53 protein-coding genes and 2 tRNA genes (2 of these 55 only partly in view) are annotated in these 56,245 nt (G+C 72.5%); 15 read left to right on the plus strand and 40 right to left on the minus strand.

What is annotated here, in order from left to right; all coding sequences use genetic code 11:
* On the plus strand, window positions 1-973 hold the 3' portion of the coding sequence (locus IEY98_RS01255; protein ID WP_189208427.1) for a cystathionine gamma-synthase. 182 nt of this gene lie to the left of the window's left edge; the window shows 973 of its 1,155 coding nt (coding positions 183-1,155); the start codon falls outside the window, past its left edge; its stop codon occupies window positions 971-973.
* Between the two features lie 54 nt (window positions 974-1,027).
* On the opposite strand, the gene IEY98_RS01260 is transcribed toward IEY98_RS01255, so the two are convergent.
* Window positions 1,028-2,158, minus strand: a complete 1,131-nt coding sequence (locus IEY98_RS01260) for a hypothetical protein (RefSeq protein ID WP_189208428.1) — start codon at window positions 2,156-2,158, stop codon at window positions 1,028-1,030.
* An 87-nt stretch (window positions 2,159-2,245) separates the two neighbouring features.
* Entirely contained in the window at window positions 2,246-3,622 is a 1,377-nt protein-coding gene (locus IEY98_RS01265; RefSeq protein WP_189208429.1) for a cystathionine beta-synthase, read from the minus strand.
* A 131-nt stretch (window positions 3,623-3,753) separates the two neighbouring features.
* On the opposite strand from IEY98_RS01265, the gene IEY98_RS01270 reads away from it, so the two are divergent.
* From IEY98_RS01270 to IEY98_RS01285, 4 genes are all read left to right on the plus strand, one after another.
* On the plus strand, window positions 3,754-4,575 hold the full coding sequence (locus IEY98_RS01270) for an SGNH/GDSL hydrolase family protein (protein ID WP_229786438.1): 822 nt from the start codon (window positions 3,754-3,756) through the stop codon (window positions 4,573-4,575).
* Between the two features lie 77 nt (window positions 4,576-4,652).
* Window positions 4,653-5,873 (plus strand): acetyl-CoA C-acetyltransferase, encoded by a 1,221-nt coding sequence (locus IEY98_RS01275; protein WP_189208430.1) that lies wholly within the window; start codon window positions 4,653-4,655, stop codon window positions 5,871-5,873.
* Between the two features lie 26 nt (window positions 5,874-5,899).
* Complete coding sequence (locus IEY98_RS01280) at window positions 5,900-6,874, plus strand: glycosyltransferase (protein ID WP_189208431.1); 975 nt, start codon at window positions 5,900-5,902, stop codon at window positions 6,872-6,874.
* 38 nt (window positions 6,875-6,912) lie between these two features.
* Window positions 6,913-7,281, plus strand: a complete 369-nt coding sequence (locus IEY98_RS01285) for a hypothetical protein (RefSeq protein ID WP_189208432.1) — start codon at window positions 6,913-6,915, stop codon at window positions 7,279-7,281.
* On the opposite strand, the gene IEY98_RS01290 is transcribed toward IEY98_RS01285, so the two are convergent.
* The 13 genes from IEY98_RS01290 to IEY98_RS01350 form a co-directional block, all read right to left on the minus strand.
* Complete coding sequence (locus IEY98_RS01290; RefSeq protein WP_189208433.1) at window positions 7,271-8,077, minus strand: alpha/beta fold hydrolase; 807 nt, start codon at window positions 8,075-8,077, stop codon at window positions 7,271-7,273. The genes IEY98_RS01285 and IEY98_RS01290 overlap by 11 nt on opposite strands.
* 9 nt (window positions 8,078-8,086) lie before the next feature.
* Window positions 8,087-9,082 carry a PDR/VanB family oxidoreductase gene (locus IEY98_RS01295; protein WP_229786439.1) on the minus strand — a complete coding sequence of 332 codons (996 nt, stop codon included), beginning with the start codon at window positions 9,080-9,082 and terminating at the stop codon, window positions 8,087-8,089.
* Window positions 9,079-9,924: a metal-dependent hydrolase gene (locus IEY98_RS01300; RefSeq protein WP_189208434.1), complete on the minus strand. Its 846-nt coding sequence runs from the start codon at window positions 9,922-9,924 to the stop codon at window positions 9,079-9,081. The genes IEY98_RS01295 and IEY98_RS01300 overlap by 4 nt, the downstream gene beginning before the upstream one ends.
* Window positions 9,921-11,693 carry an SDR family oxidoreductase gene (locus IEY98_RS01305; RefSeq protein ID WP_189208435.1) on the minus strand — a complete coding sequence of 591 codons (1,773 nt, stop codon included), beginning with the start codon at window positions 11,691-11,693 and terminating at the stop codon, window positions 9,921-9,923. Before IEY98_RS01305 ends, IEY98_RS01300 begins: the two co-directional genes overlap by 4 nt.
* 87 nt (window positions 11,694-11,780) lie before the next feature.
* Entirely contained in the window at window positions 11,781-12,545 is a 765-nt protein-coding gene (locus IEY98_RS01310; protein WP_189208436.1) for a MerR family transcriptional regulator, read from the minus strand.
* Between the two features lie 338 nt (window positions 12,546-12,883).
* A tRNA-Leu gene (locus IEY98_RS01315) sits at window positions 12,884-12,960 on the minus strand.
* A gap of 88 nt (window positions 12,961-13,048) precedes the next feature.
* Window positions 13,049-14,374: an NAD(P)/FAD-dependent oxidoreductase gene (locus tag IEY98_RS01320; RefSeq protein ID WP_189208437.1), complete on the minus strand. Its 1,326-nt coding sequence runs from the start codon at window positions 14,372-14,374 to the stop codon at window positions 13,049-13,051.
* Between the two features lie 102 nt (window positions 14,375-14,476).
* Window positions 14,477-14,989: a hypothetical protein gene (locus tag IEY98_RS01325; protein ID WP_189208438.1), complete on the minus strand. Its 513-nt coding sequence runs from the start codon at window positions 14,987-14,989 to the stop codon at window positions 14,477-14,479.
* On the minus strand, window positions 14,986-16,119 hold the full coding sequence (locus IEY98_RS01330) for a DUF58 domain-containing protein (protein WP_229786441.1): 1,134 nt from the start codon (window positions 16,117-16,119) through the stop codon (window positions 14,986-14,988). Before IEY98_RS01330 ends, IEY98_RS01325 begins: the two co-directional genes overlap by 4 nt.
* Window positions 16,120-16,902: 783 nt before the next feature.
* Complete coding sequence (locus tag IEY98_RS01335) at window positions 16,903-17,862, minus strand: AAA family ATPase (protein ID WP_189208440.1); 960 nt, start codon at window positions 17,860-17,862, stop codon at window positions 16,903-16,905.
* Window positions 17,859-18,317, minus strand: a complete 459-nt coding sequence (locus IEY98_RS01340) for a hypothetical protein (RefSeq protein WP_189208441.1) — start codon at window positions 18,315-18,317, stop codon at window positions 17,859-17,861. Before IEY98_RS01340 ends, IEY98_RS01335 begins: the two co-directional genes overlap by 4 nt.
* Window positions 18,314-19,012: a DUF4129 domain-containing protein gene (locus IEY98_RS01345; protein WP_189208442.1), complete on the minus strand. Its 699-nt coding sequence runs from the start codon at window positions 19,010-19,012 to the stop codon at window positions 18,314-18,316. The genes IEY98_RS01340 and IEY98_RS01345 overlap by 4 nt, the downstream gene beginning before the upstream one ends.
* A 42-nt stretch (window positions 19,013-19,054) precedes the next feature.
* Window positions 19,055-19,240, minus strand: a complete 186-nt coding sequence (locus tag IEY98_RS01350) for a DUF397 domain-containing protein (RefSeq protein WP_258905877.1) — start codon at window positions 19,238-19,240, stop codon at window positions 19,055-19,057.
* 322 nt (window positions 19,241-19,562) lie between these two features.
* Here IEY98_RS01350 and IEY98_RS01355 point away from each other — a divergent pair, with 322 nt between their 5' ends.
* Entirely contained in the window at window positions 19,563-20,450 is an 888-nt protein-coding gene (locus IEY98_RS01355; RefSeq protein ID WP_189208444.1) for a helix-turn-helix domain-containing protein, read from the plus strand.
* Here IEY98_RS01355 and IEY98_RS01360 read toward each other — a convergent pair whose 3' ends face one another.
* Window positions 20,451-20,612: a hypothetical protein gene (locus tag IEY98_RS01360; protein WP_189208445.1), complete on the minus strand. Its 162-nt coding sequence runs from the start codon at window positions 20,610-20,612 to the stop codon at window positions 20,451-20,453.
* A 215-nt stretch (window positions 20,613-20,827) separates the two neighbouring features.
* The gene (locus IEY98_RS01365; RefSeq protein ID WP_189208446.1) at window positions 20,828-21,523 is read right to left on the minus strand and encodes a uracil-DNA glycosylase; all 696 of its coding nucleotides are present in this window, start codon (window positions 21,521-21,523) and stop codon (window positions 20,828-20,830) included.
* Window positions 21,524-21,565: 42 nt separating this feature from the next.
* Here IEY98_RS01365 and IEY98_RS01370 point away from each other — a divergent pair, with 42 nt between their 5' ends.
* Window positions 21,566-23,050: a S10 family peptidase gene (locus IEY98_RS01370; RefSeq protein WP_189208447.1), complete on the plus strand. Its 1,485-nt coding sequence runs from the start codon at window positions 21,566-21,568 to the stop codon at window positions 23,048-23,050.
* Here IEY98_RS01370 and IEY98_RS01375 read toward each other — a convergent pair.
* The 5 genes from IEY98_RS01375 to eno all read right to left on the minus strand — a co-directional run bounded on the left by IEY98_RS01375 (window position 23,047) and on the right by eno (window position 27,753).
* On the minus strand, window positions 23,047-24,000 hold the full coding sequence (locus IEY98_RS01375; RefSeq protein ID WP_189208448.1) for a Ppx/GppA phosphatase family protein: 954 nt from the start codon (window positions 23,998-24,000) through the stop codon (window positions 23,047-23,049). The genes IEY98_RS01370 and IEY98_RS01375 overlap by 4 nt on opposite strands.
* A 62-nt stretch (window positions 24,001-24,062) precedes the next feature.
* Window positions 24,063-25,328, minus strand: coding sequence for a lytic transglycosylase domain-containing protein (locus tag IEY98_RS01380; RefSeq protein ID WP_229786444.1), 1,266 nt, complete (start codon window positions 25,326-25,328; stop codon window positions 24,063-24,065).
* 183 nt (window positions 25,329-25,511) lie between these two features.
* Window positions 25,512-26,024 carry a DUF501 domain-containing protein gene (locus IEY98_RS01385; RefSeq protein WP_189208449.1) on the minus strand — a complete coding sequence of 171 codons (513 nt, stop codon included), beginning with the start codon at window positions 26,022-26,024 and terminating at the stop codon, window positions 25,512-25,514.
* Complete coding sequence (locus IEY98_RS01390) at window positions 26,021-26,467, minus strand: FtsB family cell division protein (protein WP_189208450.1); 447 nt, start codon at window positions 26,465-26,467, stop codon at window positions 26,021-26,023. Before IEY98_RS01390 ends, IEY98_RS01385 begins: the two co-directional genes overlap by 4 nt.
* Window positions 26,467-27,753, minus strand: a complete 1,287-nt coding sequence (gene eno, locus IEY98_RS01395) for a phosphopyruvate hydratase (protein ID WP_189208451.1) — start codon at window positions 27,751-27,753, stop codon at window positions 26,467-26,469. Before eno ends, IEY98_RS01390 begins: the two co-directional genes overlap by 1 nt.
* Before the next feature lie 127 nt (window positions 27,754-27,880).
* On the opposite strand from eno, the gene IEY98_RS01400 reads away from it, so the two are divergent.
* A complete protein-coding gene (locus IEY98_RS01400; protein WP_189208452.1) occupies window positions 27,881-28,267 on the plus strand; it encodes a tetratricopeptide repeat protein in 387 nt (128 codons plus the stop codon).
* 18 nt (window positions 28,268-28,285) lie between these two features.
* Here IEY98_RS01400 and IEY98_RS01405 read toward each other — a convergent pair whose 3' ends face one another.
* The 6 genes from IEY98_RS01405 to IEY98_RS01430 form a co-directional block, all read right to left on the minus strand.
* Window positions 28,286-29,077: a lytic transglycosylase domain-containing protein gene (locus IEY98_RS01405; RefSeq protein WP_229786727.1), complete on the minus strand. Its 792-nt coding sequence runs from the start codon at window positions 29,075-29,077 to the stop codon at window positions 28,286-28,288.
* 59 nt (window positions 29,078-29,136) lie between these two features.
* Window positions 29,137-29,967: a class I SAM-dependent methyltransferase gene (locus tag IEY98_RS01410; protein ID WP_229786445.1), complete on the minus strand. Its 831-nt coding sequence runs from the start codon at window positions 29,965-29,967 to the stop codon at window positions 29,137-29,139.
* Between the two features lie 18 nt (window positions 29,968-29,985).
* Window positions 29,986-33,192 (minus strand): S41 family peptidase, encoded by a 3,207-nt coding sequence (locus IEY98_RS01415; RefSeq protein WP_189208454.1) that lies wholly within the window; start codon window positions 33,190-33,192, stop codon window positions 29,986-29,988.
* 56 nt (window positions 33,193-33,248) lie between these two features.
* On the minus strand, window positions 33,249-33,407 hold the full coding sequence (locus IEY98_RS01420) for a hypothetical protein (RefSeq protein ID WP_189208455.1): 159 nt from the start codon (window positions 33,405-33,407) through the stop codon (window positions 33,249-33,251).
* Window positions 33,408-33,576: 169 nt separating this feature from the next.
* The gene (locus tag IEY98_RS01425) at window positions 33,577-34,482 is read right to left on the minus strand and encodes a nucleoside triphosphate pyrophosphohydrolase (protein ID WP_189208456.1); all 906 of its coding nucleotides are present in this window, start codon (window positions 34,480-34,482) and stop codon (window positions 33,577-33,579) included.
* On the minus strand, window positions 34,479-35,471 hold the full coding sequence (locus tag IEY98_RS01430; protein WP_189208457.1) for a SurA N-terminal domain-containing protein: 993 nt from the start codon (window positions 35,469-35,471) through the stop codon (window positions 34,479-34,481). The genes IEY98_RS01425 and IEY98_RS01430 overlap by 4 nt, the downstream gene beginning before the upstream one ends.
* Before the next feature lie 136 nt (window positions 35,472-35,607).
* Here IEY98_RS01430 and IEY98_RS01435 point away from each other — a divergent pair, with 136 nt between their 5' ends.
* A complete protein-coding gene (locus IEY98_RS01435; RefSeq protein WP_189208458.1) occupies window positions 35,608-37,029 on the plus strand; it encodes a DUF2079 domain-containing protein in 1,422 nt (473 codons plus the stop codon).
* A 1-nt stretch (window position 37,030) separates the two neighbouring features.
* Here IEY98_RS01435 and mfd read toward each other — a convergent pair whose 3' ends face one another.
* Window positions 37,031-40,612, minus strand: a complete 3,582-nt coding sequence (gene mfd / locus IEY98_RS01440; protein ID WP_189208459.1) for a transcription-repair coupling factor — start codon at window positions 40,610-40,612, stop codon at window positions 37,031-37,033.
* A 282-nt stretch (window positions 40,613-40,894) separates the two neighbouring features.
* Between mfd and IEY98_RS01445 the strand changes: the two genes are divergently transcribed.
* Window positions 40,895-41,878: a helix-turn-helix domain-containing protein gene (locus IEY98_RS01445; RefSeq protein WP_229786447.1), complete on the plus strand. Its 984-nt coding sequence runs from the start codon at window positions 40,895-40,897 to the stop codon at window positions 41,876-41,878.
* Window positions 41,879-41,965: 87 nt separating this feature from the next.
* Window positions 41,966-42,706 carry a hypothetical protein gene (locus IEY98_RS01450; RefSeq protein ID WP_229786449.1) on the plus strand — a complete coding sequence of 247 codons (741 nt, stop codon included), beginning with the start codon at window positions 41,966-41,968 and terminating at the stop codon, window positions 42,704-42,706.
* Here the strand turns inward: IEY98_RS01450 and IEY98_RS01455 are convergent.
* Together IEY98_RS01455 and IEY98_RS01460 are read right to left on the minus strand one after the other, a co-directional pair.
* Complete coding sequence (locus IEY98_RS01455) at window positions 42,696-43,883, minus strand: McrC family protein (protein ID WP_189208462.1); 1,188 nt, start codon at window positions 43,881-43,883, stop codon at window positions 42,696-42,698. The two genes, IEY98_RS01450 and IEY98_RS01455, sit on opposite strands and share 11 nt — an antisense overlap.
* Entirely contained in the window at window positions 43,861-46,296 is a 2,436-nt protein-coding gene (locus IEY98_RS01460) for an AAA family ATPase (RefSeq protein ID WP_189208463.1), read from the minus strand. Before IEY98_RS01460 ends, IEY98_RS01455 begins: the two co-directional genes overlap by 23 nt.
* A 46-nt stretch (window positions 46,297-46,342) precedes the next feature.
* Between IEY98_RS01460 and IEY98_RS01465 the strand changes: the two genes are divergently transcribed.
* Window positions 46,343-47,215, plus strand: coding sequence for a class I SAM-dependent methyltransferase (locus IEY98_RS01465; protein ID WP_189208464.1), 873 nt, complete (start codon window positions 46,343-46,345; stop codon window positions 47,213-47,215).
* On the opposite strand, the gene IEY98_RS01470 is transcribed toward IEY98_RS01465, so the two are convergent.
* On the minus strand, window positions 47,193-48,374 hold the full coding sequence (locus IEY98_RS01470; protein WP_189208465.1) for a PQQ-dependent sugar dehydrogenase: 1,182 nt from the start codon (window positions 48,372-48,374) through the stop codon (window positions 47,193-47,195). The genes IEY98_RS01465 and IEY98_RS01470 overlap by 23 nt on opposite strands.
* Window positions 48,375-48,450: 76 nt before the next feature.
* On the opposite strand from IEY98_RS01470, the gene IEY98_RS01475 reads away from it, so the two are divergent.
* Window positions 48,451-49,212, plus strand: a complete 762-nt coding sequence (locus IEY98_RS01475) for an enoyl-CoA hydratase/isomerase family protein (RefSeq protein WP_229786450.1) — start codon at window positions 48,451-48,453, stop codon at window positions 49,210-49,212.
* Here IEY98_RS01475 and IEY98_RS01480 read toward each other — a convergent pair.
* From IEY98_RS01480 to IEY98_RS01495, 4 genes are all read right to left on the minus strand, one after another.
* Window positions 49,209-49,508: a hypothetical protein gene (locus IEY98_RS01480; RefSeq protein ID WP_189208466.1), complete on the minus strand. Its 300-nt coding sequence runs from the start codon at window positions 49,506-49,508 to the stop codon at window positions 49,209-49,211. The two genes, IEY98_RS01475 and IEY98_RS01480, sit on opposite strands and share 4 nt — an antisense overlap.
* A gap of 2 nt (window positions 49,509-49,510) precedes the next feature.
* Window positions 49,511-50,077 carry a DUF6232 family protein gene (locus tag IEY98_RS01485; protein ID WP_189208467.1) on the minus strand — a complete coding sequence of 189 codons (567 nt, stop codon included), beginning with the start codon at window positions 50,075-50,077 and terminating at the stop codon, window positions 49,511-49,513.
* Between the two features lie 73 nt (window positions 50,078-50,150).
* Window positions 50,151-50,309: a DUF397 domain-containing protein gene (locus IEY98_RS01490; protein WP_189208468.1), complete on the minus strand. Its 159-nt coding sequence runs from the start codon at window positions 50,307-50,309 to the stop codon at window positions 50,151-50,153.
* Window positions 50,302-51,147 carry a helix-turn-helix domain-containing protein gene (locus tag IEY98_RS01495; RefSeq protein ID WP_189208469.1) on the minus strand — a complete coding sequence of 282 codons (846 nt, stop codon included), beginning with the start codon at window positions 51,145-51,147 and terminating at the stop codon, window positions 50,302-50,304. The genes IEY98_RS01490 and IEY98_RS01495 overlap by 8 nt, the downstream gene beginning before the upstream one ends.
* 88 nt (window positions 51,148-51,235) lie before the next feature.
* Here IEY98_RS01495 and IEY98_RS01500 point away from each other — a divergent pair, with 88 nt between their 5' ends.
* Window positions 51,236-51,457 carry a hypothetical protein gene (locus tag IEY98_RS01500; RefSeq protein ID WP_189208470.1) on the plus strand — a complete coding sequence of 74 codons (222 nt, stop codon included), beginning with the start codon at window positions 51,236-51,238 and terminating at the stop codon, window positions 51,455-51,457.
* Here IEY98_RS01500 and IEY98_RS01505 read toward each other — a convergent pair.
* The 4 genes from IEY98_RS01505 to IEY98_RS01520 all read right to left on the minus strand — a co-directional run bounded on the left by IEY98_RS01505 (window position 51,434) and on the right by IEY98_RS01520 (window position 55,809).
* Window positions 51,434-52,414: a ribose-phosphate diphosphokinase gene (locus tag IEY98_RS01505; RefSeq protein WP_189208471.1), complete on the minus strand. Its 981-nt coding sequence runs from the start codon at window positions 52,412-52,414 to the stop codon at window positions 51,434-51,436. The two genes, IEY98_RS01500 and IEY98_RS01505, sit on opposite strands and share 24 nt — an antisense overlap.
* The gene (glmU, locus tag IEY98_RS01510) at window positions 52,411-53,865 is read right to left on the minus strand and encodes a bifunctional UDP-N-acetylglucosamine diphosphorylase/glucosamine-1-phosphate N-acetyltransferase GlmU (RefSeq protein ID WP_189208472.1); all 1,455 of its coding nucleotides are present in this window, start codon (window positions 53,863-53,865) and stop codon (window positions 52,411-52,413) included. Before glmU ends, IEY98_RS01505 begins: the two co-directional genes overlap by 4 nt.
* 78 nt (window positions 53,866-53,943) lie before the next feature.
* On the minus strand, window positions 53,944-55,695 hold the full coding sequence (locus IEY98_RS01515) for a GGDEF domain-containing protein (protein ID WP_189208473.1): 1,752 nt from the start codon (window positions 55,693-55,695) through the stop codon (window positions 53,944-53,946).
* 43 nt (window positions 55,696-55,738) lie between these two features.
* Window positions 55,739-55,809 (minus strand) — tRNA-Gln (locus IEY98_RS01520).
* A gap of 315 nt (window positions 55,810-56,124) precedes the next feature.
* Here IEY98_RS01520 and IEY98_RS01525 point away from each other — a divergent pair.
* Window positions 56,125-56,245, plus strand: partial view of an acyl-CoA desaturase gene (locus IEY98_RS01525; protein ID WP_189208474.1) — the 5' end (the start) only. Its footprint extends 806 nt past the window's final position; 121 of the gene's 927 nt are visible here — the first part of the coding sequence; it begins with the start codon at window positions 56,125-56,127; its stop codon lies off the right edge, out of view.

Genomic DNA, 56,245 nt, shown 5'->3' on the forward strand with positions numbered 1-56,245 from the left:
GGTCATGGAGGAGGCGCTGGCGGCGCTGGAGGGCGGGCGGCACTGCCTGGCCTTCGCCAGCGGCATGGCGGCCACCGACGTGGCGCTGCGGACGCTGTGCCGTCCCGGCGACCACGTCATCCTCGGCAACGACGCCTACGGCGGCACCTTTCGGCTGCTCGACAAGGTCCTCGCGCACTGGGGCGTGGAGCACACCGCCGTCGACCTGAGCGACCCGGTCGCCACCCGCGCCGCCGTGCGGCCGACCACCAAGGTGATCTGGTCGGAGACGCCGTCCAACCCGCTGCTCGGGATTGTCGACATCACCGCGCTCGCCGCGGTGGCCGCCGAGGCCGGGGCGCGGCTGGTCATCGACAACACCTTCGCCACGCCGTACCTGCAGACCCCGCTGGCGCTGGGCGCCGACGTCGTCCTGCACTCGACCACCAAGTACCTGGGCGGGCACTCCGACGTGGTCGGCGGCGCGCTGATCACCGACGACACCGAGCTGAACGAGGGGTTCGCGTTCCTGCGCAACTCCGCGGGCGCGGTGCCCGGCCCGTTCGACTCGTGGCTGGTGCTGCGCGGGGCGAAGACCCTGGCGGTGCGGATGGAGCGGCACTGCGACAACGCCGAGCGGATCGTGGCGGCGCTGGCGGGCCACCCGAAGGTGACCAAGGTGTACTACCCGGGCCTGGAGACGCACCCCGGCCACGACATCGCGGCCAAGCAGATGCGGCGGCCCGGCGGCATGGTGTCGTTCCAGGTGGCGGGCGGCGAGCAGGCAGCGCTGGACGTCGCGGCGCGGACCAGGCTGTTCACCCTCGGGGAGTCCCTGGGCGGCATCGAGTCGCTGATCGAGCACCCCGGGCGGATGACGCACGCCAGCACGGCGGGCTCGCTGCTGGAGGTGCCGTCCGACCTGCTCCGGCTGTCGGTGGGCATCGAGTCAGCGGCCGACCTGGTCGCCGACCTGCTGGCCGCGCTGGGCTGAGCCGGAAACGCGAAGCGGGCCCCGGATCGCTCCGGGGCCCGCTTCCGTGTCAGGTCACCACTGCTGCGGCGGCTGCTGCTGGCCGTACGGGTTCTGCTGGCCCGGGTAGCCGCCGGGCTGCGGCTGCTGGCCGTAGCCGGGCTGCTGCTGGGGCTGGCCGTAGGGCTGCTGCGGCTGGCCGTACTGCGGCTGCTGGCCGGGGAACCCGCCGGGCTGCTGGCCGTAGGGCTGCTGCTGCGGCGGCTGGTGGCCGTAGGGGTTCTGCTGCTGCGGCTGACCCGGGTAGCCCGCGGGCTGCCCGAAGTGGTTCGGGCCGCCGTAGCCCGCCGGGCCGCCCGCCGCGGCGCCGGAGACCAGGAACTGCTTCGCGCCGGGGATGAACGCCAGCGCGCCCGCCGCGGTGATCAGGATGCCGAAGATCAGCAGGAAGACCACGCGGGACGAGGCGCCCATGCCCTCAGTCATCATCAGGATCGCGCCGAGCAGGAGCACGCCGCCGCCTGCGACCACCAGCGACGCCAGGCCGTTCTTCTTCATGAACAGCAGCGCGGCGCCCGCGATCGCCAGGGCCGAGCCCAGCACGGCGAGGATCAGGTACGCCCAGATCTGCCCCGGCAGGAACTCGGCGAAGTCCATGGCCTCGAAGATCAGCGTGAGCGTCAGGATCAGCCCGATGAGGCCGAGCAGGGCGACGACGCCCTGCACGATCATCGGCACCATCGCGGTCCCGCCCTGGCCCCCGGCCGCCGGGCCGTAGGCGTGCTGCTGCGGGTAGCCGGGCGGCGGGCCGTAGCCCGGCTGCGGCGGCTGGCCGGGGAACCCGCCCGGCTGGCCGTACGGGCCGGGGGGCTGCTGGCCGTGCTGGCCGGGGTACTGGCCGTGGTCGCCGGGCTGGGCGTACGGCGGGGTCTGCGGGACCGAGCCGGGCGGCACCATCTGGGTGTGGTCGCCGCCGGGCGCCGGGGTCGCGCCCGCGCCCCGCACCACCTGGGTGCGGTCGGCGTTGTCGTCGTCGGCGCCGGAGGCGCCGGGCAGCGGCTGGCCAGGCTGGATCGCCTGGGTGCGCTCGACGCCGTCGGCGCCGGTGTCGGTGGACGGTGCAGGCGTCGAACCCGCGTCCGGCCCCGGGCCGCCTGGTTGACTGCCGGGCTGCCACGGCTGGTTCGGCGGCTGGGGAGCACTCATCGGGTTTCCCACCCCTTATTGACCTGGTTTGTTGCCTAACGACGGCAACGCTATCGGATCGGGTTTATCCGCGCCGGGATTGGGCGATCATTTCCCGGCGAGGAATCCCAGCAGGTCCTGCCTGGTGACCACGCCAGCGGGCTTGCCGTCGAGCAGCACGAGCGCGGCGTCGGCCGAGGCGAGCGCGGCCATCGCGGCGGTGACCTGCTCGCCCGCGCCGATCGTCGGCAGCGCCGGGGACATGTGCAGGTCGAGCCGGTCGGCCAGGGCTGCCTTGCCCGCGAACAGGGCGTCGAGCAGGTCGCGCTCGTTGACCGCGCCCACGACCTCGGCGGCCATCACCGGCGGCTCGGCGCTGACGACCGGCATCTGGCTGACGCCGAACTCGCGCAGGATGGCCACCGCGTCGGCGACGGTCTCGGTCGGGTGGGCGTGGATGAACTCCGGCAGCGCCCCGCCGGTGGTCTTGCGGCGCAGCACGTCGCCCACGGTCGCGCCGGAGTGGTCGGCGGGAAGGAAGCCGTACTGGGACATCCAGGAGTCGTTGAAGACCTTGGACAGGTAGCCGCGGCCGCCGTCGGGCAGCAGCACGACCACCACGTCGTCGGGGCCGAGGCGCTTGGCCAGGCGCAGCGCGGCCGCGGCCGCCATGCCGCACGACCCGCCGACCAGCAGGCCCTCCTCGCGGGCGAGCCTGCGGGTGATCTCGAAGGACTCCGCGTCGGAGACGGCGATGATCTCGTCGGCGACGCCGCGGTCGTAGGTGTCCGGCCAGAAGTCCTCGCCGACGCCCTCGACCAGGTACGGCCTGCCGGTGCCGCCGGAGTACACCGAGCCCTCCGGGTCGGCGCCGATGATCTTGACCCGGCCGTCGGAGACCTCCTTGAGGTAGCGGCCGGTGCCGGAGATGGTGCCGCCGGTGCCCACGCCCGCGACGAAGTGCGTGATCCGCCCCTCGGTCTGCCGCCACAGCTCGGGGCCGGTCGAGTGGTAGTGGCTGGCCGGGTTCTCCGGGTTGGCGTACTGGTTGGGCTTCCAGGCGCCCTCGATCTCGCGCACCAGCCGGTCGGAGACGTTGTAGTAGGAGTCCGGGTGCTCGGGGGCCACGGCCGTGGGGCAGACGACGACCTCGGCGCCGTACGCGCGCAGCACGTTGCGCTTGTCCTCGCTGACCTTGTCGGGGCAGACGAAGACGCACTTGTAGCCCTTGCGCTGGGCGACCATGGCCAGGCCGACACCGGTGTTGCCCGAGGTCGGCTCGACGATGGTGCCGCCGGGGCGCAGCTCGCCGGAGCGCTCGGCGGCCTCGACCATCCGGACCGCGATCCGGTCCTTCACGCTGCCGCCCGGGTTCAGGTACTCGACCTTCGCCAGGACCAGCGGCTCCAGGCCCTCGGCGAGCGCGTTCAGCTTGACCAGCGGGGTGTCGCCGACGAGGTCGATGACGTGCTCGACGTAGTCCACCGGGGTCCTCCATCTCACTTCCTGGAACTGGCCCTCACCCTATCCGCTGACCGTCTCCAAGGCTGCTGTCAGCGCCTTTGGGTACAACGGATGGTGGGGGGAGAGCGATATCCCTGGTGAGGAAAGGGGGTATGGCGATGGTGGAGAGGGTGCTGCCGGGGCTGCGGATGCTGGCGGTGGCGGTGGGGTCGCTGGGCGGGCTGTCCGCGGGCGCGTACGGCCTGTTGAACACGCAGTCGAAGCGGGCGCGGACGGTGATTGGGGTCCCCAAGGACCGGCCGTTCCTCGCCGACGGGGTGTACCTGCCGGACGGGACCGGGCCGGTGGCGCGCGGGGCGGCGCTGTCGTTCGCGGTGTTCGGCGACTCCAGCGCGGCGGGCCTCGGCGCGGAGAGCGCGGACCGGCTGCCCGGGGTGCGGCTGGCCCGCGGCCTGGCCGAGGAGCTGGGCGAGCCGGTGCGGCTGGTCACCCACGCCGTCGTCGGATCGCGCACGACGCATCTGGCCGCGCAGGTGGACGCCGCGCTGACCGACCCGCCCGCGGTGGCGCTGGTGCTCGTCGGCGGCAATGACGTGACCGCGCGGCTGGGGATCGCCGAGTCGGCCGCGCTGCTGGCCCGGCAGGTGGACCGGCTGCTGGCCGCTGGCGTGGCCGTGGTCGTGGGGACCTGCCCCGACCTGGGCGCCATCCGGCCGATCCCGCAGCCGCTGCGCGAGGTGGCCCGCCGCTACAGCCTGGCGCTGGCCAGGGCGCAGGCCCGCGCGCTGGCCGGGTCCGGCGCCGTCGTCGTGCCGATGGCGGCCTTGCTGACCAGGCATTTCGTGGACCGGCACGCGGAGTTGTTCAGCCCCGACCGGTTCCACCCGAACGGGGCGGGCTACGGCCTGGCGGCGGACATGCTGCTGGCTCCGCTGTGCGCCGCGGCCGGGCTGTGGGAGGGTCGGCGCAGCTGAGCGCGGCGCACCTTGTCGCGCCTGGCCGACCGACCTAAGCTACCGCTTAGTAATCGCCGCGCTTGAGGAGTAACGCCATGCCAGAGGCCGTGATCGTCTCCGCAGTCCGCTCCCCCATCGGCCGCGCGGGCAAGGGCTCGCTCGTGGACATGCGCCCCGACGACCTGACCGCCCAGATGGTCAGGGCCGCACTGGACAAGGTCCCCGCGCTGGACCCCAGGGACATCGACGACCTGATCCTGGGCTGCGGCATGCCCGGCGGCGAGGCGGGCTTCAACATGGGCCGCATCGTGGCCGTGCTGCTCGGCTACGACCACCTGCCCGGCTGCACCATCACCCGCTACTGCGCCTCCTCCCTGCAGACGACCCGGATGGCGATGCACGCCATCAAGGCCGGTGAGGGCGACGTGTTCATCTCCGCGGGCGTGGAGACGGTGTCGCGCGCGGCGAAGGGCAGCTCCGACACCTGGCCGGACACCCGCAACCCGCTGTTCGCCGACGCCATGGCCCGCACGGCCGCCGTCGCGGAGAAGGGCGCGGGCTCCTGGCAGGACCCGCGCGAGAGCGGCGTCGTCCCCGACGCCTACATCGCCATGGGCCAGACCGCGGAGAACCTCGCCCTGCTCAAGGGCGTGACCCGCGAGGACATGGACCACTTCGGCGTGCGCTCGCAGAACCTGGCCGAGGCCGCGATCAAGGCGGGCTTCTGGGCCCGCGAGATCACCCCGGTCACCCGCCCGGACGGCTCGGTCGTGGACACCGACGACGGCCCCCGGCCCGGCGTGACGTACGAGAAGACCGCGACCCTGCAGCCGGTGTTCCGCCCCGACGGCCGCGTCACCGCGGGCAACTGCTGCCCGCTCAACGACGGCGCGGCCGCCCTGGTGATCATGTCCGACACCAAGGCGCGCGAGCTGGGCCTGACGCCGCTGGCGCGGATCGTGTCCACCGGCGTGTCCGGCCTGTCGCCGGAGATCATGGGCCTCGGCCCGGTCGAGGCGTCCCGGCGGGCGCTGGCCAGGGCGGGGCTGACCATCGACGACATCGACCTCGTGGAGATCAACGAGGCGTTCGCCGCGCAGGTCATCCCGTCCGCGCGCGACCTGGGCGTCCCCGAGGACAAGCTGAACGTCAACGGCGGCGCCATCGCCGTCGGCCACCCGTTCGGCATGACCGGCGCGCGGATCACCGCCACGCTCATCAACTCGCTGCAGTGGCACGACAAGCAGTTCGGCCTCGAGACGATGTGCGTCGGCGGCGGCCAGGGCATGGCGATGGTGCTCGAGCGGCTGAGCTGACGCGGTCGGCGGGTAGGTTGCCCGGTATGCGCGTGCTGTTCGCCAGCCTTGCGTCCGTCGGGCACACCTACCCGCTGATCCCGCTCGCCGTCGCGGCGCGGGCCGCGGGGCACGAGGTGCGGTTCGCCGCGGGCGAGAACGTCCATGAACCGCTGGCGGCCAACGGGTTGCTGCCGTTCCGCCCTGCCGATGCGTTCTACGAGATCTACGCCGAGGACCTGGCCCCCGAGCTGGCCCGGTGGCGGCCCGACCTGGTCGTCCACGGCTGGGGCGTGCCGGGGGCCGCGACCGCCGCCGCGGGCGCCGGGATCGCGGGGGCGTGGCACGGGTTCGGCCGGATGTTCCCGGCGGGGATCGGCCTCGAGCTGCCCGATGACGTCGTGCCCGGGCTGCCGCACCTGGACATCTGCCCGCCGTCCCTGCAGGACCGGGCGTTCCTGGCGGCGACCGACCGGATCGAGCTGCGGCCGGTCCCCTACGCCGAGCCGGGCCCGCGGTCCTGGGCCGGGCCGCTGGTCTACCTGACGCTCGGCACCGCGTTCGGCACTCCCGAACTCCTGCGCACGGCCATCACCGCGCTCGCGGGCCTGGGCGTGCCCGTCGTGGTCGCCACCGGCCGGGTGTCCCCGAGCGACCTCGGTCCCCTGCCGGACACCGTGAGCGCGTACCCGTGGGTCGCGCAGGCGGACCTGCTGCCGCACGCCACCCTGGCCGTCCACCACGGCGGCAGCGGCACCATGATGAGCGCGCTCGCCGCGGGCGTCCCGCAGCTGCTCCTGCCCCAGGGCGCCGACCAGTTCGCCAACGCCGAGGCCCTGCACACCGCCGGTGTCGGGGCGCGTCTGCTCCCCCAGGACGCGAGCGCGGACGCGATCGCCGACCACGCGGCGAAGCTGCTGTCCGATCCCGCGTACCGCGACTCCGCACGGGGTGTCGCCGAGGAGATCGCCCGCATGCCGTCCCCGGACGAGGTCGCCCGCCGCCTGCCGGAGCTGTTCTGACGGTCCGCCGCCACCCCCGGCGATTACACTCCGGTGGCGTGCGGACACTGCTGGCCTGGCTGCTGGGACTCGCGGGCGTGGTCGCCGTCGGCTACGGCGCGTTCACTCCGTGGCACGACGGGATCGCCGGGACGTCCGTGCCGATCGCCGACCTGTTCACCGGCGTCCACGACGAGCGGGCCGGGCTGGTCACCTCCATCGCCGTGCTCACCCTGCTGGGCGCCGCGATCGTCGCCGCCGGATTGCTGTTGTCCGGCATCGTGTTGCGGGCGGGTGCGGCGCTCCTGCTGCTGACCGTTCTGGTGTGGACAGTGCAGTACGGCGGCGTCGATGGCCTGCAGGTCGGTTACTGGAACAGCGTGTTCGGCACGCTGCTCGTCATGGTGGCCGCGACCATCAAGGGGTGAGCGCCGCCTCCCGGCAGGTGGCCATGATGAGGTCGGCGACGCGGTCCGGGTCGTCGCCCATGGGAACGTGGCCGCAGCCGGGCAGGGACACGTGGCGGGCGTCGGGGAGGATCTCGGCGCACCGGCGGGCCTGGCGCGGCCAGAGGATGCGGTCGCGGGTGCCCCACGCGACCGTCACCGGGACCTCGGGGGCCGGGCTCAGGTAGAAGTAGTCCCGCCCGCCCGCGGCGATCACCGCGTCGAAGCCGGGCGCTGCGGCCATCGCGGCCATGTCGGCCAGCATGACCTCGGCGGTCAGCCAGGACGGCCTGCCGAACAGCAGGCTGCCGCCCGCGAACCGGGCGAGCTTGCTGGCGAACAGGATCCGCTGCAGCGACGGCTTGAGCCGCGCCGTGAGCCGGATGCCGCTGAGCACGCGGATCGCCCACGCGCGGTCGCGCGCGGTCCAGAAACCGGCCGGGGACAGCACGGTCGCCGAGCGGACCAGGTCGCGCGCTGCCAGTTCCAGCGCGAGCATGCCGCCCAGGGAGTTGCCCGCGATGTGCGGGCGGGTGACGCCGAGGTCGTCGAACACCTCGGCCAGCGCGGCGACCGCGCCGGGAACGGTGTACGCGCGGCCCTCGGGCAGCATCGGCGACGCGCCGAAGCCGAACAGGTCCAGGGCGATGACGTCGTGCCGCTCGGCGAGGCGGTCCATGACCGGCTCCCACGCCTGCCACCGGTGGCCGATCCCGTGCAGCAGCACCAGGGGCTCACCGCCGCCGCGGCGCTCGTAGCTGACCTCGATCTTGGTCATGGTTCCCTCTCACACATCCAGGACGACGCGACCGCCGTCGGCTCGCGCGACGCACACCAACATCCCGTCCTCTTCGGACGGTCCACCCGACAGCACCCGGACCCGGCAGGTCCCGCAGAACCCTTGCCTGCACGAGTAGGCGACATCCGGGCGGACCCGGCGCAGCGCCGTGAGCGCGGTCTCGTCGGCGGCGACCGGCACCACCGGGCCGCCGACACCCAGTTGCAGCTCGAACGGCCGTCCGCCGACGACCGGCGGCGGGGCGAACCGCTCGGCGTGGAACCGGCCCGGCCACGCCGCTTTCACCAAATCGATCAGCGGGGCCGGTCCACAGCAGTAGACCGCCGCGCCCGGGGGCGCGTCCCGCAAGAGGTCCGCCGCGGTGGGCACGCCGTGCTCGTCGTCGGTGCGGACCCGGACCCGCTCGGTCGGCAGTTCCGCCAGGAACGGCAGGGACCGCCGGTCGCGTCCGGTGTAGACCAACCGCCAGTCGGAGCCGCGCGCCGCGTGGACCATCGGCAGGATCGGCGTGATCCCGATCCCGCCCGCGATGAACAGGTAAGGCCCCGGCCCGACGAACGGGAACGCGTTGCGCGGCCCGCGCACCACCAGCGGCGTGCCCGCGGTCAGCGCGTGCGCCTCCGCCGATCCCGCCCCCACCGAGCGGACCGCGATCCGGTACGTGCGCCGGTCGGCCGGGTCGCCGCACAGGGAGTACTGGCGCACGAGCCCGGACGGCAGCACGACGTCGAGGTGGCACCCGGGCCGCCAGCCCGGCAGCGGCGCGCCGCCCGGGTCGGCGAGCGTCACGGCCACCACGCCGTCGGCCTCCACCGAGGACGACCGCACGACGACCCGCAGGTCCCGGTCCACCGCGCGCACCGGGGGCTGCCGCCGCGCGCCGCGTTCGGACGCCCGCCGGAACGCCCCGACGACGGGCACGAGCGCGCGGAACATCCGGTCGGCCCGCTGCCGTCCGTAGAGGTCCGCGGGCGGGCGGCTCACAGCGCCGCCTTCGCCGCCGGGGAGGCCGCGAGGTAGGCCACGGCCTGGGCGGTGTCGCCCTCCTGGCTCGGGTGGTAGCCGCGCGGCAGGTAGCGCCAGACGGCGGGCAGGAGCTGGCCGGGCCGGGGCAGGCGGCCCGCGCGGGCGGCCCGCAGGTAGTCGCGCCAGCGGGGTGCGCCCGGACGGGAGGGGTCGTTGGCCATGAGCCAGCGCGTGGAGCGGACGAACAGCCAGGCCAGGACCGGGGCGACGACGACCATGGTGCGGATGCGGCGGAACCGGCGGCCGTCGAGGTGCATGTAGAGGTCGTAGGCGACGCTGCGGTGCTCGACCTCCTCCGCGCCGTGCCAGCGCAGCAGGTCCAGCATCGTCGGGTCGGCGCCCTCCAGCGCGTCCGCGTCGAGGACCCACTGGCCCAGCACGGCGGTGAAGTGCTCGATCGCGGCGATCACCGACAGGCGCTCCAGCAGCCACTGGTGCCGGACCGCGGCGCTGCCCTGCCGGTCGCCGAGCAGGGTGCGGAACAGCCACTCGATCTGCGCGACGAACGGCGCCGGGTCGATGCCCAGCGCGGCCAGGTGCGCGGCGGCCCCGTCGTGGGCCTTGGCGTGCATGGCCTCCTGGCCGATGAAGCCGAGCACCTGCTCCCTGAGCCTCGGGTCGCGGATGTGCGGCAGCGCCTGGCCGAAGACCTGGACGAACCACCGCTCGCCCTCGGGCAGCACCAGGTGCAGGGTGTTCAGCGCGTGCGTGGTGAGCGGGTCGCCGGGCACCCAGTGCAGCGGGACGTCACTCCAGTCGAACCGGACGTCGCGGGGGTGCAGCGCGAGGTCGTCGGTCATCGGCGGCCGCCGGAGACGTCGACGCGGGCGAGCCTGCGCAGCAGGCCGGGGGCGAACCGGGCGGCCAGCCGCGCCGCGCGGGCCTCCGGGGTCACCGGCAGCACGGGGATCCCCTCCCGCACGGCCCGCACGATCTCGGCGGCGACCTTCTCCGGGCCGAAGCCGCGGCGGGCGTAGGCGGCGGTGGCCCTGCGGCGCATGCCCTCCTGGTCGGCCGCGCCCACGAACGTCGTCGTGTTGGTGATGTCGGTGGCGACGATGCCCGGGCACACGGCCGTGACCGCGACCCCGCGGTCGGCCAGTTCCGCGCGCAGGCAGTCCGACAGCATCAGGACCGCGGCCTTGCTCGACGCGTACGCCGACAGGGCCCGGCTCGGGGTGTACGCGGCGGCGGAGGCGATGTTGACGATGTGCCCGCCCTCGCCGGACTCGGCCATCAGCGCCCCGAACGCCCGGCAGCCGTGCACGACGCCCATCAGGTTCACGTCCAGCACGCGGCGCCAGTCCTCGGGCGTGGTGTCGAGGAAGCTGCCCGCCATGCCGATGCCCGCGTTGTTGACCACGATGTCGGGCGCGCCGTGCTCGGCGGCCGCCTCCTCGGCGAAGCGGGTCATGGCGTCGGCGTCGGCGACGTCCACGACGTGCGGGTAGGCGGCGGGTCCGATCTCGGCGGCGGCGCGCTTGGCCGCGGTCGCGTCGATGTCGGCAACGACGACCTCGGCGCCGAGCGCGGCAAACGCTTGCGCGGTCGCCTTCCCGATCCCGCTGCCCGCGCCGGTCACCACGACGAGCCTGCCGGTGAACCCCGTCGTGCCCGCCCTGGCGCGCTGGAGCCCGCGCGTGGACGGCTGGCCGCCGACGTGGTCGACGAACTCGGCCACCATCCGCGCGACCGCGTCCGGGTGCGAGACCGGGGCCCAGTGCCCGGCCACGATCCGCCGCCGCCACAGCCTGGCGACCCAGCGCTCCAGGTCCTCGGCCAGCGCGGCGGAGACGAACCGGTCGCGGGTCGGGATGATCACCTGCACCGGGACGTCGGCCGGGCGCGGGCGCGGCCTGCGCATGCGGGTCAGCATGTTCGCCCGGTACAGCCGCACGCCGCGCGCGCCGTCGGCGGCGATCGTCGGCGCCGGGTGGCCCGGCGTGCGCGGCACGCCCTCGGCCTTGGCCAGCAGCGCGCCCCAGCGCGGGCCGATCAGCGTCCGCCAGGCCAGGCCGGGCAGCACGGGCACGTGGAAGAGGTAGATGTACCAGGAGTTGGTGAGCTGGTTGAGGACGGCGCGCAGGTTCGCCGGGGTGGGTCGGGCGAGCCTGCGCCGCACCCAGTGGGCGGCGTGGTCGAGGCACGGCCCGGAGATGGAGGTGAACGACGCGATCCGCGCCGGGGCCGTCGGGTCGGTGACGGCCTCCCAGCTCTGGATCGAGCCCCAGTCGTGCGCGACCACGTGGGCCGGGCCGTCGGCGACGGCGTCGAGCACGGCGAACAGGTCCTCGGCCAGCCGCTCGGTCCGGTAGTCCGCGCGCCTGCGGGGCGCGGCGGAGGCGCCCGCGCCGCGCACGTCGTACCGCACGACGTGGAAGTCCTCGGCCAGCCGCTCGGCCACCCCGTCCCACATGCGGTGGGTGTCGGGGTACCCGTGCACGAGCACCACGGTCGGCGCGGCGGCGTCCCCCTGCTCGAACACGGCGAGGTCGACCTCGCCGGAGCGCACGGTCCGCTGCCGGACCACCAGGTGGCGGTGCGGGAACCGGAGCGGTTCGGTGGCCATCGGCGTCTCCTCGGCGTCGGGTCACCGCCCGCGGTGAAGTCGTTGTTACGCGTCAGTAGCGAACGTTACAACGGCCGTTGTCACGGTTCAAGCGCCGGGCTCGGCCCCGTCGCGCCGCCTGGCCTTCTCCACCATCGCGATGAGGCGGTCGCCCATCATCTGCGGGATCACGCGCTGGGCCGAGCGGTCGACGGCGGCGGAGAGCGCGGACATGACCAGCGGGTGCAGTCGGGAGATCACGTCGGCGTAGTGCGGCAACTCGTCGCCGCTGGGGAGCCAGTCGGGACCCTTGGGGTCGAGCACGTACTGGCGGACCATGCCGACCAGCAGGGCGGTGATGCGATCGGTCTCGGTCTGCAACTCCGCGGCCAGGCGGAGGGCCTCGGCCAGCGGGACGCCCAGGGTGACCAGCTCGCGGCCCGCCTCCAGCAACTTGGGGCTCGGGGCGACGAAGTGGGCGCCGTGGCGCTCCAGCACGTGCAGCTCAAGCGCCCTGCGGATGGTGGCGGGGGTGACCTGGGCGCCGAACATGCGCACGAGGTCGGCCATGCGCACGATGGCGGGCTGCTCGTGCGACCAGGCCGCGCCGGTGGCCTCCTCCAGCCCCAGGACGTCGGCCAGCGAGTGCCCGGCCTGCCAGGCGTCCAGCATCTCCTTGATCTGGGCGAAGGCGTAGCCGCGTTCGAGCATGGCCAGGATCAGCCGCAGCCGGGCGAGGTGGGCGTCGCTGTAGATCGCGGTGCGGCCGCGGCGCACGGGCGGCGGCAGCAGCTCCCGGTCCTGGTACACGCGCACATTGCGCACCGAGGTGCCCGCCGCCCGGGCCAGGTCGTCGATCCGGTATTCCGCCACCACGGCAGCTTAGAGTGCCGGTCCGATTGCCGGTTGGATATCCACAGTGGACTCTTGTGGGCAATCGCCTACTCGTGCGTCAAGTTCCGAAAAGGACCAACAGGTCTGTTCTGCGGCGCATGCTCGCGATCTCGTCCCCGGTGGTGAAAACCGCTGCCGCTAACGGGGTCCGGCCGCGATCATTGCGCCGATCGGACTCGGCGCGGCGCGCCGAAAGGACGCTGACCGCGGCCCGGTTTCCGTGGTATGCGCCGGTCCGCCGCGCCACCTCCACAGCGGACCGGACGACCCGACGGCGCGCGAAACCCTTCTGTAGCCGCCGGATCACTGCCCGTGCATGGTGCCCCCGACCGGATTCGAACCGGCACTCAACCCCTTTTAAGGGGGCTGCCTCTGCCTGTTGGGCTACGGGGGCAGCCGCAGCCTAAGGCGCGATAGCGCAGCTCGGGATGGGTTTCCGCGGTTTCCCTCCGGCTGGCCCAGTCGCTTTGAGCCGTTTGCCGTCAGCCCTTGGACACCCGAGCGAACTCCGCCTTGGGGTCGTTGATCTGCCCCATGGAGATCACCTCGCGCCGGAAAAGGCCGCCCGTTAACCAGTCCAGGGTGATCCGGACCTTGCGGTTGAACGTCGGCATGGCCTTCACATGGTACGCGCGGTGCATCGACCAGGCGATGAAGCCCTTGGCCTTGAAGTTCATGATGTCGCCGACGCCCTTGTGCAGGCCGAGGCTGGCGACGGAGCCGAGGTTCTTGTGGAAGTAGTCCTTGGGCTCGCCGCCGCGCATGGCCTTGACGATGTTCTTGGCCAGCAGGCGGGCCTGCCGGACGGCGTTCTGGGCGTTGGGCGCGCAGATCGCGGTCGGGTCGTCGGGCGTGCGGGACAGGTCCGGCACGGCGGCGCAGTCACCGGCGGTCCAGGCGTCGGTCAGGCCCTCGACGCGCATCGACGCGCTCGCCCTGAGCCTGCCCTGCTTGGTCAGCGGGAGGTCGGACGCGGCCAGGACCGGGTTGGACTTGACGCCCGCGGTCCACACGATGGTGTCGCTGTCGAACTCGGTGCCGTCGGAGAGCACCACGTGCCCGTTCTCGAACGACTTGGCGAGAGTGGACAGGTACACCTCGATGCCGCGCTTCTCCAGCTGCATGACGGTGTAGACGCCCAGGCTCTCGCGCACCTCGGGCAGCACGCGCCCGGCCGCCTCGACGAGCACGAAGCGCAGGTCGTCCGGCGAGATGTTCTTGTAGTACTGGGTCGCGAAGCGGGCCATGTCCTCCAGCTCGCCCAGGGCCTCGATGCCCGCGAACCCGCCCCCGACGAAGGTGAAGGTCAGCAGCTTGCGGCGCAGGTCGGGGTCGAGCGTGCTGTCGGCCTGATCCAGTTTGGTCAGCACGTGGTTGCGCAGGTAGATGGCCTCGCCGATGGTCTTGAACGCCACGCCGCACTCGGCCAGGCCGGGGATGGGCAGCAGCCGGGCCACCGAGCCCAGGGCGACGACGAGGATGTCGTAGCCCAGCTCCTCGAGGTGGCCGTCGGGCGCCTCGATGGTGACGACCTTGCGGGCGTGCTCGATCTTGCTGGCGCGGGCGGTGATGACGTGGCAGCGCTTCAGGGTGCGGCGCAGCGGGACGACGACGTGCCTGGGCTCGATGGCGCCAGCGGCGGCCTCGGGCAGGAACGGCTGGTAGGTCATGTGCGGCTGCGGGTCGACCACGGTGACCGAAGCCTCGCCGGAGCGCAGCTTGCGCTGGAGCCCCAGGGCCGTGTAAAGCCCGACATAACCGCCACCCAGGATGAGGATTCGGGTCGGCTCCGACTTTGTTCGCGCCATACCTGCAATGGTGGCACTGGTTTAGGGCGCCCGCGAGGCGCCCCCACGTTGGTGTGACGGGAGTCGCGCGGGACGTTTCCGCAGGTGTGACGGGGATCGCCGTCACCTGCGGGATCGTTCAAGAAGTATTACCGCCAGTGCCATCGCCGCGCTGGAGAGTAATGCGACCAATTCGACGGCGGGCGGCGTCGGGCCGGTCGGGAGAAAAGTCGCGACTATCACAATGAGACCCACCGCGAGTTGGATCGCGCACGCTCTGCGCAGGGGCGCGACCAGCGCGGAGCCGTGCACCCGGGCCCCGCGCGGCAGCACAGCGGCGATGCCGGAGGACAGGTGCAGGGCGTGGGTCAGCGGGATCAGCGCGAGCAGCGCGGGCGAGAACGGCGCGGGCGCGCCGACGGCCACGGCGACGGCGGCCAGCACGATCAACAGCAGCGCCACCGGCGACGCGGGCAGCAGCACGCAGAGCACGGCGAGGACGGCGGCGGTCCAGCCGACGAGACCGGCGACGTCGGCCAGGACCAGGTCGACGACGATGCCCGCCGCGGCCGCGCCCACGGCGGCGCGGACCCACAGCGCGGAGACGCCGCGGCCGACGTCGAGGGCGTCGCTCACCTGCGCCTCCCGATCCGGCGCAGGGCCGTGGTGACCTCGTCGGCCACCGGGACGCCGTGGGCGAGCAGCGCGGCCCGGCGGGCGCGGTGCTCGGTGAGCACGACGCGCCGGACGACGTCGCCCCACTCGGTCTCCGGGTCCGGGCGCAGGTCCTTCGGCAGGACGTCGAGGACGACGATCGCGGCGCCGTGCCGGGCCGCGCCGATGACGCAGTCGACGATGGCGTCGTCCAGCAGCGGGGTCAGGACCACCACGACAGCGCCTGCGGGGACGGCCCGCAGGACCGGGCGCGGCGCCCACCCCGCCGACCGCGCGCACGCGACGAGCTGGTGGCGGATGCGCAGCAGGTGCCGGTGGCCGACGCCCGGGGGCAGGCCGAGCTGGGGCCTGCCGAGGTCCACGAGCCCGACGCGGTCGCCCTGGCGCAGGTAGCCCGCGGCGAGCCCGACGATGGCGCGCACGGCGGTGTCCAGGCTGCCGCCCGGTCGCACGCCCTCCGGGCCGATGGACCAGTCGGCCAGCTCGGCGCCGACGTCCACGCGCGAGTCGAGCGCGAGCACCAGGTCGGCGTCGGCCTCGGCGTGCCGCTCGCGGACGTGCAGCGTGCCGAGGGGCAGGCCGGTGGCCGCGCCCGCCCGCAGCGTGACCCGCCAGTCGATCCGGCGGACCCGGTCGCCGAGCTGGAACGGGCGCACGGCCCGCAACTCGGTCCCGTCCCCCGGCCGGGGCGCGCGGTGCACCCCGACCAGCCCGGCGACGCGCGGCGGCAACGGCCCCGGCGGCACCGGCTCGGCGACGGGCAACACGGTCCGCCGCCCCTCGGGCCCGGTGACGGGCCCGCTGATGAGCAGCGCGTCCCGGCCTGCGGCCAGGTGGTCGGGCCGCAGGTCGACCCCCTCGCCCCAGGCGTCCCACCGCAGGCGGGAGGCGTAGTGGGCGGCACGCGGCAGCAAGTGCACCGGCCCAGGCCCCGGCGCGTCCGGCCCCGGCAACCGCACGGCGATGAACTCAACCCCAGGCCCAGCGTCGACCTCGACGGCGAGGCTCGCACTCCCCCCGGAGTCAACGGTCCGCGGCACCCGCCCCGCCCGCACGGTCGGCACCCGCCCCACGGGCACGACAAGCGCCACCACGGTTCCTATGAGCAACGGAGCCCCGACCAACACCAGATCGACCCGATGCAGGACGACTCCCGCCGTGACCAGCCCGACCCCACCGACGGCCCCACGGAACAGGGCGTCGGTCCCCCGCCACCCCACCCCACGAACCGCCTGCCGAGCACGCACCCAGTCAAGGACCCGGTTACTCACCGCCCACCACCCCCGACCGGTGAGCAGGCCGGGTAGGCAGCAGGTCGTCGACGGAGGTGCTGGCGCACACGGATCGACTGCCCTGCACGCCCGCCCCATCCCTCACCAGCCGAACCCCGGGTGATCGGTGGACTTGGGGTAGGCAAGCAGCTCGGCGGCCACCGCGACCGGGGCGCGCGGTCACCGAGTGCCGGACAGGCCCGGGACGACGGCAAGCAGGGTGGTGACGGCGTGGTGGGCCGAGGCACCACCGCTCGCCGACCACCTGACCTTCCCAACCCGAAACCAGCGCGCGACCCCGCACCGACCACGCCAACCGAACCCGGGCAGCGGATGATCGGAGGACCGGACGTAGGTGGGCAAGGCGAGCGTTTGAGGCGGGGTGCGTGGTCGCTGAAGGGCCGGGGCGGTGGTGGGCAGGCTTGTGGTCGCGTGGTGGGCCGGGGTGTCGGTGGTCGCGGAGCGCGCGGTGGGGACCGGCCGAGGTGGGGGTGGGTTCCGTTCTGGCGGCGCTGCCCATCCGGGGGCTGCGGCACGTCAAGCCGTGCGAGGCGGGGTGGGTCGTCGGCCGTTTCCGCCTGGCGTGGGCCGTGCGGGGGGTGGTCACCGGGAGCTGGGGGGACCGGGGACGGTGGCGAGGAGGTCGGTGACGACCTGGGTGGCGGTCGTGCCGGTGCTCCACGTCTCCGCGCTCAGCGTCAGGCGGTGGGCCAGGGCCGGGACCGCGCACTCCTTGACGTCCTCCGGCAGGACGTACCCGCGGCCGTCCAGCACCGCCAAGGCGCGGGCCACCAGCAGCAGCGCCTGCGACCCGCGCGGGGACGCGCCCACCTCGACCGCCGGGTGGGTGCGGGTGGCCCGGGCCAGGTCGACGCAGTAGCGGAGGACGTCGTCGTCGACGGGGACCTGTTCGATGCCCTTCTGGAGGTTCAGCAGGGCCTCGGTGTCGACCACGCGCTCGACGACCGCGTCCTCGGACTGGCGGGACAGGCGCCTGCGGAGGACCTCGACCTCCTCATCGGCAGGCGGGTAGCCGATGTCCAGCCGCAGCAGGAACCGGTCGAGCTGGGCCTCGGGCAGGGGGTAGGTGCCCTCGTACTCGACGGGGTTCGCGGTGGCCAGGACGTGGAACGGGCGGGGCAGCGGGAACGTGCGGCCCTCGACGGTGACCTGCCGCTCCTGCATGGCCTCCAGCAGCGCCGACTGGGTCTTCGGCGGCGTGCGGTTGATCTCGTCGGCGAGCAGGAGGCCGGTGAACACCGGGCCCGCGCGGAAGGTGAACTCGCGCTCGACCGGGTCGAACAGGAACGAGCCCGTCAGGTCGGCGGGCTGCTGGTCGGGCGTGCACTGCACGCGCGCGAAGTCCAGGCCGAGCGCGGCGGCCAGACCGCGGGCCAGCAGCGTCTTGCCGAGCCCGGGGACGTCCTCCAGCAGCACGTGGCCGCCCGCGAGCACCGCGGCCAGCGCCAGCCGCACCGTGCGCTCGCGGCCCACCACCGCGGTCCCGACGGCGGCGCGGACCCGCGCCCCAGCATCCGCGATGTCCACAATGGACGACGTCACGCTTCCTCCAGTCGGTCGAGCAGCTCCGACAACCGTTGTGGGGTCGGCGGCGCGTCGGTCACGAGCAGGGTGTGCTCGGGGCCCAGCAGGGATCGCACTCTTGGATCGTCTACATCAGACACGTCCGGCCAGCGCTCGCGCAGCCGGGTGAGGACGAGCCTGCGCAGCCTCGGCTGCACGCGGCTGAGGAACCGGTCGCGGTCGGCGGCGGCCTCGGCGAGGCGGGCGGCAAGGGTGGCCGCCTGCAACTCGGCGGGCGCCGACGGGGCGTCCGGCACGGGTGTCCACAGTGGCTCAAGCGGGCCGGACAGCCGCGCGCCGAGCGCGGTCAGCGCCGCGGCGGGGAGCGCCAGCGCCACCGCCCAGAACACCGGCACGCCGCCGGGCCACGCCGCCACCACGACCACGGCGACCCCGGCCATGACCGACGACAGCACAACGCGGACCGTGCTCATGCCAGCGTTTCCTCGACGCGCGCCAGCGCCACGCGGGCAGCGGTCGCGTCCTCCGCCGTGGCCTCGCCCGCGAAGCGCGCCCGGTGGTAGCGCGAGCGCAGGTCGGCGAGGGCCGCGGGGTCGACGGAATGACCGGCGAGCACCCGCGCGGTGAACTCCGACGGGGTCTCCGCGGGCCCACGGCGGGTGCCGCAGGCCGCGGCGGCGTCCTCCAGGACGAGCCACGCCGCGATCACCGCGTCGCCGGGCGGGCCGCCCGTGCGCGCGGCCACGTCCGCCATCCCCGCGCGGACAGCCGTGCGCAGCGCCTGCGCCTGCTCGTCGACCGTCGACTGGGCCGCCCGCACGGGCGTGGAGGCGCGGCGGCGCCTGCGGGACCCGCGCATGCCGAAGGAGGCCAGCACGCCCACCGCGCCGATCAGCACCAGGACACCGATCACGGCGAGCAGCAGGCCGACCCCCACCCCGCCGATCAGATCGATGGCGGAGTCGACTTCCCCGGCAGGCCCCGACTCGGTGGGGACCGGCCGTTCCGGGGGCTCGACGACCCGCACCGCGCCCGGCTCGACCGGGATGGCCGAGCCGCCGCGGGCGGCGACCAGGGCGACCGCGAACAACGCGGCCACGGCGAGCGCGACGCGGGCGTGGGGCGTCCACGCCGTCGTGCGGCCTTCCCTGGATGCGGGACCCGACATGGCACGCAGCATGCCACGCGCGGGGTGGTGCGCGGGTGGTGCTCAGGACACGGCGGCTGCCTTCACGTAGGCGACGAAGCACGCGCCGACGGCTGGGGAAATGTCCAGAATTTGGCCGGGATTCTTCGAGTCGCGTATGCGGACCCGGCCCGCGGCGGCGCGCAGTTCGACGCAGTCGTTATTCACACTCCGCCTGCTCCGACGCCATTCGCTTCTGACAGCGGACACCGCTCCCCCTATCGAGGTGAGATCTAGCCATAACCGCGCCGATTATTCCGGGTGCGCAGGAAAGGCAGAATCCGCTGCCCGGGTGCGGATGATCGGCCGTATGTCGGATGCGAGCAGTGGTCACTCTGCGTCAGCTTCGGCCACGACGAGCACCGATCCGGACCCGACACCGAGCCAACCAGGTGAAACCCCGGCGGCGCACGTGCTAGGTTCCCACCTGCCGTGTTGCGAACCGCCACATGGCTACTCGCCGTCAATCATTCAGCCGCACGGATGATCACCAGTTAGGCTGAGATCCGCTCCCCACTCAGCGGAGGTCACTATGGCCCGTGGAAGGCAGCCCGATCCCAAGGTCCAGCGCCGACGCCTCGGCGACACGCTCCGTGTCGAACGCGAGCGCGTCGGCCTCACCCAGGCGGAGGCCGCGCGCGCGGTCGACTGGTCGCTCTCCAAGCTGCTGCGCATCGAAAACGCGTCCGTCGGCATCTCCACCTCGGACACCAAGGCATTGCTCGCCGTCTACGGCACCGCCGACGACGTGGCCGAACAGCTGCTCGTCATGGCCAGGGAGTCCCGCAGGCCGTCCTGGTACGCCAAATACCGCAAGGTGCTCAGTCCGGAATACCAGACGCTGCTGTCCTACGAGGATTCCGCGATCGCCATCCGGCACGTGCACCCGTACCTGGTCCCCGGCCTGCTGCAGACCCCCGGCTACGCCCGCGCCCTGCTCGGCGCGGCGCACGAGGGCGAGAAGCTCGACGCGCTGATCGCCGCCCGGGTCGACCGGCAGGCCATCCTGCACGAGGACCCCGGCCCGGAGCTGTCCTTCCTGATCGACGAGGGCGCGCTGCACCGGATGGTCGGCGGGCCGCAGGTCATGCGCGAGCAGCTGCGCCACCTGCGGCACCTGTCCGACAAGCGCAACATCGACATCCGCGTGATCCCCTATGACGCCGGCGTGCACCGGGGGCTATGGGGCCCGTTCGTGACCATGCTGCTGGACGGCGGCTCGGTGATCGTCTACGTGGAGAACGCGGGCGCGGACTACATCGTCCGGGACGGCTCGCCGCGCATCGATGAGTTCGGGGAGCGGCTGTCGGCCACCGCGGAGGTCGCGCTCAGCGCGAGCCAGACCAAGGACTTCCTTGAGGACCGCATCGCGCACCTGGTGGCCAAGCCCATCGGCCCCCGCTGGACCCGCGCGCGCTGATCACGGCCGGGAACGCGGCATGGCCCGCGGCGCGCGCGCCGCGGGCCTGGTCCGCCGGGGGGCCGCCCGCCTGCGCACGCAGGCAGCACGGGGGGCGCGGGCGCCGAGCAGGGGTTCGGCGGCGGCGCCGACGCCCATCGCGGCGCCGAGGCCCACCAGCATGGACGGCAACCATCCGAAACCGCCAAGCCGGTGCACCGCCAATGCCGACAGAACGGCGGCAATTGCGCTCCAGACGCCGACCACGGCGAGCCCCAATGCCATTCCGGCTCGCGCACGCGTCACATTGCCGATCGTCCCACAAGTTCGACGGACAGGTCCAGTGCGCACCATTCCCACAACCGGGCGGTTGGTTTCGGCAATTATTTGACTAAATCTCAGATACCGGCGGCGTCCCGCGCGCCGGCCAGCACCGCCTCGACCATCGCGGGAGTCAGTTTGCCGGTGAAGGTGTTCTGCTGGCTGACGTGGAAGCAGCCGAACACCTTCAGCGGCGGCCCGCCGTCGCGGGCGTCGAGGGTGTACTGGACGCCGTGGCCGAACCTCGGGCGCGGCACCGGGACGTGCCAGGCCACCGTGAGCAGCGGCAGCAGCGCCTGCCAGCCGAACGCGCCGAGGACCACGACCGCGCGCAGGGTCGGCCGCAGCAGGGCCAGCTCCTGCTTCAGCCACGCGCCGCAGGTGTCGCGCTCCTCCGGCGTCGGCTTGTTGGCGGGCGGCGCGCACTTGACCGGCGCGGTGATGCGGGTGCCGATCAGGGTCAGGCCGTCGTCGATGTGCGTGGCCGTCGGCTGCGACGCCAGGCCGACGGCGTGCATCGCGGCGTACAGCACGTCACCGGAGCGGTCCCCGGTGAACATGCGACCGGTGCGGTTCGCGCCGTGCGCGGCGGGCGCCAGGCCGACGACGGCGAGCTTGGCGTCCGCAGGCCCGAACCCGGGAACCGGGCGGCCCCAGTAGGTCTCGTCCCGGAACGCCGCGCGCTTGACCCGCGCTACCTCCTCGCGCCAGGCGACCAGCCGGGGGCAGGCCCGGCAGTCGACGACCTGCCGGTCGAGATCCGCCATGGACATGTTTCGACGCTACCCCCCGGAAGAGCACGTAATGTCGGCGGCATGCCATCCAGTGACACCCACGACGAAACCGTCACGCCGACCAAGCCCGACGCCACCGCGCCGGAGCCCGCCGACGACCTGGTGACCACCCAGCACGTGCTGGCCGCCGGGCGCCGGAAGCTGAAGTACACCGCCACCACCGGGCGGATCGTGCTCCGGCAGGAGGTGACGACCGACGGCAAGTTCACCGGCCACGTCCCGAAGGCGTCGGTGTTCCTGACCGCCTACACCCTCGACGACGCCGAGCCCGCGACCCGCCCGGTGACCTTCGCGTTCAACGGCGGCCCCGGCTCGTCCAGCACCTGGCTGCACCTGGGCGTGCTCGGCCCCCGCCGGGTGGTCTCCGGCGACGCGGGCGCGCTGGCCGCCCCGCCGTACGCGCTGGCCGACAACCCCGAGTCCCTGCTGGCGCACAGCGACCTGGTGTTCACCGACCCGATGTCGACCGGCTACACCCGCCCGGTCGACGGCGAGGGCGCGCAGGACCACCTCGGCTTCACCGGCGACCTGGAGTGCGTCGGCGAGGTCATCCGGCTCTGGACGACCCGCAACGGGCGCTGGCTCTCGCCCAAGTTCCTCGCGGGCGAGTCCTACGGCACGACCCGCGCGGGCGGCCTGGCGCTGCACCTGCAGCAGCGCCACGGGATGTACCTCAACGGGCTGATGCTGATCTCGTCGGTGCTGGACTTCGGCACGCTGAACTTCAAGGAGGGCAACGACCTGCCCTACGCGCTGTTCCTGCCGACATACGCGGCGATCGCGCACTACCACGGCCTGCACGGCAAGCGCCCGCTCAAGGACGTCCTCGCCGAGGCGGAGGAGTTCGCGGCCAAGGACTACCCGTGGGCGCTGGCCCAGGGCAGCAGGCTCTCCTCGGCCGAGCGCGCGTCCGCCGTCGAGCGGGTGGCGAAGCTGACGGGCCTGTCCGCCGACTACATCGACCGCGTGGACCTGCGGATCGAGCACATGCGGTTCTTCGCGGAGCTGCTGCGCCCGTCGCGGCGCACGGTCGGGCGGCTCGACGGCCGCTTCACCGGCTGGGAGTCCGACTACGGCCGCGAGCTGAGCGTCGACGACCCGTCCGCGACCGCGATCACCGGCGCGTACACCGCGGCGATCAACCACTACCTGCGCGCGGAACTGGGCTACACCAACGATCTCGCCTACGAGGTGCTCAGCGTCGACGCGCACAAGGCGTGGTCCTACAAGGACTTCGAGAACTCGCACGTGACCGTCACCGACCGCCTGTCGAAGGCGATGCGCGGCAACCCGCACCTGAAGGTGCACGTCGCGTCGGGCTACACCGATGGCGCCACCCCGTACTTCGCCACCGAGCACACCATCGCGCATCTGTCCATTCCGGACGAGCTGCGCGGCAATATCGAGGTGAAGTACTACCCGGCAGGCCACATGATGTACGTCCACGAGCCGTCGCGGGTGCAGCAGTCCAAGGACCTCGCCGCGTTCGTGAAGTCCGCCTCCTAGAGCAGGGACAGCGCGATCCCGTCGAGGATGTCGTGTTCGGACACCACGAGGTCCGCGACCGGGGTCTCGGCGAACAGCCGCCGCGCCAGCGCACGCAGGACGACCGCGCCGCCGCCGATCACGTCCACCCGGCCGGGGTGGATGACCGGGTCGGCGGCGCGTTCGTCGTGCGTCGCGGTCAGCAGCGACTCGGTGAGCTCGGCGATCTGGGCGGCGGACAGCCGCGACAGGTGGACGGCGTCGGAGTCGTACTCGTCCAGTTTGAGCGCGATGGCGCCGAGCGTGGTCACCGTGCCCGCGACACCGACCCACGTGCGCGCGCGGCCGACGGGCACGGCGGCGAAGGCGGGGGCCAGGATCTCCTCGGCCAGCGCGTCGGCGGCGGCGACCTCGGCGGCGGTCGGCGGGTCCGAGCGCAGGGCGCGCTCGGTGATGCGCACGCAGCCGATGTCGACCGAGCGGGCGGCCTCGACCTCGGCGCGCACGCCGTCCCAGCCGCCCAGGACCAGTTCGGTCGATCCGCCGCCGATGTCGACGACCAGGAACGGGCCGTCATCGGGCTCCAGGCCCGCCACCGCGCCGGTGAACGAGAGCGCTGCCTCCTCGTCGCCGCTGATGACCTCGGCGGGCGCGCCCAGCAGCTCGGCGGTCATGCCGAAGAACTCGTCGCGGTTGGCGGCGTCGCGGGTGGCCGAGGTGGCGACCATGCGGACCTTCTCGGCGCCCTTGCGGCGCAGGATGGCGGCGTAGTCGGCGAGGGCGGCGCGGGTGCGGGCCAGGGCCTCCGGGGCCAGCACGCCGGTGCCGTCCACGCCCTGGCCGAGCCGCACGATCCGCATCTCCCGGTGCACGTCGCGCAGCCAGTGCGTGCCGTCGCCGCGGTCGGTGGCGTCGGCCACCAGCAGCCTGATGGAGTTCGTTCCGCAGTCGATCGCCGCCACACGGGTCATGGCGGCAGCTTAGAAGAAACGCCCCGGACGCGCGGTCGGCGTCCGGGGCGTGGCTTCCGCGCTTACAGCGGCGTGGACGAGGTGGCCGAGGTCGGCGTCGGGGACGTCGTGGTGGTGCTCTGGGCCTCGTCCGTCCCCTCCGGCGCGCACGGGTCCTCGACGGGCGTCGTGGTCGTCGTCGGCGTCGTCGGGGCGGTGGTCGTCGGGGTCGGCGTCTCGCACGAGGGGCTCGTGGTCGTCGTCGTGGTCGTCGTCGGCGACGTGGTGGTCGTCGTGGTGGTGGTCGGCGACGTGGTCCTGGTCGGACGGCTCGGGGAGACGGGCGGGCGGGTCTCCCGGCTGGGCGGCACGGTCGTCGTCGTGGGCGGCGTCGTGGTGGGCCTGGTCGTCGGGCTGCCCGTCGTGGGCGGCGGGACCTGGCCGGAGTCGGAGTTCGACGGCGGGTTCGCAGGCTGCGGGATGTCCCGCACCGGGACCGGGGCCAACGGCGTGACGCCCTTGCCGTACGCGTTCGACCAGAGGATCACCGTGCGGACGTAGCTGTCGGAGTGGTTGTAGCGGAAGATGGCCGTGGCCAGCTGCTTCGGGTCCGACAGGTCCATCCCGCCCGAGCACAGGTACTTGCCCGCGCCGAGGGTGGCGTCGTAGATGTTGTTCGGGTCGGACACGCCGTCGCCGTTGCCGTCGGAGGCGTAGCCCGCCCAGGTCGACGGGATGAACTGCATCGGGCCGACCGCGTGGTCCCAGACGGTGTTGCCGTCGTAGCGGCCGCCGTCGGTGTCGGCGATGGCCGCGACCGGGCCCGCGCCGTTGAGCTCGGGGCCGAGGATGCGGCCGATGGTGTCGCCCTTGGCGTCGGCGCGCCCGCCGCGGGCGTGGCCGGACTCGATGCGGCCGATGCTGGCCAGCAGCGGCCACTTGAGGTTGCAGTTCGGCGTGGTCGCGGCGAGGGTCTGCGCGGCGCGCATGTACGCGCTGAGCATGTTGCCGGGGATGCCCAGCGGGCCGCTCGGGTAGCCCGCCGTCGGGCCGCCGGTCAGCGCCAGCAGGTCCGGCTTGTCGGCCAGCTCCAGGATCTTCGGGCCGATCCGGTCGTTCTCCGGCTTGGAGCCGTCGGCGCCGAGGGTGCCGGGGTCGTCGAGGCCGCCGCCGAGCGCTCCGCCCGGGTTGCCCGCGAGCGCGACGTCGTCGCCGGGCTCCAGCCACGGCGCGGGCTCACCCGCCACCGCGACGGGGACCAGCAGCATCGCGCCCGCGGCGGCGACGGCGCTGCGCCGCCTGCCCCGCTCGCGACCCCTGCGGTGCCGTCCGCCCTGCTTCCCACTCACGATGGTTGACCCGCCCCTCGTGTCGAACGCCACCCGTGAGGCCGATCGCCCTCGGGTGACCCAACGTGTCCGGCCACCTACCATGCCTCATCCGTGGCCGAGAGTCACCGAATCTGGGGAAAATCTCAGGGAGCACGCCCAAAGGTCTGTTCCCAGTTGCCCTTCTGGACGGTTCCTTGTCACCTAATGCGCAGTTGTCGCCGATTCGTCGGAACCGGCGGTAGCCACGCAGTCACCGGCGGGCCACTCGCCCGCGAGCCGGGCGATGGCCTCGTCGCCGAACGGGTTGACCCCCGGCCCCTTGGCCAGGGCGTGGGCGACGTGCACGTGCAGGCACTTGACCCGGGTGGGCATGCCGCCCGCCGTCACGTCGGTGCCCAGCGGCTCGATCGCGTCGCGTTCGGCCAGGTAGGACTCGTGGGCGGCCCGGTAGGCGGCGGCCAGCGCGGCGTCGGCGGCCAGCCGCTCGGTCATCTCCCGCATGAGCCCGGTCGTCTCCAGCGTGCTGACCAGGGAGTTCAGCCGGGGGCACGTGAGGTAGTACAGCGTCGGGAACGGGGTGCCGTCGGGCAGCCGCGGACTGGTCTGGATGACGTTGGGGTGCCCGCTCGGGCAGCGGGCGGCGACGGCCCGCACCCCGCGCGGAGTCCGGCCCAGCTGCTCGGCCACGACGGCGATATCGGCTTCGGCGATCATCCCGCCATCGACTCCCACAGCTCCTGGTACCACGCCTGGTCGGGGAGCGGCGTGCGCTCCTGGTCCGGCTGCCCCTCGCTGGGCAGTTCCACCATGTACGGGGTCTCCCCCGGCATCACGAACCGCAGCCGGGCGCGGGCCTCGGCCTTGATCTGCTCCGGGTCGGCCAGCTCCGCGCGCCTGCGCTCCAGCTGGTCGACCTGCGCGCGCAGCTCGGCCTGGCGCTGCTCCTGGATCTCCACCTCGGAGCGCTGCGACAGGTAGGTGCGCAGCGGCACGGCGACGCTCAGCGCGAGCGCGCAGACCACGGTCGCCAGGATGGCCGCGCGCCGGGTGGTGGTGACCCCGAAGGGCAGGCTCAGCGCGGCGATGCGCCGGGACAGGCCGCGGACCGGCCCGCGCGCGGCCGTCCGCCGCCCGCGGGTCCGGTCCGGGCCCGCCATCACGCCTCCGCGGAGAACCGGGGGAAGGCGAGGTCGCCCGCGTACCGGGCGGCGTCGCCGAGGGTCTCCTCGATGCGCAGCAGCTGGTTGTACTTCGCCACCCGCTCGCTGCGGGCCGGGGCGCCGGTCTTGATCTGGCCGACGCCGGTGGCCACGGCCAGGTCGGCGATGGTGGTGTCCTCGGTCTCGCCGGAGCGGTGGCTCATCATGCTGCGGTAGCCGTAGGAGGTGGCCAGGGTGACCGCGTCCAGCGTCTCCGACAGCGTGCCGATCTGGTTGACCTTGACCAGCAGCGCGTTGGCGGCGCGGCGGGCGATGCCCTCCTCCAGCCGGTCGGGGTTGGTGACGAACAGGTCGTCGCCGACGAGCTGGACGCGCTCGCCGAGGTCGGCGGTCAGGCGCACCCAGCCGTCCCAGTCGTCCTCCGACAGCGGGTCCTCGATCGAGACCAGCGGGTAGGCGTCGACCAGCCCGGCGTAGTAGGCCGACATCTCCTCGGCGGACTTGCGGGCGCCCTCGAAGGTGTAGGCGCCGTCGGAGAAGAACTCGGTGGCGGCCACGTCCAGCGCGAGCGCGATGTCGCGGCCGACGGCGTAGCCCGCCTTCTCGATCGCGGTGATGATCAGGTCGAGCGCCTCGCGGTTGGTGCCCAGGTTCGGCGCGAAGCCGCCCTCGTCGCCGAGGCCGGTGGCCAGGCCCTTGCTCTTGAGGACGGACTTGAGCGAGTGGTAGACCTCCGCGCCCCAGCGCAGCGCCTCGCGGAAGGAGTCCGCGCCGATCGGCGCGATCATGAACTCCTGGATGTCGACGTTGGTGTCGGCGTGCGAGCCGCCGTTGAGGATGTTCAGCATCGGCACCGGCAGCACGTGCGCGTTGGGGCCGCCGAGGTAGCGGAACAGCTCAAGGCCGCTGGACTCCGCCGCCGCCTTGGCCACGGCCAGCGAGACGCCGAGGATGGCGTTGGCGCCCAGGCGCGACTTGTCCGGCGTGCCGTCGAGGTCGACCAGCTTCTGGTCGACGATGCGCTGGTCGACGGCGTCGATCCCGCTCAGCTCGGGGCCGATCTCGTCGAGCACGGCCGTGACGGCCTTCTCCACGCCCTTGCCCAGGTACCGCTTGGGGTCGCCGTCGCGCAGCTCGACCGCCTCGTGCTCACCGGTCGACGCGCCGGAGGGGACGGCGGCGCGGGCGAGCGTGCCGTCGTCGAGCGCCACCTCCACCTCGACGGTGGGGTTGCCGCGGGAATCCAGGATCTCGCGCGCGCCGACCTGCTCGATGACAGCCACGTCCAGCTCCTCACAAAGCGTCCTTCGTGTCGGTTCCGAGCCTAGCGGGACGCCTGTCCGGTCAGTTCCGTGGCACGCCTGTCGCGCCTATCGAAAAAGCGCTGCGTGCGCGTACTGTGAGTGGACCATGACCCAGGACGCCGACCGCACCTTCGCGGCTTTCCGCCAGGCGGAACGGCTGGTGGCCCAGCGCCGCCCGCTGGACGCCCTCGCGGCGCTGGCCCCTGTCCTGGAGGCCGAGCCGAACGCCCCGTCGGTGCACCTGCTGGCGGGCCGGGCCTATCTGGGCTCGGCCCAGCTGCGCCGGGCCGAGGCGGCGTTCCTGCGGGTGCTGGAGCTGGACCCGACCGACCACTACGCCCGCTTCGCCCTGGGGCGGACCCTGCAGCGGCAGAGCCGGTTGGAGGAGGCGCAGACCCAGCTGCGCATCGCGGTCGCCATGAACCCGGCCCCGGAGTACCAGGAGGCCTTCGGCGAGATCTCGGCCCGGCTGGCGGTGGAGCGCGACCGCTAGGCCGGGTTCCCGCTTCGCCTACTTGATCTCGGCGGCCTTGCGGGCGTAGGCGTCGGCGCCGCTGAACACGTCGCGGCCGTAGCGCTCGGAGCGGTTGTAGGTCAGCACGGCCTTCCACCAGCCCTCGCCGGTGGCGAGATCGCCGCCGCTGGCGCAGAGGTAGTGCGCGGCGGTCAGGGTGGCGTCGTCGACGTTCTGCGGATCGGCCGGCGCGCCGTCGGCGTTCGCGCGCAGCGACCAGCGGGCCCAGGTCGACGGCAGGAACTGCATCGGCCCGACGGCGCGGTCCCAGCGGGTGTCGCCGTCGAGGCGGCCGCCGTCGGTGTCCGGGATGGCCTTCACGCCGGGGGAACCGTCGAGCGGGATGCCGATGATCGGCTTGGACAGGCTGCCGTCGGGGTTGATCCGGGTGCCGTTGTAGCGGCCGTGGTGGGACTCCACGCGGCCGATGCCCGCCAGGGTGGTCCAGGTCAGGTTGCAGCCGGGGGCCGTGCCCCGGATGCGCGACTCGGCGTTGACGTAGGCCACCAGCGTCCGCGCGGGGATGTCGGTGGCCGCGGCGAACCGCTCGGCCCACCCGGCCAGGTCCGGCTGGACCGGGGCGGGACGGCCCTGCGGCGCGGCGGCGCCGGGGTCGACGTCCAGCTGCGGCACCACGAACGCGGGCTGCCGGGGCGCGGCCGCCGGGCGGTCGATCACCTCAAGCACGAAGATCCCGGTGCCCGCGAGCAACACCAGCACGGCCGCCAAGGCCAGTCTGCGCAGCGGTCGGCGGGCCCCGGGCGGGCGGGGCGGATCCGCGGTCAGCATGTCGGCCACGCCACCCAGGCTACGTGCCCGCGCCCCCGGACCGTCCGCCCCCGGGCTGATCAGGGCTTAACTGCCCGCAGGGCGTACATCAGCGGGATGCGGGGCGCGTCGTCGGGCAGGCGGTGCCATGGTCCGACGGTGTTGACCATGCCCTCCCAGCGCTTCCACGGGATCTCCGGCGTCTCGCGCAGCAGGTCGAGGCGCAGGCCCGCGCCGAGCAGGGCGGTGATCACCTCGCCCAGGCCGTGCCGCCACTCGTAGTACTCCGTGGCCTCCGACAGCGGCGGGCCGTCGGTGTAGGTATAGGTGCCGTCGACCCGGATCGGGCCGCGGTCGCCGAGGTAGTCGTCGCGCAGGGTCAGGGTCTCGTCGTCGCTCGGGATCAGGCCGAGGGTGTAGAGCACCGGGTGGAACTCCACGAGGTAGAGGAACCGGCCCGGGCGCAGCAGCCCGGCCACCTGCTCGGCCCACAGCGGCAGGTCGGGGACGAAGACGAGCGAGCCCTTGCCGGTGTAGACGACGTCGAAGCGCTCGGGGCCCAGGGCGTCGACGGCGGCCAGCACGTCGCCGTGCACGTAGGTGATCCCGGGGACCGCCCGCGCGGCCTCCAGCGACGCGGCCGACAGGTCCAGCCCGGTGACGCGCGCGCCGCGCTCGGCCAGGGCGCGGGTCTCGCTGCCGATGTGGCACTGCAGGTGCACGACGTCGCGGCCCGCGAGATCGCCGAGGTCGTCCCACTCGTGCGGGGCGAACCACGCCGAGGGTTCCTCGGCGTAGAACCGGCTCGCCACGTGGATGGGGACGCGCGCGTCCCAGTTGGCCTCGTTGGCGCGGATCATCGCGGAGAAGTCCATGCCGCCGATCTTGCCGGGGGCGGCGGGGAAAGCCACCCCCGGCACGGTGATCGGCTACAGCGGCGGGATGTCCGGCGGGGTCAGCGCCGGGCGCTCGGCCAGGGTCTCCAGCGCGATGCGCACCGCGGTGTCCAGCTGCGGGTCGCGGCCGGCGGCGTGGTCCTGCGGCGTGATCGGCACCTCGACGTCGGGGTCGACGCCGTGGTTCTCCACGCCCCACTCGTAGCCCTGCATCCACGTGGCGTAGCGCGGCTGGGTGACCATGGTCCCGTCGACCAGCCGGTACCGCATGTCGATGCCGACGACGCCGCCCCAGGTGCGGGTGCCCACGATCGGGCCGATGCCCAGCGCCTTGATCGCGGCGTTGACGATGTCGCCGTCGGAGCCGGAGAACTCGTCGGCGACCGCCACCACCGGGCCGCGCGGCGCGTCGGCCGGGTAGGTCTCCAGGTAGTAGCCGTCGCGGGCGCGGCCCCAGCCGACGATGCGCCGGGCCAGCTTCTCGATGATCAGCTGGGAGAGGTGGCCGCCTCGGTTCTCCCGCAGGTCGACCACGATGCCCTCGCGGCGCATCTCCATCCGCAGGTCGCGGTGGAACTGCGCCCAGCCGCTGGCGATCATGTCCGGCACGTGCAGGTAGCCGACGCGCCCGTCGGACGCGGCGTGCACGTGGGCGCGCCGGTCGGCCACCCACGCCTGGTAGCGCAGCGGCTCGTCGTCCAGCAGCGGCTCGACGACGACGCGGCGCACCGACCCGCCGTCCTTGGGCAGGACCGTCAGCTCGACCGGCTTGCCCGCCGTGCCCACCAGCAGCGGGGCGGGCCCGCGGTCCGGGTCCACGGGACGGCCGTCGACGGCGGTGATCGCGTCGCCCGCGCGCACCGCGACGCCCGGCGCGCGCAGCGGCGAGCGGGCGCGCGGGTCGGAGCTCTCCCCCGGCACGACGCGGGTGATCCGCCACCGGCCGTCGGCGTCGCGCTCGAGGTCGGCGCCGAGCAGGCCGAGCCTGCGCTTGTCGTCGGCGCCAGTGCCCGGCGGCATGACGTAGGCGTGCGAGGTGTCGAGCTCGCCCTGGACCTCCCACAGCAGGTCGACGAGGTCGTCGTGCGAGCCGACGGTGTCCACCAGCGGGCGGTACCGGTCGAGCACGCCCGCCCAGTCGACGCCGCCGAGGTCCGCGCGCCAGAAGTGGTCGCGCATGAGGCGGCCGTTCTCGTCGAACATCTGCCGCCACTCGGCCGCCGGGTCCACCCGCACGCGGATGCGGCTGAGGTCGACGCCGATGTTGTCCTCGGAGCGGTCGTCGGAGTCGGACTTGCGGTCGGCGGGGACGACGCGCAGGGAGTTGCCGTCCTTGACGACGAGCCGCTGCCCGTCGCCGCTCGGCCAGACCCGGTCGAAGCCGTCGACCAGGGTGTCGATCTTCAGCTTGGCCAGGTCGAAGCGCTCGAGCACCGAGCGCGGCTCGGCCTCGCCGAGCACGTCGAGGTCGTCGCCGAGGGAGCCGGTGAGCGGGTCGCGCCGCCACAGCACGCCGCCCTTGACCGCCCACAGCCCGGAGAAGCGGGCCGCGGGCACCGGGAAGGCGACCACCCTGTCCTCGATGCCCTCGACGTCGACGCTGGTGCGCGGCGTCTTGTCGTCGTCGTCCTTGTCGTCGTCCTTGCCCTTGTCGTCCTTGTCCTCGCCGAACGGCCTGCCGTCGCGCAGCGGGGCGAACGGCGACGGCGTGGTGGCGGCCAGCGGCACCAGGTAGGGCCGGGTCCCGTTGGCGAAGGACAGGTCGAACACGTGCACGTCGTAGATCGGGTCGAAGCTGCGCGCGGACAGGAACGCGATGTGCTTGCCGTCCGCGGTGAACGCGGGCTCCCAGTCGACGAACCGCAGCGGCGTCACGTCCACGATGGACAGGTCGGCGGTGTTGACCATGCGGATGTGGCGCAGCGGGTCGGGGCCCGGGTGCGACCAGGCCAGCCAGGCCGAGTCCGGGGAGAACACCAGCCCGGTCGGGTCGGACTCGGTGGCCCGCACGACCTCGCGGATGTCGCCGTCCTCGGCGTCGACGAGCAGCAGCCGCCCGTCGTGGGTGGCCAGGCCGACGCGCTTGCCGTCCGGCGAGGTCGCCAGCTCCAGCACCCGGCCCAGCTGCCCGGCGCCCACCCGGCGCGGGGTGTCGCCCGGGTCGACGCCCGCGACCGGGGCGAACTCCAGGGCGTCCTCGCCGTCGACGTCGGTGACCCAGACGACGCGGCCGGTGTCGCCGAGCACGCGGGGCAGCCTGCCCCGCACGCCGTCGGCGACGCCGAGCGCGCGCACCGGGCCGTCGCGGTGGGTCAGCCAGTGGATGGTGCCGCGCACCTCGACCACGCTGGCGCGGCCGGTCTTGTCCGGGCCGACGTCGCCCAGGTGCGGCGCGGGCGAGATCTGCCGGGGCTGGCGCGACACCCGGGGTCCGCCGAGGCGGATGTCGACCGGGCGCGGCTCGGCGTCGAGGCTGTCGTGCAGCCAGATCCGGCCCGCGCGGTGGTAGACGACCCGCTCGCCGTCGGTGCTGGCGTTGCGCGCGTAGAACTGCTCGTGGCTGGAGTGTTTGCGCAGGTCGGAGCCGTCGGGCAGGCAAGAGTAGAGGTTGCCGACGCCCTCGTGGTCGGACAGGAACGCCACCCGGCCGCCGACCCACATCGGCGACTGGATGTTGCCGTCCACTTCGGACAGGATGCGGGTGAACCCGCCGCTGCCGTCGGCGTCGACCCACACCTTGCCCGCGGTGCCGCCGCGATAGCGCTTCCAGTGCGCGGGCTCGCGGAAGTAGACGCTGCCGACCACCACGCCGCCGCCGTCGGCGATGTCGACCTCGCTGACGTGGCCGAAGGGCAGCCGGGTCGCGGGGGACCCGTCGGTCGGCACGGCGTAGGCCCACGACCGCGACCGCGACGCCTGGCCGACCGACGAGGTGGCCAGCACGTGCCCGTCCGGCGTCCAGCCGCGCACGGACGTGCGCAGGTCGCCCCAGTAGGTCAGGCGGGTGCTCGGGCCGCCGTCGACCGGGGCGAGGTGCACTTCGGGCTCGACGTCGCGCTCACTGCGCCATGCGATGGCCGTTCCGTCGCGGGACAACCGCGGATTGGCCACCGGGACCTGGTCGGCGGACACCCGCCAGGCACGGCCGCCCGCGACGGGCGCCAGCCACACGTCGTCCTCGGCGACGAACGTGATCAGGTCGTGGCGCACATGGGGGAATCTCAGGTAGGCGTCGGTCACCCTGCCAACGTAGTCACCCTCGGCACAGCGCGACGACGATTTGCGGGTGGAGGCGGCTAGAGGACGCTCTTGAGCCCGGCCCACACGTCCACGACGGCGACCGCGGCGGAATCGGTGTTCGAGGCGTACGGCGGGGGCAGGACCTGAGCGGAGGCGTGCGCACCGCTGATCACGGTGAGTGCGGCACAGCAGGCGAAGACAAACAAACGACGCACGGGGAACTCCTATGGACGAGCGGTACGTCCATGGTGCGCTGGCGTTTCCGGAAAAGAATCTGCCAAACGGCCCAGTTCAGGGCCCTGCGTTGTCCCGCTGAGCGAACAATGCGCGCCGTACCAGCGTCGCCCGATTTTAAACATCAAACAGCTGCGATGTTCGTCACAGTTATCGGGGCCAGTACGCGCGCCAGTCGTCCTCGGTGAGGGTGTCGACGCCCGCCGCGCGGGCGGCGGTCTCGGCGGCGCGGACGTCGGCGGCGAAGGCGCGGGCGACGGCCCGCAGCTCGCCCTCGGGGTCCTGGCCAGCGAGCCTGGCCAGCGCGGCGGTGTCGAACAGCCGGGCGCCGGGGGTGCCGCCGGAGGGCAGCAGGTCGGCGGGCAGGCCAGCGCGGGCCGTGCGCTGGACGAGCTTGGCGGCCAGCGCCAGCGCGGGCTGGCCGAGGGCGACCCCGTCCACACAGGATGCGCGGCGCTTCTCCCGCTGCTTGAGCTCCTCCCAGCGGTGCTCCTGGGTGCGGGCGTCGCGCACGGCGGGGTCGCCGTCGCCGAAGACGTGCGGGTGCCTGCCGACCAGCTTGGCGACCAGGTCGGCGGCGACGTCGTCGACGGTGAACGGGTCGGTCGGGTGCTCCTCGGCGACCCGGGCGTGGAAGAGGACCTGCAGCAGGACGTCGCCGAGTTCCTCGCGCAGCGCGGCGCGGTCGCCGTCGTCGATGGCCTCCAGCAGCTCGTAGCACTCCTCGACCAGGTACTGGCGCAGGGACTCGTGGCTCTGCTCGGCGTCCCACGGGCAGCCGCCCGGGGAGCGCAGCCGGTCCATGACCTCGGCCGCGGCGACCAGGCCGGTGCCCGGGGCCGCGTGCAGCGGGACGCCCTCGGCCAGCAGCGCGGCGGCGGCCGGGTGGGTCAGGTCGTCGGTGAGCAGCACGACCGAGCCGTCGGCGGGGCCGGGCGCGGCCAGCGCGGGGTCGACGCCGCCCACGACCTCCACCCGGGCCGCGGTGCGCAGCAGCGGCACCGCGGAGTCCGGGACGGTCCGGCCGCGCACGAGCACGACCGCGGAGTCGGTCACGGCTTCGCGGTCCCCATCGGCATCACGAACCCGGTGGTCTCCTGCTCGCTGGCGGCCACGCCCATCGCCGCGGTGTCCCACACGCCGTAGCGGGGGCTGATCTTGACGCCGATCTCGTCCACCATCGGCTGCAGGATGCGCGGGCCGAGCGCGGTGGCCAGGCGCGGGTCGTCGGTGGCCGCCGGGTCGGGCTGCGCGTCGGTGCTGCGCTCGCGGATCACCGCGACCACCCACGCGGGGTTCTCCGGGCTGGGCTGGAAGCCCACGACGTTGCCCGGCGGCGTGCCGAACAGCACGGTGCCCGCCAGCTCGCCGACGCCGGTCGCGGTGAAGACCTCGCCCTCGCCTGCCTGGCTGCCCGCGGCGATCTCGGCGCGGACGACCCGTGCTGCCTCCTCGGGGCTCACGGCGAGCCTGCGGGCCATGTCCTCGGCCTTGCCGCGCAGCGACCCGGCGGGCTCGTCCGGTCCGCCGGGGCTGACCAGGACGTAGTCGAAGGTGACCGCCAGCGTCGGCGCGGCCTGCTGGCCGAGCTTGAGCCGGATCAGGTAGCCGCGGGCCAGCTCCGCCGGGTCGAACACCCGGTTGACGGCCTGCTCGACGATGACGTCCGCGGTCGCGCTGCCGTCGGTGGGCAACGGCTTCAGCGTCTGGGTCACCTGCGCCGCCAGCTGGTTCACCTGGCCGGGGTCGACGGTGACCGAGTGCTTGCGCGCGTAGGCGTCGGTCAGCTCGGTGAGCACGAGCTGGCGCAGGATCGCCCGGGACAGCAGGTCCAGCTTGCGCTGGTCGGCCAGCACCTGGGCGGCGGGCTCGATCTCGACGGCCCGGTCGACCAGTTCCTGCACCCGGTCCACCGGGATGGTCTTCCCACCCACGATGGCCGCGGCGTTGACCTGGCTCGGCCCTGACGAGCAGGCGCTCAGCACCAGCCCGACCACAACCGACAGCAACGCAAGCCCGCGACGGCGGCGAATGACAGTGGTCACAGTGCTGAAGCCTCTCATAAGGGTTCCTCAGCTCGACGGGCACCCGTTCGGGCGAGTTCCGCAGGTGCGGGCGTCCTGATCCGGTGGACGGCGCGGCTCGCTACCGTCCGTCCGGACGACGCGAGGGGGCGCACACGTGACGACGGTCCTGCAAGTGCGCGCGCGGGTCAGCCGGTGGCCCGAGCGCTGGCTGGCGGTGCTGCTGTTCGCCTTCTACGGCGCCATGTCGGTCAACCGGCACCTGATGATGCAGACGACCGGGTACGACCTGGGCATCTTCGAGCAGGCAGTGCGCGCGTACGCCGAGGGGCGGGCGCCGGTGTCGCCGCTGCGCGGGCCCGGGTTCTCCCTGCTCGGCGACCACTTCCATCCCGCGCTGGCCGTGCTCGCGCCGGTCTACCGGCTCTTTCCCGACGCGGTCACGCTGCTGGTGGCGCAGTCGGCGCTGCTGGCGGTGTCGGCCGTCCCGCTGACCCGCCTGGCGGTGCGCAGGCTGGGCGCGCCGTTCGGGTACGTGGTGGGGGCCGGGTACGGGCTGTCGTGGGGGCTGCTGGCGGCGGTCGACTTCGACTTCCACGAGGTGAGCCTGGCCGTGCCGCTGCTGGCGTTCGCCGCGGTGGCGCTGGTCGAGCGGCGGTGGGGGCACGCGGTGGCGTGGTCGCTGCCGCTGGTGTTCGTCAAGGAGGACCTGTGCCTCACCGTGGCGGCTGTGGGCGGATACCTGTTCCTGCAGGGTCAGCGTCGGATGGGCATGGCCGTGGTGGGGGTGGGGCTGGGCGCGTTCGCGCTGATCGTGGGGGTGGTGATCCCGGCGTTCGCGCCGGACGGGTCGTACGGCCAGGGGCACAACCTGGGGCTGTCCGACGTCGGCCCGCTCGACGCCTGCCTGCTGGTGCTGGACCGGCTGGCGTCCCCGGTGAACCTGCTGACCCTGCTCGCGCTGCTGGCCCCGACCGCGCTGCTGGCGGCGTTCTCGCCCATCGCGCTGCTGGCCGCCCCCACCCTGCTGTGGCGCTTCACCTCGGCCAACCCGTTCCACGCCGCCACCGGCTTCCACTACGACGCGGTCCTGATGCCGATCGTGTTCGCCGCGCTCATCCACGCCCTCCAGGCGCATTCCCGCGCCGACCGCCTGCCCACCACGCCCCGCCCACCGCTCCGGGACCGCGTCTGCTGGCACACGGGCCTGCGCAGGCTTGTCGTGGCCGCGACGGTCGTGATGGCCGCCTTCAGCGTCACCACCATCCTCGACGACCGCCACTGGCGCGCCGACGACCGCGTCCACACCGCCCGCGCCCTGATCGCGCTGATCCCGGAGGGGACGACGGTGGCCGCGTCCAACCACCTCGCGCCCCAACTGACCGCCACCCACACCGTCCAGCTGTTCCCCACCTACCAGGGCAACCCGGTGGACGCCGAATGGCTCCTCGTCGACACCGACTTCGGCGAATGGCCCTCCCCCGCCGACGACCAAGCCCGCGAACTGGCCACGCTCGAATGGACCGCGTACACCCGGGTCCGCGAAGCCGACGGCTACGTCCTCCTCCACCGCCGCTGACTCAGCCCACCGGGGCCGGGGTGGCGGCCAGGGACTCCAGGAACCTGGCGCACCAGTCGAGGAGGTCGCGGTCGCGGAGGACGGGGGCGCCCATGCGGCCGCCTGCGGCGCCTTCGGTCGGGCGGGGCACCGAGACCGTGTCGGTGACGGCCTTGTAAACGGCCTTCGGGTACAGGCGCTTGAGGCGGATCATCTGGGAGTCGCGCAGGGGCATCGGGGCGAAGCGGATGGTGTTGCCCTGGGTGACGACCTCGGTGACGCCGTGCTTGCGGCACAGCTGGCGGAAGCGGGCGACGGCCAGCAGGTTGTCCACCGGGACCGGCGGCTCGCCGTAGCGGTCCACCAGTTCCTCGCGGACCGCGGCCAGGCCGTCCTCGTCCACGGCCGCGGCGATCTTGCGGTAGGCCTCCAGCCGCAGGCGTTCGCCGGGGACGTAGTCGTGCGGCAGGTGGGCGTCGATCGGCAGGTCGACGCGGACCTCGGCCAGTTCGTCCTCGTCCTCGGCCCCCGGTGCGCCCGCGTGCTTGCGGAACGCCTCGACCGCCTCGCCGACCAGGCGCACGTACAGGTCGAAGCCGACGCCCGCGATGTGGCCGGACTGCTCGGCGCCCAGGATGTTGCCCGCGCCGCGGATCTCCAGGTCCTTCATGGCCACCGCCATGCCCGCGCCCAGCTCGGTGTTCTGGGCGATGGTGGCCAGCCGGTCGTGCGCGGTCTCGGTCAGCGGCGCCTCCGGCGGGTACAGGAAGTACGCGTACCCGCGCTCGCGCCCGCGCCCGACCCGGCCGCGCAGCTGGTGCAGCTGGGCCAGGCCCAGCATGTCCCCGCGCTCGACGATCAGCGTGTTCGCGTTGGAGATGTCCAACCCGGTCTCGACGATCGTCGTGCACACGAGCACGTCGTGCTCGCGCTCCCAGAACCCCTGGATGATCTTCTCCAGCCGGTCCTCGTTCATCTGGCCGTGCGCGGTGACGATCCGCGCCTCCGGGACCAGCTCACGCAGCCTGCGCGCGGCCTTCTCGATCGACGACACCCGGTTGTGCACGTAGAACACCTGGCCGTCGCGCAGCAGCTCGCGCCGGATGGCGGCGGCCACCTGCTTGTCGTCGTACGCGCCGACGTAGGTCAGGATCGGGTGGCGGTCCTCCGGCGGGGTCAGGATGGTCGACATCTCCCGGATGCCCGCCAGCGACATCTCCAGCGTGCGCGGGATCGGCGTCGCCGACATCGTCAGCACGTCGACGTGCGTGCGCAGCGCCTTGATGTGCTCCTTGTGCTCGACGCCGAAGCGCTGCTCCTCGTCGACGATGACCAGACCCAGGTCCTTGTACCGCAGTCCGGTCTGCAGGAGCCGGTGCGTGCCGATGACGATGTCGACCGAGCCGTCGGCCAATCCGGCGACCGTCGCCTCGGACTCCATCGGGTCGGTGAAGCGGGACAGGCCCTTGACCGTGACCGGGAACGAGTGCATGCGCCCGGCGAAGGTGTTCAGGTGCTGCTGGGCGAGCAGCGTCGTGGGCACGAGCACCGCGACCTGCTTGCCGTCCTGCACGGCCTTGAACGCCGCGCGCACGGCGATCTCGGTCTTGCCGTAGCCGACGTCGCCGCAGATCACCCTGTCCATCGGCACCGGGCGCATCATGTCGGCCTTGACCTCGTCGATCGCGGCCATCTGGTCGATGGTCTCGGTGAACGGGAAGGCGTCCTCCAGCTCGCGCTGCCACGGCGTGTCCGCGCCGAAGGCGTGCCCGGGCGCGGCCTGGCGCGCGGCGTAGAGCTGGACCAGTTCGGCGGCGATCTGCTTGACCGCCTTGCGCGCCTTGGCCTTGGTGTTCTTCCAGTCCGACCCGCCGAGCTTGTTCAGCGTGGGCAGCTCGCCGCCGACGTAGCGGGAGACCTCGTCGAGCTGGTCGGTGGGGACGAACAGCCGGTCGCCGGGCTGGCCGCGCTTGGCGCTGGCGTACTCCAGGACCAGGTACTCGCGGGTGACCGAACCCCCGGCGGCGTCCTTGACCGCGCGCTGCACCATCTCGACGTAGCGGCCGATGCCGTGCTGCTCGTGCACGACGTAGTCGCCCGGCTTGAGCGCCAGCGGGTCGACGGCGTTGCGCCGCCGCGACGGCATCTTGACCGACATGTCCCGGGTGGACGTGCCGTGCCTGCCGCCGGTGACGTCGGCCTCGGTGAGCACGGCCAGCGCCCGACCGGCGGCGATGAAGCCGTCGTCGAGGCAGCCCTGCACGACGGTGACCAGGCCCTTCGCTGGCTCCTCCGTCAGGCCGTCCTCGGCGAAGGTGGCGGGCACCTCGGCCTCGGCGAGCTGCTCGACGGCGCGCTGGGCGGTGCCGTGTCCGGGCACGACCAGCACCGCGGCCCCGCCCGCGGCGGTGTGCGCGCGCAGGTCGGCGAAGGCGCGGGTGACGTCGCCTCGGTAGGAGTCGACCGGCCGGATGTCGATGTGGTGGGCGTCGCCGCCGGTCAGCTGGCTGAGCGTCCACCACGGGTGGCCGGTGTCGCGGGCGTGCGCGGCGATGTCGTTGAGGTCGCGGTAGGCCGACGCGCCGAGGTCGATCGGGGCCTTGCCGCCGCCCGCGGCGGCCATCCAGGAGGCCTCCAGGAACTCCTGGCCGGTGCGGACGAGGTCGTGGGCCCGGGTGCGGATCTTCTCCGGGTCGTTGAGCAGGACGTGCGCGCCGTCGGGCAGGACGTCGGTGAGCAGCTGCATCTCGCCGGGGAGCAGCGCGGGGATCAGCGCCTCCATGCCCTCGGTGGGGATGCCCTCGGCGAGCTTGGTCAGCATCTCGTGCAGGTGCGCGTCGGCCCCGTGGTGCTTGGCCAGCTCGGCGGCGCGCGACCGGACGGCGTCGGTGAGCAGCAGCTCGCGGCAGGGCGGCGCGGTGACGGTGGCCAGCTCGCCGGGCAGCGACCGCTGGTCGGCCACGGAGAACGGCCGGATCTCGGTGACCTCGTCGCCCCAGAACTCGACCCGCACGGGATGCTCGGCGGTCGGCGGGAACAGGTCGACGATGCCGCCGCGCACGGCGAACTCGCCGCGCTTCTCGACCATGTCGACGCGCGCGTAGGCGAGGTCGGCGAGGCGGGCGATGGTCTGCTCGAAGTCGGACTCGGCGTTGACGGTGAGGATCACCGGCCGCAGCTCGCCCAGGCCGGGCGCCATCGGCTGGATCAGGCTGCGCACGGTCGCCACGACGACCAGCAGCGGGCCGTCGGGGTGCTCCTCGGGGTGGGCGAGCCTGCGCAGGATCGCCAACCGCCCGCCGACGGTGTCCGCGCGCGGGGACAGCCGCTCGTGCGGCAGCGTCTCCCACGAGGGCAGGTTGGCGACCTTCTCGCGCCCGATCAGGTCGCCGAGGACGGCGGTGAGGTCGTCGGCCTCCCGCCCGGTCGCGGTGACGGCGAGCACGGCCTTCCCCGCCCCGGCCAGCGCCGCGACGACGAGCGGCCGCGCGGCCACCGGCCCGTCCAGCGCCAGGCTCCCCGCCCCGGCAGCCTCCACGACGGCGGTGAGGGAGGGGTCTTGGAGAACAGTCTCGAGCAGCCCGTTCAACGGAGCCTTCGCCACGCTTGGTCCCTTTTCGACGCGATGTGCACGAACGCGGACAGACCCCTGCCCGGGACCTGAAGCCACCGGAAGGGGTTCTCCTCCCAAGCCTACGCGGCCGACCGACGCTCCCGGCGACCGCCCGAGTTCACCCTGTCCAGCGACTCGACGGCTGGTGTTTCGCAAAATAGGCTGTTTCGCGTGACTCGAAACAGGGCTCCGCGCGAAACGGCCCTCATCCGCCGGGCTATGTCCACCCTAGAGTCGAACCTCCCCGCTCACTGGGCGACCCGCCTGATCGACATGCCTGCTGGTGAACGCCGAGCCGACGCCGTCATCGAGGTGCTTCCCGGCAGCGGGCGGCCTGCGGTCTTCGCCGTCGAGGCCAAATCGAACCCGCGCTCATCGATGAGCGTGGTGAACCAGGCGTTGGCGTTCAGCAAGCGGGGGACGCTTCCCGTATTGATCATCACCGAGTACGCCAACCCGGCATTGCGGGCGGCGTGCGAGGCGAACGCGATCGGCTATCTGGACCCGACCGGTTGGGCATACCTCACCCACGACGACCCGCCGATCCTGATCCGGCTGGAAGGAGCGCGAAAGCCTCCCCACGCCCGGGAGGACGAGAAGACGACCAGGCTGAACGGGCCCGCGGCGGGTCGCGCCATCCGCTGTCTCCTCGAAACCGTGCCGCCCGTCGGCGTCCGCGACCTCGCGGCCCGATCGTCGAGCAGTCCGGCGGCCGTGTCCAAGCTGATGCCCGCGCTGGTGGAGTCAGGCGCGATCGAACGGGACAGCGCGGGCGCCGTCACCCACATCCGCAGACGGACCCTGCTCGACCGCTGGTGCGCCGACTACGCCTTCACGCGGTCGAACGGGCCGGTTCTGGCCTACCTGGCTCCCCGGGGCTTACCCCGCCTGCTGTCGCAACTGCGGAACCGGGGCGACGCCGTGTCCACCGGCTCCGCCGCCGCGCGGGCCTACCTCCCGCCCGGGACGGAATCGGTCGTCCCGCTGACCGTGCACGCGATGTACGCGATGGACCCACGGGCGACCGCCGCCCGGCTCGGGCTCGTGCCGACAGACCGCCCAGCTGCGAACGTCCTCATCGCGACCTCGCAGGACCAACACCTGGACAGGTACGTCCGCCGAAGCGAGGACGGCCTCACGGTGGCCCCGCTCGGCCAGGTCCTCGCCGACCTCCTCACCCTGCCGGGCCGATTAGCACAGGAGGCCGACCACCTGATGCACACGTTGGCGCGAACCGACCCCACCTGGAGCGAATAAGTGTCCCGTCCCGCCGAATACGTGGCCGCGAGGTCGACCCTGCTGGACGCCGTCGGCGCCCTCGGGCCACACCTGCCCAACCTCATCATGGTCGGCGCGCAGGCGATCTACCTCCACACCGGAGAGGGCGACCTCGTCCAGCCGCCGATGACCACCGATGCCGACCTCGCGGTCGACGCGACCGACCTGCACGAGATCCCGGAGATCTCCGCCGCCCTCGCCGACGCGGGCTTCACCGCTGGCCCGAACCCGGGCCACTGGCTGTCCGCCAACGGCGTCGCGGTCGACCTCATGGTCGTCCCGCACCAGTCCGGGCGCACGGGTTCCGGAGCGCGAGGCGCACGCCTGAGCGGCCACCACAGGAACACCGCACGTATCACCGCCGGCCTGGAGCCCGCGCTGGTCGACCACGCCACGCACCGGATCCCCGCCCTCGACGGCGCGGACGACCGGGCCGTCGACCTCCAGGTCGCCGGTCCCGCCGCGTTGCTCATCGCGAAGGCCGTCAAGGTCGAGGAACGCCTCGCGGACGCCGAACGCGGTCTTGCCGCCCGTCTGCGGGAGAAGGACGCGCTCGACATGTTCCGGCTGCTCCAGGCTGTCGAGCCCGAGGATCTGGTCCGTGGCCTCCGACTGCACCTCGCGGATGACCACGCCAGGCCGGTGTGCGAGCGCGGCCTCGCCACCATCCGCCAGCACGGGCTGGAACCAAAAGCTGCCCTGCCCTCTCTGGCTGGGCAAGCGGCGAGCGGAGACCGTACGGTCGCGCCGAGCTTCGCCGCACTGGCTCACGACCTGTTCGCGGCGATGGATTCGGTCAAGGCTTAGCCGGGAATCCCGGCTTGGCGCTATCCCGCGCCGCACAAGCCTCGATGTGCTCGCCGATCCTGGCGATCTGGTCAAGAACACCCGTCGGTGGTTGGGCCAGGTCGAGCCGATGCAGGTGCAGTCGCGCGTTCACACCGGGGATCAGGTGCGTCGTGGGCTGAGGTGGTCCGTCGGCGTAGATGAGGGTGGCCTCCGTGAGCCCGGTGGCGACCGTGTAGGCGAGGAGCTGGTAGCGATCGCTCGACTTCGCGCTGCCCGGGTCCACCTTGTACTTCACCTCGCCGATGAACCGGCGGGCACCGTCACGGATCAAGGTCAGGTCGGGCTTCAGCACGAGCTGACCACGATCGTCCAGCGTGGTTCGCGGCGCCGCGTCGTCGCTGGGGAACTCGTCGTCGGTGAGGCGGAGGGACTCGCGCAATGCGACACGGACGAACGTCTCGAACACCTCCCCCATATCCAGGACGAGCGCGGGCGTGGTGTTCCCGCCGGACATGAGATCGATCGACTGGCCCGCGACCAGCAACCGGGCCATTTCCACCGCAGGACGGTAGTGCTGGTTGATCCGGGTCCAGCGGATCTCCACGTCTGTGCCCGTCGCTGGCGCCACAGCGGCGAACAGGGCCCTTAGCCTTTGGAGCCGATTCAGCACCGAGGGAACGTGGATCGGCGCGCGCCGAAGTACCTCCAGCCCGGCGAGCAGGAGGCGGTTCTCCGGGATCGACTCGTCGAACTCTTGGAAGCGCACGGCGACGGGAATCGCTGGACGAGCGCGTCTGACCTGCTCCGCCATGTCGATTCGACCGCGCACCGTGTGCAGGAGATCGGATACGTCTCGGTACCCCGCCAGGACCCCGGAGCGGGTAGCCCGCTCGCACAGCGTCGCGAAGAGGGCTCCCACCCCTGCGGTGAGTTCTGTCGACGCGGCCATCGACGCGTCATCGGGGAGCCGTCCGCAGGCCGCGTATGCGAGCAGGAACAGGACCCGGTCGATCGCGAGCTTCGGCCTCACCTGGACGGCCCGCCCGCCGACGATCGCCGCACCGACCTTGTTCCGCGGCCGGACCGTGAAAAGGCCTCCCGGCGCAGGCTCGACCTGGCAGTCGAACCGCTCGCGGAGAAAGGCAATCTGCTCGAAGTCGAGTTCCTCCGGACTACTCGGCGTCCACTCCCGCAATATCAGAGGCCGCACCGGATGGATCCACCTGCTTCCGCAACGTCGCCAGCTCGAAGTCGGACATCCGCCCAGGGGTGCCGTGGAAGTGATCCCGAAGTACCGGCAGCACCGCGTGGTCCCAGGCCCGACGCACCCACTTCTCGTCGAGCCCGTCCCGCATGAAGTGGCTCGGCCCGATCGCCACGTCCGGGTCGTTGAGCAGTTCGTTGGCCTTGGCGACCACCTTGGCCACCCAGGTCATGTGCGGGTGCCTGCTGGCCAGGTATTGGTCCAGCACCCCCGACACAGGCTCCACGTCCGGGCGGAAGTCGATGAAGTAGAAGCGCCGCCGCAGCGCGCTGTCGAGCAGGGCCACAGACCGGTCGGCTGTGTTCATCGTGGCGATGAGATAGAGGTTCTCGGGCAGCCGGAACTCGCTGTGGCCGTAAAGGAGCCGGGCGGGTTCGGACCGGTACTCCAGGAGGTAGTAGAGCTCGCCGAACACGCGAGGCACGTTCGCGCGGTTCAACTCGTCGACGATGAGGACGTACTTCTCGGTGGGGTTCGCGCGCGCCTGCTCAGCCCACTCCAGCAGCGGGCCGTCGACTCGACGGAATCCACCGCCCGGCTCCGGCCGGTACCCCTCCACGAAGTCCTCGTACGAGTAGGAGGCGTGGAACTGCACCATCCGCACCCGGTCCGACGAGCCCGCGATGTGGCGGGCCAGTTGCTTGGCTACGTAGGTCTTGCCTGTGCCCGGTGGGCCCTGGAACGCCACCTGCCCGCGATCGATCAGCAACTCCTCGATCTCATCGAGGAACGACTCCGGCAGGTGCAGCTGTTTCGCCAGGTCGGCCGACGACCGTTCATCGGTCTCCTGTCCCTCACCGTGCACAATCTGCGCACCATCGGGATCGACTGGCCGGTTCGGCTTGTCCCCTCGCCACGCTTGGAACCCTTCCCGCTCCTGTGGTGACCACGACTCCGGGGGCGGGTAGTTCAGCAAGGCCCACACCACTCCCTGCGCGTCGAGCCTGTCGTCCAACGGCTTGCCCACTCGACCCATGAGATCGCGGACCTGGTCGAGGAACACCAGGTAGACCGCGTACCGCTCGCCGTCGGTTGCCGTCGGCTCAGGCTTGGCGAACCCGGAGCGCCGGAACGCCGCGTCCGCCAGGGTCGCCCGCCACGGCGGGAACGCGACGGGGTCGACGGCGGCCAGCAGGAACGCCGCGATACTGACGAACGCCCCGCTGTGAGGGGCAGCCGTCACCGGCAGCCGAGCGCGGAAACGGTCGATGGAGGTCGGCCCGGAATCCCGCCACAACGCCGCGATGACGTCTTCGGCATCGGGTTCCTTCGCCAACCAGGCCGTGAACGCGTCCCGCTCCCGCCACCCCACCACGTTGGTGCTGCGCAACACCTTCGTCAGCGCCGCCCTCCAGTCGTCTGAACCGAAGCTGTCCTTGACCCGCGCGAGTTCCGCGGCCGTGGCCAGCTTGTATTCACGTTCGTTCGCACGGAGGTCGACGCTGTCAAGCATCCTTTCGGCCCACTGCGCGAAGGTCGTCCACCGCGAGCCCGGTGACTGCCACTGCCAGACGTAGGGCGAGCGGTAGAAGTGGACGAAACCCGTGTCCCCCCACCAGATGTTGGGCTCCAGCGACTCGGTGATCCGCGCCAACTGCTCGGATTCAGAGCCCGCGGACCTCCCCCACCGGTCGAGGATCACGGATCTGTGCTCGCGGCTCACGACAGGAGAGCGCTCGTCCGGGAACAGCAGGTGTTCAAGCGCATAACACTGGATCCACGCGCCCTCGTGATCGACTTCGGCGATGATTCCCGCCAAGTCCTGCGCGCGTCGTGTCCGGGGCTGCTGCTTGACCGACGTGAACACCCGCGCGAGGTAGCGCAGGTGCCGCCAGCGGAACGTGTTGAAGCCCTGTCCGGGGTTGATCAGGCCGGACTTCAGCGCCGCCCCGAACTCCTCGGGAATCGATAGGCCGGGATCGTTCAGACGCAGCACGGTTTCCACGATCTTGCGCTTCTGCTGCTCTCCCACAGTGGCGCTGCGTGCCACCAGGAGATGCACATACAACAGTTCGGCCACCAGATCCCGGGCCTGCGCGGAGGCGCCGGAGAGCTGTGAGCGCAACCTGCCGAGGAAGTTGTTCTCGTTGTCGTCGACACCGCTGCTCAGCGCGTCGACCACCTCGACGCCGACTGCGGCTGTCCGACCATCCGTGCCGCTGAACAGGGCTTGATCGCCGATCAGGCAGTGATCTCGCCAGATCCCCGCCACTCGGTAGACCTCCTGAGCCGAGGGCAGCGGGATCCGGGTCTTCGACATCGGCCCATCCCAGCCGATCTTGAGGCACCAGGCAACCGGGCTGGCCGAGTCGATACCGGTGAGCCGGTTGCGACCATCGGGCACCTAATTCGAGTGACTGCCCCCGACGATCGTCACTAGCCTCGGCGTGGTGATCTACGAGCACCCGCTGGCCTACCTTCTCGGCCTTGAGGGGACCGCCTTGATGCGGGCCTTCATCGGTGAGCACGACCGGGACTTCGTCGAGGCGCGGATCGCCGAGGTGCGCAGGTTGCTGGACGACAGATCGCTCGCCGAGGCGGGTGTTGAGGTCGAGCGGATCAGCACGGTCGACGGGTATCGGCTCTGGTCGGCCACCTATGACCAGCCAGGCAACGGCGCCTTCGATCTCGATGAGCCGGTCGTCAAGGAGATCCTGGACGGGCTGCCCGCCGGCGACGCGTTGGACGCCGCGTGCGGGACCGGGCGGTATGCGCGGCTGTTGGTCGAGCGGGGGCACCGGGTCGTCGGCGTCGACAGTTCGCCGGAGATGCTGGACAAGGCGCGCGAGCGGGTGCCGGGCGCGGAGTTCCTGGTCGGGGACCTGCGGGAGCTGCCGGTCGGGGACGCGAGCAGGGATCTCGTCGTCAGCGGGCTCGCGCTCGCGCACGCGCCGGACCTGGGGCCGGTGTTCGCCGAGTTCGCCAGGGTCCTGCGGCCGGGCGGGAACGTGGTGATCGCCGACATGCACCCCGACGCGATCGCGCGCGGATCGATTCCCTCCCTGCGCGGCCCGGACGGCCAGCCCGCGCGGTTGGCCACCTACCGCCACTCCGTGGGGGCCTACCTGCGGGCGGCGCTGGCGGTCGGGTTGCGGCCGTTGCGGTGCGAGGAGGTGGTCGTGCCCGCGAGCGAGCGCGCGAAGGCGAGCGAGCTGGGGCCGTGGGAGGTGTGGCCGTGGTGCCTGGCCGACCTCGTGCCCGAGGCCGCCCGAGCCGCCAACGCCGGGGCAGGCGCGCTGCTCATCTGGCACTTCCGGGCGTGATCCGCAGCAGCTTGTCGTTCTCCCCGTTGGACGTCGTCACGTAGAGCGCGCCGTCGGGGCCGGTGCGAGCGGCGCGGAGGCGGCCGAAGGTGTCGTGGAACTCGTCGGGGATGGCCACCGAGGTCACCGCGCCGTCGCCGTCGAGGGTGAAGATCATCAGCTTGGCGCCGCGCAGGGCGGTGGCGACCAGGGCGCCGTCGAGGTCGCCCCACTGGTCGCCGTCGAGGAAGGCGACCGCGCAGATGGCCTCGGTGGTCTCGCCGGACTCCCACTTCGCCGGGACCGCGTCGGGGAAGCGCTCCAGGTCGGTCATCGGGACGTCCTCGTCGTAGCCGGGGACGGTGCCGCCCTGCGACGGGTCCCAGCCGTAGTTCGCGCCCGCCACCAGCAGGTTGATCTCGTCGTTCTTGTCCGGCCCGTGCTCGGCGGTGAACACCTGCCCGCTGCCCGGCCGCACGGCGACGCCCTGGACGTTGCGGTGGCCGTAGGTGTAGACCCGCGACCCGGCGATCGGGTTGTCCGGCAGCGGCTCACCGGTCCTGAGGTCGACGCGCAGGACCTTGCCGCCGAGGCTGTTCAGGTCCTGCGGGACCTCGCCGCGCGCGGTGTCGCCGGTGCCGACGAGCAGCGCGCCGTCGGCGGCGATCGTCGGACGGCAGCCGGAGTGGCGGCCCGACGCGGCGATCGGCAGGCCGGTGACCAGCTCGCGCACGCGGGTCGCGGTGGTCTCGTCCTCGGTGAGCCGCCACGTGACCAGCCGGATGTCGTGCGGCTCGCCGTTCTCGGTGTGCGTCTGGCAGGTGGTGAACTCGCGCGTCTCGGCGAAGTCCGGGTGCACGACCATGCCCATGAGACCGCCCTCGCCGCGCACCATGACGGAGGTGGTGTCGGCCTTGAGCCGGGTCACGGTCGCGCCCGCCTGCGCGGACGACAGCAGCGCGATCTCGCCCGTCCGCTGGGTCACCAGCACCTTGCCGTCCGGCAGGAAGCCGATGTCCCAGCCGTGGGTGAGCCCGCCCGCGACCTCCTCGACCACCAGCCGGGGCGCGGGCGCCTGCGTCGGGGCGACCGCGGTCGCCCCCGAGGGCACCCTGCCGGTCTCGGCCGCCGACGTGCAGGCCGTCGCGACCAGGGCGGACACCGCAATCAAGGCGCGCATGCGGCCAGTATGGCCAGCGGGCTGTGTGGCCGCCGTCTCGCGCCGCCGGATGTGAATCGCGGTTACGGTGACCCGCGTGCACCTCGTCCTCACCACCGACGGCCCCGTGGCGACGCTGACCATCGACCGCCCCGCCAAGCGCAACGCGATGAACTACGAGATGTGGTCGGCGATCCCGTCGTTCGCCGCCGAGGTGGCCGCGGACCCCGCGGTGCGCGCGCTGGTCATCCGCGGCGGCGAGAACTTCTCCGCTGGCGCGGACATCGGCGAGTTCCAGGACCTGCGCCGCGACGCCGAGGGCGCGCGCCGCTACCAGGTCGCCATCCACGCGGCGACGACGGCGCTGGCCGAGCTGCCGAAGCCGACCATCGCCGCGATCACCGGCTTCTGCATCGGCGGCGGCTGCGAACTGGCCCTGGCGTGCGACCTGCGGCTGTCCGCCGACGACGCGCGGTTCGGGATCACCCCGTCGAAGCTGGGGATCGTGTTCAGCCTGCCGTCGACGAAGCAGTTGGTCGACGTGGTGGGCCCGTCCTGGGCCAAGCAGATCCTCTACACCGGCGAGATCATCGACGCCCCCACCGCGCTGCGCATCGGCCTGGTCAACGAGCTGCACCCGGCGGATGCCCTCGCCAAGCGCGCCCGCGACCTCGCCGAGCTGATGGCGTCGCGTTCGCAGGTGACCATCCGCGGCGCGAAGGCGATCGTCGGCCGGATCATCGACGGCCAGACGACGGAGGACGAGGCCGTGCACGCGCTGTACGAGGGCTCGGTCACCAGCGCGGACTACGCCGAGGGCGTGGCGGCGTTCCTGGAGAAGCGGCAGCCGAGGTTCTAACCGTCCCGAAGCCTGCCCAGCGCCTCCGTCGCCGAGCGGATGGCGTCGATGACGGGGGTGTCCCCGAGCATCGCGGCGACCCCGGCGATCGTGCGCAGCGCCTGGCGGGCGGGTTCGTCGGCGAGGTCGTGCTCGCGCAGCACAGCGAGGGAGCTGTCGACGGACTCGCGGTCGGGGGCCGGGACTCGCTCGCGGAAGGCCGCGATCACCGCGTGCAGGTCCGGCACGCCGTGGTACTTGGTGACCGAGTTGTGGTTGCCGATCTGGGTGATGTTGTCGCCGTGGTGGAAAGTCATGGTCACCTCTTGTGCACGGAGCTGTGGTCGCCGATCTGGGTGATGTTGTCGCCGTAGTGAACGTGCTCGATGACGTAGCGGAACTCGGTTTCCGGGTTGTTGATCGCGTACGTGATGCACTCGACCAGGTGGGCGGCATGGGCGGGGTCGGTGGTGGTGACGAGCGCGTACGGCGGCCCGGCCGTCTCCACGGACAAGGCGAATCGCGGCGGCCGACCGAGTTCGGCGAGCAACAGGATCAGGCTCACGAACGCGGTCAGACCGGCGACGACCCAGGCGGCCGTCATGAAGCCCTCTAGCATGAGGAAACCGACGGGCCCGGTGGTGACCGCCAGCACGATCGCGGTGCCGATCACGATGAGCGCCGCGATGCCGCAGCGCTTGAAGAATCGCAGGAACGCCCGCCAGACGTTGGTCCTGACGGGGAAGAAGGCCGCCCGAGCGATGTTGTGCAGGGGGTATGCCTCGTTGTCGATCCAGAGGAACCGCTCGCGGACGGCGACCTCGACCAATCTGCGTTGGGGCCACCCCTGGTCAGCAGGCTGGGTGTAGGGAACGGCGGCTGTCATGGGGTCCTCGCCACCTCACACTGGTGTGTCATGTGATGGTGACTCCGAACAGGCCGCCGAGGTTGCCCCTACGTCAGGATTGGAAACGCTTGACAGCGGCGATGAGGGCGGGGATGTCGGCGGTGAGGGTGGGGCCGGGGTTCTTGGAGTCCCGGATGGCGCCGGCGGACAGCTCGACACAGCTGGCCCCGTTCTCGCTCCGGCTGGACTTGCGCCAACGCACCTCAGCCATCGGTGGTCTCCATTCTCTTGAGCAGGCGGGAGATGAACCGCACCGAGTCGAGGGGGCTCATGGCGACTTCCTGCATCTTGATTGCCGCTCGCTGGTAGGCGAGCACGTCGTCGCGTTGGTGCAGCCAGAGCATCGTCCGTCGGGTCTCGACGAACACCGACATGGTGGACCCCTCGGATTCCAGCAGGTTGAACGCACCCTCAACACCCGGGTGCCAGCCCGCAGAAAGGGGCACCACCCGCACTTCAACGTTGGCGAGTTGGGCGACCGCGAGTAGGTGGCGCAGTTGCTCAGCGAGCACAGCGGGTCCGCCGACATTCAGGAAGAGAGCGGGTTCGCCGACGAGGGCGGTGAGATTGGCCGGACAGGGGCGGGTGATCACCTTCCGGCGGCCGAGCCGAACGGCGACTCGACGGGCAATCTCGTCCTCGGCCACTCCGGCTGTGGACATGATCGCCCGGATGTAGTCCGGCGTCTGGAGCAGGCCGGGAATCAGCATTGGTTCGGCGGCGTGGATGGCGGTGGCCTTGCGCTCGCAGTCGATGTAGGCGGCCAACTGTTGGCGTTGTTCGGGCAGTGTGGTGGCGACCCACTGCGGCTCCGAGATTCCGTGCACCAGCGTCATCACCTCGTCGTACCGCTGGCCGGTTACGCCCAGCAGTGCGAGGATTCGAGCAGCCTGTTCCGGCTTGGGGGAACGCTCCCCGTTCTCCCAGCGCGACAACATCGCCGGATCGCGGCTGATGTGCAGGGCGAAGTCGCGCAGCTTCAGTCCCTTGTCCTGCCGCGCTTGGCGCAGCGCGCTGCCGAGCGCGACCGCCTTGGGGGTCTTGGCCATGGCCCACCTGTTGTCTCTAGATCATCTGGATGGCCTGCGGGGACGGGATGCCAGAACCTCACACTACCAACGCAGAGTGAGGGAATCGATGCGCGACGCAGTGAACATGACGGTCTGGGCGGCGGTCGCCGAGGACTGCGCCATCAGCTACCACATCAACGGCGAACTCGACGTCGCCCTGCTCATCGGCGATCTCACCGACGGCATCGAGCTGATCATGCCCGCGACGGCGATCGCCCGCCTGGCCGAGGTGGCCGGGCGGGCGATCGCGGAACTGCCGCCGGACTCAGGCGTCGCCGTCGAACAGTGACGTCACCGAGCCGTCCTCGAAGACCTGCTGGATGGCCCTGGCCAGCAGCGGCGCGATCGACAGCACCGTCATCCCGGGGAAGCGCTTCTCCTCCGGGATCGGCAGCGTGTTCGTGAAGATGACCTCCCGCGCTCCGCACTCCGACAGGCGCTCGCGGGCCGGGCCCGACAGGATGCCGTGGGTCGCGGCCATCACCACGTCGGCCGCGCCCTCGTCGAGCAACTGCGTGACCGCCTTGGCGATGGTGCCGCCGGTGTCGACCATGTCGTCGATCACCACGCACAGCCTGCCCTTGACCTCGCCCACCACGCGGTTCGCCACCACCTCGTTGGGGCGCAGCGGGTCGCGGGTCTTGTGGATGAACGCGATGGGCGTGCCGCCCAGCTCGTTCGCCCACTTCTCCGCCAGCTTGGTGCGGCCCGCGTCCGGCGAGACCACCGTGATGTTGTCGGCCGGGTAGTTCTCCCGCATGTACCTGGCCAGCAGCGTCTGGGCGAACAGGTGGTCCACCGGGCCGTCGAAGAAGCCCTGGATCTGCGCGGTGTGCAGATCCACCGTCATGATCCGGTCCGCGCCCGCTGTCTTGAACAGGTCGGCGATGAGCCGCGCGGAGATCGGCTCGCGGCCCTTGTGCTTCTTGTCCTGCCGGGCATAGGGATAGAACGGCATGATCACCGTGATGCGCTTCGCCGACGCGCGCTTCAGCGCGTCGACCATGAGCAGCTGCTCCATGACCCACTTGTTGATCGGGGCCGTGTGGCTCTGCATCACGAAGGCGTCGCAGCCCCGGACGGACTCCTCGAACCGGACGAACACCTCGCCGCTGGCGAAGTCGTAGGCCGACTGCGGGGTGATCGTCACATTGAGGTGCTTGGCCACCTCCTCCGCGAGCTCCGGGTGCGCGCGCCCGGAGAACAGCATCAGGCTCTTCTTGGGAGTCCCCGACTTCGCGTTCATGACTGTCCCTCGCTCTCGTCCTGCCGCCCGGCCTGCGCCCGCTCGGCCGCCTCGGCGGCGGCCGTCCCGGGCCTCATGCGCAGGACCCAGTTATCGATATTGCGCTGCGGGCCCCCGCTGACGGCCAGCGCGCCCGGCGGCACGTTCCGCCGCAGGACCGTGCCCGCACCGCTGTACGCGCCGTCGCCGATGGTGACCGGCGCGACGTACATGTTGTCCGACCCCATGCGCACGTGCGATCCGACGACGGTGCGGTGCTTCTTCACCCCGTCGTAGTTCACGAACACGCTCGCCGCGCCGATGTTGGAGTGCTCGCCGATCGTCGCGTCGCCCACATAGGACAGATGCGGGACCTTCGACCCCGTGCCGATCTCGGAGTTCTTCACCTCGACGAACGTGCCGATCTTGCCGTCCGCGCCCAGCTTCGTGCCCGGTCGCAGGAAGGCGAACGGGCCGACGCTCGCGTTAGGACCGATCTCCGACTTGGACCCGTGGCAGCGGCAGACCTCCGCGCCCGCGCCGACGACCACGTCCGTCAGCGTCGTGTCCGGGCCGATGAGCGCGCCCTCGCCGACGGTCGTCGCGCCGCGCAGCTGCACGTTGGGCTCGATCACCACGTCGCGGGCCAGCTCGACGTCCTGGTCGATCCACGTCGTGTTCGGGTCGATGACCGTCACGCCCGCGCGCATCCACCGCTCGACCGTGCGCCGGTTCAGCTCCGCGCCCAGCCGCGCGAGCTGCACGCGGTCGTTCACGCCCTCGACCAGCCACGGGTCGCCGCAGACGACCGCGCCGACCCGGCGGCCGTCGCCGCTGGCGATGCCGAGCACGTCGGTCAGGTACATCTCGCCCTGCGAGTTGTCCGTCGAGAGCCGGGAGAGGCCGTCGACGAGGACCTTCGCGTCGAAGGCGTAGACCCCGGAGTTGATCTCCGTGATCGCCTTCTGCTCGTCGGTGGCGTCCTTGTGCTCGACGATCGCGCGCACCGACCCATCCGATGAGCGGACGATGCGGCCGTAGCCGGTCGGGTCCTCGACGGACGCCGTGAGGACGGTGACGGCGTTGCCCTGCTCGGCGTGCGCGGCCAGCAGCGCCGCGAGCGTGTCGGTGTCGAGCAGGGGGACGTCGCCATAGGTCACCAGCACCGTGCCGGTCAGCCCCGAGGGCAGCACGGCCAGGCCGCAGGCGACCGCGTGGCCCGTGCCGTCCTGGGTCTCCTGCACGGCGGTGTCCACGCCGTCGAAAGCGGACAAATGCGCCGCGACCGCGTCGCGGCCGTGGCCGAGGACGACGACCAGGTGCGCGGGCGCCAGTCCGGCCGCGGCCCGGACGGCGTGCTCGACCAGCGGCCGTCCGCCGACCGGATGCAGCACCTTCGGGGTCGCCGAGCGCATCCTGGTGCCCTCCCCCGCGGCGAGCACCACAGCGGTCAGCGGGGCGGTTGCGGACATCGCACTCCCTAGCGTCGTGAGCGGGGCTACGGCGCGGGGTCAGCGGTTCTCCGGCGCGACTCCGGCCGGGACACGATCCTACGTGGTCTCCGGCAGCGCCCACGCCCGGTCGTCCGCCGGTTCACCCGCGGTGTCACCCGCGGCGTCCCCGACGACGCTCTCCGGCTCACCGGCCACGATGGCCACGATGTCGTTGCCGCCGCGCCGCTTCGCCTGGTACATCGCGGCATCCGCGCGCGCGAGGGCGCGCACCGCGGTCTCCTGCGGGCGCAGCGCCACCACCCCTATGGACAGCGTCACACCGTGTGACAGCTCCTGGGGCAGCTCGGCGACGGCGGTCAGCGCGCGGCGCAGCGCGGCCTCGGCCGCCGACAGCGGCGCGCCGGGCAGCAGCACGATGAACTCGTCGCCGCCGTAGCGGGCGACCATGTCGCTGCCGCGCAGCGCGTCGCGCATCGTGGCCGCGACCACGCGCAGGACGTCGTCGCCCTCGGCGTGGGACAGCCGGTCGTTGACGCCCTTGAACCCGTCGAGGTCGACCAGGGCGATGGCCAGCGGGTGGTTGCTCGGGCTGCCCGCCAGCGCCTCCAGCCGCTCGTCGAGCGCGCGGCGGTTGGGCAGCCCGGTCAGCGGGTCCTGCAGGGCCTGCCGGGCGATCGCGCCGTGCATGCGGGACAGCCGCTCGTGCTCGCGGCGGGTGTTCAGCGTCGCGATCCGGGACTCGCGCATCTCCCAGAGCTGGGCCTCCAGCTCGGAGGCGTAGTGCTCCAGCGCGCTGGTCGTGCGCTCGCCGCCGTCCGGGCCGGACAGGCGCGCGTACTCGCGGATCAGGCACAGCCGCAGGGTCGGCTCGGAGGCGTCGTGGTACATCGCCGAGCGGGCGTCGTCGAGGATGGCCAGGGCGCGCTCCTCGTGGCCCTCGTACTCCAGGCACCTGGCCAGCGCGATCGCCACGATGACCAGCTCGCGGGGGTAGCGCACGGAGTCCATCAGCTCGGTCAGCCGCTCGACGTGCACGCCCGAGGGGTGGGCCAGGGCCAGCGCCGAGCCGATGATCGGGTTCTGGTCGGCGGCGGGCCTGCTCGGGTCGCGCGGGAACAGCGACTCGCGGAACGGGGCCTCGACGGCGACGGCGATCGCGGCCGCGGTGGCGAACCGCTCGGCGGCGCGCTCGTCTTCGCCGATGCGCTCCAGCCGCAGGCCCCAGCCGATGAGCAGGCGGCAGCGGTTGATGAGGTGGACCGAGATCAGGTGCGGGCCCGCCGAGGCGCGGATGCACTTGTGCGCGCGGGTCATCACCTGGTCGGCGACCTCGTAGACGCCCAGCTGGGTGAGCACGCTGCCGATGTCCAGCAGCGTCGAGGCCATGATCATGTCCCAGGTGCGGCCGCCGAGCATGACGTCGGGGGTGATGTCCTCGTCCAGCATGGCCAGCGCGACCGCGGCCTCGGTGAGCGCGGCGTCCTCGGCCCCGGCGATGAGCAGCCTGCGCCCGCGCAGCGCGTGCGCGTCGGCCTGCAGCACGACCAGGCCGTGGCGGCGGGTGTGGGCGAGCATCTCGTCGAGCAGCGGCTCGGCTGAGTCGGCCAGCTCGGCGTTGACCACCCGGACCGCGACGGCCGAGCGCAGCAGCTGCGCGACCATGCGCGGCTCGCCCCGGTGCTGGGCCTCGGCGAGCAGGCGGTCGACCTCGGCGGTGTGCCTGCGGCGCTCGGCGGCCGGGGAGGTCTGGATGATCGCGAGCAGCTCCCGGGCACGGCCCACCAGCCAGGCGTCGGAGCGCTCCTCCAACGCGGGCAGGTCTGCGTCGTCCCGCTGCTCGGCGTCCACGTGCGTCGCTGCACCCCTTGGCGAGTCGGTGGGGTTGAACGTGCTCCGCCGCCAGGATTCGAACCTGAACCATTGGAACCAAAATCCAAGGTGCTGCCATTACACCACGGCGGATCGAACGAACCGGGGCTCGTACGCGGGCCCCATCGTGGCATGGTTCGCCATCGGGGAGCACCAGTACCCGGGCGATTGGCCTACTCTCGCGTCCGATCGGGTGTTATCGGCGTCACATGATCGTGGGCCCCGTGCACGCAGGCGGTTCGGGTGATCGCGGAGCGTCCCGACGGGCCGCGAGGTTGGCGTCGTCCGGGTGGCGGGTACCACCGAATGCCATATGTCGGGCAAAGGGCGTTCCGCTTACGCTAACGAAGGTTACGGAGGCGTAGGTGAGCCTGCCCTTAGCAGGTGGATCGGCAAGAGAGGGAACCCATGACAGCAACCGTCAGCGCGGGGCCGAAGCCGTTGATCGAGGGGCAGCGGAACCTGGCCACCCGCATCGGGGTGTACGTGTTCGTCCTGCTGCCGTTCGCGGCGTTGATCGCGGCGGTGC

The sequence above is a fragment of the Actinokineospora fastidiosa genome (genome assembly GCF_014648415.1).
Classification (GTDB): domain Bacteria; phylum Actinomycetota; class Actinomycetes; order Mycobacteriales; family Pseudonocardiaceae; genus Actinokineospora; species Actinokineospora fastidiosa.

Coding starts and splice junctions, on each gene's coding strand:
- IEY98_RS01340 (WP_189208441.1), bottom strand. CDS start 18,317: ATGAGCACGGTCCGCGTTGTGCTGTCGTCGGTCATGGCCGGGGTCGCC.
- IEY98_RS01355 (WP_189208444.1), top strand. CDS start 19,563: ATGGCCCGTGGAAGGCAGCCCGATCCCAAGGTCCAGCGCCGACGCCTC.
- IEY98_RS01370 (WP_189208447.1), top strand. CDS start 21,566: ATGCCATCCAGTGACACCCACGACGAAACCGTCACGCCGACCAAGCCC.
- IEY98_RS01270 (WP_229786438.1), top strand. CDS start 3,754: ATGGCGATGGTGGAGAGGGTGCTGCCGGGGCTGCGGATGCTGGCGGTG.
- IEY98_RS01490 (WP_189208468.1), bottom strand. CDS start 50,309: ATGGCTGAGGTGCGTTGGCGCAAGTCCAGCCGGAGCGAGAACGGGGCC.
- IEY98_RS01445 (WP_229786447.1), top strand. CDS start 40,895: ATGCCTGCTGGTGAACGCCGAGCCGACGCCGTCATCGAGGTGCTTCCC.
- IEY98_RS01360 (WP_189208445.1), bottom strand. CDS start 20,612: ATGCTGGTGGGCCTCGGCGCCGCGATGGGCGTCGGCGCCGCCGCCGAA.
- IEY98_RS01290 (WP_189208433.1), bottom strand. CDS start 8,077: ATGACCAAGATCGAGGTCAGCTACGAGCGCCGCGGCGGCGGTGAGCCC.
- IEY98_RS01390 (WP_189208450.1), bottom strand. CDS start 26,467: ATGGCGGGCCCGGACCGGACCCGCGGGCGGCGGACGGCCGCGCGCGGG.
- IEY98_RS01495 (WP_189208469.1), bottom strand. CDS start 51,147: ATGGCCAAGACCCCCAAGGCGGTCGCGCTCGGCAGCGCGCTGCGCCAA.
- IEY98_RS01500 (WP_189208470.1), top strand. CDS start 51,236: ATGCGCGACGCAGTGAACATGACGGTCTGGGCGGCGGTCGCCGAGGAC.
- IEY98_RS01400 (WP_189208452.1), top strand. CDS start 27,881: ATGACCCAGGACGCCGACCGCACCTTCGCGGCTTTCCGCCAGGCGGAA.
- IEY98_RS01320 (WP_189208437.1), bottom strand. CDS start 14,374: ATGGCGCGAACAAAGTCGGAGCCGACCCGAATCCTCATCCTGGGTGGC.
- IEY98_RS01375 (WP_189208448.1), bottom strand. CDS start 24,000: ATGACCCGTGTGGCGGCGATCGACTGCGGAACGAACTCCATCAGGCTG.
- IEY98_RS01280 (WP_189208431.1), top strand. CDS start 5,900: ATGCGCGTGCTGTTCGCCAGCCTTGCGTCCGTCGGGCACACCTACCCG.
- IEY98_RS01405 (WP_229786727.1), bottom strand. CDS start 29,077: ATGCTGACCGCGGATCCGCCCCGCCCGCCCGGGGCCCGCCGACCGCTG.
- IEY98_RS01385 (WP_189208449.1), bottom strand. CDS start 26,024: ATGATCGCCGAAGCCGATATCGCCGTCGTGGCCGAGCAGCTGGGCCGG.
- IEY98_RS01260 (WP_189208428.1), bottom strand. CDS start 2,158: ATGAGTGCTCCCCAGCCGCCGAACCAGCCGTGGCAGCCCGGCAGTCAA.
- IEY98_RS01470 (WP_189208465.1), bottom strand. CDS start 48,374: ATGCGCGCCTTGATTGCGGTGTCCGCCCTGGTCGCGACGGCCTGCACG.
- IEY98_RS01480 (WP_189208466.1), bottom strand. CDS start 49,508: ATGACTTTCCACCACGGCGACAACATCACCCAGATCGGCAACCACAAC.
- IEY98_RS01365 (WP_189208446.1), bottom strand. CDS start 21,523: ATGTCCATGGCGGATCTCGACCGGCAGGTCGTCGACTGCCGGGCCTGC.
- IEY98_RS01300 (WP_189208434.1), bottom strand. CDS start 9,924: ATGACCGACGACCTCGCGCTGCACCCCCGCGACGTCCGGTTCGACTGG.
- glmU (WP_189208472.1), bottom strand. CDS start 53,865: ATGTCCGCAACCGCCCCGCTGACCGCTGTGGTGCTCGCCGCGGGGGAG.
- IEY98_RS01305 (WP_189208435.1), bottom strand. CDS start 11,693: ATGGCCACCGAACCGCTCCGGTTCCCGCACCGCCACCTGGTGGTCCGG.
- IEY98_RS01485 (WP_189208467.1), bottom strand. CDS start 50,077: ATGACAGCCGCCGTTCCCTACACCCAGCCTGCTGACCAGGGGTGGCCC.
- IEY98_RS01450 (WP_229786449.1), top strand. CDS start 41,966: ATGGTCGGCGCGCAGGCGATCTACCTCCACACCGGAGAGGGCGACCTC.
- IEY98_RS01345 (WP_189208442.1), bottom strand. CDS start 19,012: ATGTCGGGTCCCGCATCCAGGGAAGGCCGCACGACGGCGTGGACGCCC.
- IEY98_RS01505 (WP_189208471.1), bottom strand. CDS start 52,414: ATGAACGCGAAGTCGGGGACTCCCAAGAAGAGCCTGATGCTGTTCTCC.
- IEY98_RS01275 (WP_189208430.1), top strand. CDS start 4,653: ATGCCAGAGGCCGTGATCGTCTCCGCAGTCCGCTCCCCCATCGGCCGC.